This window comes from Lachnospira sp. CLA-JM-H23 (assembly GCF_040096425.1).
In the GTDB taxonomy this organism is placed as follows: domain Bacteria; phylum Bacillota; class Clostridia; order Lachnospirales; family Lachnospiraceae; genus Lachnospira; species Lachnospira rogosae.
On record NZ_JBBMET010000004.1, the window covers coordinates 1 to 57671 of the forward strand.

Annotated in this window: 54 protein-coding genes and 1 riboswitch (1 of these 55 running past the window's edge); of the genes, 3 read left to right on the forward strand and 51 right to left on the reverse strand. The window is 36.2% G+C overall.

What is annotated here, in order from left to right:
* Nucleotides 1-335 precede the first annotated feature (335 nt).
* Nucleotides 336-1613, reverse strand: coding sequence for a hemolysin family protein (locus WMO42_RS06095; RefSeq protein ID WP_349191795.1), 1278 nt, complete (start codon nucleotides 1611-1613; stop codon nucleotides 336-338).
* 171 nt (nucleotides 1614-1784) lie between these two features.
* Here WMO42_RS06095 and WMO42_RS06100 point away from each other — a divergent pair, with 171 nt between their 5' ends.
* Nucleotides 1785-2141, forward strand: a complete 357-nt coding sequence (locus WMO42_RS06100) for a TIGR04086 family membrane protein (RefSeq protein ID WP_022501136.1) — start codon at nucleotides 1785-1787, stop codon at nucleotides 2139-2141.
* 118 nt (nucleotides 2142-2259) lie between these two features.
* Here WMO42_RS06100 and WMO42_RS06105 read toward each other — a convergent pair whose 3' ends face one another.
* The 27 genes from WMO42_RS06105 to WMO42_RS06235 all read right to left on the reverse strand — a co-directional run bounded on the left by WMO42_RS06105 (nucleotide 2260) and on the right by WMO42_RS06235 (nucleotide 29781).
* Nucleotides 2260-2691 (reverse strand): Rrf2 family transcriptional regulator, encoded by a 432-nt coding sequence (locus WMO42_RS06105; RefSeq protein WP_022501137.1) that lies wholly within the window; start codon nucleotides 2689-2691, stop codon nucleotides 2260-2262.
* A gap of 108 nt (nucleotides 2692-2799) precedes the next feature.
* Nucleotides 2800-4530, reverse strand: a complete 1731-nt coding sequence (locus tag WMO42_RS06110) for a S8 family peptidase (protein ID WP_318255817.1) — start codon at nucleotides 4528-4530, stop codon at nucleotides 2800-2802.
* Between the two features lie 144 nt (nucleotides 4531-4674).
* Nucleotides 4675-5079, reverse strand: a complete 405-nt coding sequence (locus WMO42_RS06115; protein ID WP_022501139.1) for a hypothetical protein — start codon at nucleotides 5077-5079, stop codon at nucleotides 4675-4677.
* A 113-nt stretch (nucleotides 5080-5192) separates the two neighbouring features.
* On the reverse strand, nucleotides 5193-5735 hold the full coding sequence (yfcE, locus tag WMO42_RS06120) for a phosphodiesterase (protein WP_022501140.1): 543 nt from the start codon (nucleotides 5733-5735) through the stop codon (nucleotides 5193-5195).
* A 59-nt stretch (nucleotides 5736-5794) separates the two neighbouring features.
* Complete coding sequence (locus WMO42_RS06125) at nucleotides 5795-6409, reverse strand: folate family ECF transporter S component (RefSeq protein WP_022501141.1); 615 nt, start codon at nucleotides 6407-6409, stop codon at nucleotides 5795-5797.
* Nucleotides 6410-6469: 60 nt separating this feature from the next.
* A riboswitch (THF riboswitch) is annotated at nucleotides 6470-6566 on the reverse strand.
* 79 nt (nucleotides 6567-6645) lie between these two features.
* Nucleotides 6646-7326: a hypothetical protein gene (locus WMO42_RS06130; RefSeq protein ID WP_055176011.1), complete on the reverse strand. Its 681-nt coding sequence runs from the start codon at nucleotides 7324-7326 to the stop codon at nucleotides 6646-6648.
* Between the two features lie 14 nt (nucleotides 7327-7340).
* Complete coding sequence (locus WMO42_RS06135) at nucleotides 7341-8036, reverse strand: hypothetical protein (protein WP_055176015.1); 696 nt, start codon at nucleotides 8034-8036, stop codon at nucleotides 7341-7343.
* Nucleotides 8037-8169: 133 nt separating this feature from the next.
* Nucleotides 8170-8808, reverse strand: a complete 639-nt coding sequence (locus WMO42_RS06140; RefSeq protein ID WP_055306690.1) for an epoxyqueuosine reductase QueH — start codon at nucleotides 8806-8808, stop codon at nucleotides 8170-8172.
* 10 nt (nucleotides 8809-8818) lie between these two features.
* Nucleotides 8819-9874, reverse strand: coding sequence for a histidinol-phosphate transaminase (gene hisC / locus WMO42_RS06145; RefSeq protein WP_055176016.1), 1056 nt, complete (start codon nucleotides 9872-9874; stop codon nucleotides 8819-8821).
* A 41-nt stretch (nucleotides 9875-9915) separates the two neighbouring features.
* Nucleotides 9916-11103 carry a pyridoxal phosphate-dependent aminotransferase gene (locus tag WMO42_RS06150; RefSeq protein ID WP_349172359.1) on the reverse strand — a complete coding sequence of 396 codons (1188 nt, stop codon included), beginning with the start codon at nucleotides 11101-11103 and terminating at the stop codon, nucleotides 9916-9918.
* Nucleotides 11104-11164: 61 nt separating this feature from the next.
* A complete protein-coding gene (locus WMO42_RS06155) occupies nucleotides 11165-12904 on the reverse strand; it encodes a DUF2079 domain-containing protein (protein WP_349191798.1) in 1740 nt (579 codons plus the stop codon).
* 139 nt (nucleotides 12905-13043) lie between these two features.
* A complete protein-coding gene (locus tag WMO42_RS06160; protein ID WP_090140119.1) occupies nucleotides 13044-14201 on the reverse strand; it encodes an ROK family transcriptional regulator in 1158 nt (385 codons plus the stop codon).
* Nucleotides 14202-14855: a fructose-6-phosphate aldolase gene (gene fsa, locus WMO42_RS06165; protein WP_022206287.1), complete on the reverse strand. Its 654-nt coding sequence runs from the start codon at nucleotides 14853-14855 to the stop codon at nucleotides 14202-14204.
* Nucleotides 14856-14909: 54 nt separating this feature from the next.
* Entirely contained in the window at nucleotides 14910-16382 is a 1473-nt protein-coding gene (xylB, locus tag WMO42_RS06170) for a xylulokinase (RefSeq protein WP_055176025.1), read from the reverse strand.
* Nucleotides 16383-16431: 49 nt separating this feature from the next.
* Nucleotides 16432-17916, reverse strand: a complete 1485-nt coding sequence (locus WMO42_RS06175; protein ID WP_349191799.1) for an L-fucose/L-arabinose isomerase family protein — start codon at nucleotides 17914-17916, stop codon at nucleotides 16432-16434.
* Nucleotides 17917-18124: 208 nt separating this feature from the next.
* Nucleotides 18125-20512 carry a phosphoketolase family protein gene (locus WMO42_RS06180; RefSeq protein ID WP_022501151.1) on the reverse strand — a complete coding sequence of 796 codons (2388 nt, stop codon included), beginning with the start codon at nucleotides 20510-20512 and terminating at the stop codon, nucleotides 18125-18127.
* Between the two features lie 309 nt (nucleotides 20513-20821).
* On the reverse strand, nucleotides 20822-21400 hold the full coding sequence (locus WMO42_RS06185) for a phosphatase PAP2 family protein (protein ID WP_055176033.1): 579 nt from the start codon (nucleotides 21398-21400) through the stop codon (nucleotides 20822-20824).
* Between the two features lie 105 nt (nucleotides 21401-21505).
* Entirely contained in the window at nucleotides 21506-21898 is a 393-nt protein-coding gene (locus tag WMO42_RS06190) for a hypothetical protein (RefSeq protein ID WP_349153595.1), read from the reverse strand.
* Nucleotides 21899-22032: 134 nt separating this feature from the next.
* A complete protein-coding gene (locus tag WMO42_RS06195) occupies nucleotides 22033-22398 on the reverse strand; it encodes a hypothetical protein (RefSeq protein ID WP_055176040.1) in 366 nt (121 codons plus the stop codon).
* A gap of 7 nt (nucleotides 22399-22405) precedes the next feature.
* On the reverse strand, nucleotides 22406-22546 hold the full coding sequence (locus WMO42_RS06200) for a hypothetical protein (RefSeq protein ID WP_022501155.1): 141 nt from the start codon (nucleotides 22544-22546) through the stop codon (nucleotides 22406-22408).
* Between the two features lie 302 nt (nucleotides 22547-22848).
* Nucleotides 22849-24318 carry a hypothetical protein gene (locus WMO42_RS06205; RefSeq protein ID WP_055306695.1) on the reverse strand — a complete coding sequence of 490 codons (1470 nt, stop codon included), beginning with the start codon at nucleotides 24316-24318 and terminating at the stop codon, nucleotides 22849-22851.
* On the reverse strand, nucleotides 24302-25336 hold the full coding sequence (locus WMO42_RS06210) for an ATPase, T2SS/T4P/T4SS family (protein ID WP_172678520.1): 1035 nt from the start codon (nucleotides 25334-25336) through the stop codon (nucleotides 24302-24304). The genes WMO42_RS06205 and WMO42_RS06210 overlap by 17 nt, the downstream gene beginning before the upstream one ends.
* Nucleotides 25337-25367: 31 nt before the next feature.
* Nucleotides 25368-25532 (reverse strand): hypothetical protein, encoded by a 165-nt coding sequence (locus WMO42_RS06215; RefSeq protein WP_022501159.1) that lies wholly within the window; start codon nucleotides 25530-25532, stop codon nucleotides 25368-25370.
* A gap of 480 nt (nucleotides 25533-26012) precedes the next feature.
* Nucleotides 26013-26357: a DUF5640 domain-containing protein gene (locus WMO42_RS06220; protein WP_022502232.1), complete on the reverse strand. Its 345-nt coding sequence runs from the start codon at nucleotides 26355-26357 to the stop codon at nucleotides 26013-26015.
* A gap of 60 nt (nucleotides 26358-26417) precedes the next feature.
* Nucleotides 26418-27824 (reverse strand): UDP-N-acetylmuramoyl-tripeptide--D-alanyl-D-alanine ligase, encoded by a 1407-nt coding sequence (murF, locus tag WMO42_RS06225; protein ID WP_349191801.1) that lies wholly within the window; start codon nucleotides 27822-27824, stop codon nucleotides 26418-26420.
* Between the two features lie 22 nt (nucleotides 27825-27846).
* On the reverse strand, nucleotides 27847-28878 hold the full coding sequence (locus tag WMO42_RS06230; protein WP_055306698.1) for a D-alanine--D-alanine ligase: 1032 nt from the start codon (nucleotides 28876-28878) through the stop codon (nucleotides 27847-27849).
* Between the two features lie 222 nt (nucleotides 28879-29100).
* Complete coding sequence (locus tag WMO42_RS06235; protein ID WP_055176052.1) at nucleotides 29101-29781, reverse strand: DUF1653 domain-containing protein; 681 nt, start codon at nucleotides 29779-29781, stop codon at nucleotides 29101-29103.
* A 167-nt stretch (nucleotides 29782-29948) separates the two neighbouring features.
* On the opposite strand from WMO42_RS06235, the gene WMO42_RS06240 reads away from it, so the two are divergent.
* Entirely contained in the window at nucleotides 29949-30824 is an 876-nt protein-coding gene (locus WMO42_RS06240) for a PHP domain-containing protein (protein ID WP_090140115.1), read from the forward strand.
* Here WMO42_RS06240 and WMO42_RS06245 read toward each other — a convergent pair.
* The 7 genes from WMO42_RS06245 to argC form a co-directional block, all read right to left on the reverse strand.
* Complete coding sequence (locus WMO42_RS06245) at nucleotides 30787-32001, reverse strand: class I SAM-dependent rRNA methyltransferase (protein WP_055176058.1); 1215 nt, start codon at nucleotides 31999-32001, stop codon at nucleotides 30787-30789. The genes WMO42_RS06240 and WMO42_RS06245 overlap by 38 nt on opposite strands.
* Before the next feature lie 454 nt (nucleotides 32002-32455).
* Nucleotides 32456-32896, reverse strand: coding sequence for a DMT family transporter (locus tag WMO42_RS06250; RefSeq protein WP_022502238.1), 441 nt, complete (start codon nucleotides 32894-32896; stop codon nucleotides 32456-32458).
* A 117-nt stretch (nucleotides 32897-33013) separates the two neighbouring features.
* The gene (locus tag WMO42_RS06255; protein ID WP_055306701.1) at nucleotides 33014-34279 is read right to left on the reverse strand and encodes an extracellular solute-binding protein; all 1266 of its coding nucleotides are present in this window, start codon (nucleotides 34277-34279) and stop codon (nucleotides 33014-33016) included.
* Nucleotides 34280-34296: 17 nt separating this feature from the next.
* Entirely contained in the window at nucleotides 34297-35478 is a 1182-nt protein-coding gene (locus tag WMO42_RS06260) for an aspartate aminotransferase family protein (protein ID WP_022502240.1), read from the reverse strand.
* Between the two features lie 14 nt (nucleotides 35479-35492).
* A complete protein-coding gene (gene argB / locus WMO42_RS06265) occupies nucleotides 35493-36398 on the reverse strand; it encodes an acetylglutamate kinase (RefSeq protein WP_116443862.1) in 906 nt (301 codons plus the stop codon).
* A 50-nt stretch (nucleotides 36399-36448) separates the two neighbouring features.
* Nucleotides 36449-37675, reverse strand: coding sequence for a bifunctional glutamate N-acetyltransferase/amino-acid acetyltransferase ArgJ (gene argJ / locus WMO42_RS06270; protein ID WP_349191803.1), 1227 nt, complete (start codon nucleotides 37673-37675; stop codon nucleotides 36449-36451).
* 142 nt (nucleotides 37676-37817) lie between these two features.
* Nucleotides 37818-38864 (reverse strand): N-acetyl-gamma-glutamyl-phosphate reductase, encoded by a 1047-nt coding sequence (gene argC / locus WMO42_RS06275; protein WP_055306703.1) that lies wholly within the window; start codon nucleotides 38862-38864, stop codon nucleotides 37818-37820.
* 298 nt (nucleotides 38865-39162) lie between these two features.
* Here argC and WMO42_RS06280 point away from each other — a divergent pair, with 298 nt between their 5' ends.
* Entirely contained in the window at nucleotides 39163-40389 is a 1227-nt protein-coding gene (locus WMO42_RS06280; protein ID WP_022502244.1) for an argininosuccinate synthase, read from the forward strand.
* Between the two features lie 162 nt (nucleotides 40390-40551).
* Here the strand turns inward: WMO42_RS06280 and WMO42_RS06285 are convergent, their stop codons facing one another.
* The 16 genes from WMO42_RS06285 to aspS all read right to left on the reverse strand — a co-directional run.
* The gene (locus WMO42_RS06285; RefSeq protein ID WP_022502245.1) at nucleotides 40552-41424 is read right to left on the reverse strand and encodes a hypothetical protein; all 873 of its coding nucleotides are present in this window, start codon (nucleotides 41422-41424) and stop codon (nucleotides 40552-40554) included.
* Between the two features lie 141 nt (nucleotides 41425-41565).
* Entirely contained in the window at nucleotides 41566-43353 is a 1788-nt protein-coding gene (locus tag WMO42_RS06290) for an acetyl-CoA carboxylase carboxyl transferase subunit (protein WP_022502246.1), read from the reverse strand.
* 44 nt (nucleotides 43354-43397) lie between these two features.
* Complete coding sequence (locus WMO42_RS06295) at nucleotides 43398-44753, reverse strand: acetyl-CoA carboxylase biotin carboxylase subunit (RefSeq protein ID WP_055176063.1); 1356 nt, start codon at nucleotides 44751-44753, stop codon at nucleotides 43398-43400.
* Between the two features lie 60 nt (nucleotides 44754-44813).
* Nucleotides 44814-45236 carry a 3-hydroxyacyl-ACP dehydratase FabZ gene (fabZ, locus tag WMO42_RS06300; RefSeq protein ID WP_022204252.1) on the reverse strand — a complete coding sequence of 141 codons (423 nt, stop codon included), beginning with the start codon at nucleotides 45234-45236 and terminating at the stop codon, nucleotides 44814-44816.
* A gap of 83 nt (nucleotides 45237-45319) precedes the next feature.
* A complete protein-coding gene (gene accB, locus WMO42_RS06305; protein WP_022204251.1) occupies nucleotides 45320-45778 on the reverse strand; it encodes an acetyl-CoA carboxylase biotin carboxyl carrier protein in 459 nt (152 codons plus the stop codon).
* Nucleotides 45779-45873: 95 nt separating this feature from the next.
* Nucleotides 45874-47109, reverse strand: a complete 1236-nt coding sequence (gene fabF, locus WMO42_RS06310) for a beta-ketoacyl-ACP synthase II (protein WP_090140106.1) — start codon at nucleotides 47107-47109, stop codon at nucleotides 45874-45876.
* Nucleotides 47106-47864 (reverse strand): 3-oxoacyl-[acyl-carrier-protein] reductase, encoded by a 759-nt coding sequence (fabG, locus tag WMO42_RS06315; protein ID WP_055176620.1) that lies wholly within the window; start codon nucleotides 47862-47864, stop codon nucleotides 47106-47108. Before fabG ends, fabF begins: the two co-directional genes overlap by 4 nt.
* Before the next feature lie 75 nt (nucleotides 47865-47939).
* Complete coding sequence (gene fabD, locus WMO42_RS06320) at nucleotides 47940-48881, reverse strand: ACP S-malonyltransferase (RefSeq protein WP_022204248.1); 942 nt, start codon at nucleotides 48879-48881, stop codon at nucleotides 47940-47942.
* Nucleotides 48882-48912: 31 nt separating this feature from the next.
* Nucleotides 48913-49851 (reverse strand): enoyl-[acyl-carrier-protein] reductase FabK, encoded by a 939-nt coding sequence (fabK, locus tag WMO42_RS06325; protein ID WP_022502249.1) that lies wholly within the window; start codon nucleotides 49849-49851, stop codon nucleotides 48913-48915.
* Nucleotides 49852-49879: 28 nt separating this feature from the next.
* On the reverse strand, nucleotides 49880-50107 hold the full coding sequence (gene acpP / locus WMO42_RS06330) for an acyl carrier protein (RefSeq protein ID WP_022204246.1): 228 nt from the start codon (nucleotides 50105-50107) through the stop codon (nucleotides 49880-49882).
* A 197-nt stretch (nucleotides 50108-50304) separates the two neighbouring features.
* A complete protein-coding gene (locus tag WMO42_RS06335) occupies nucleotides 50305-51297 on the reverse strand; it encodes a beta-ketoacyl-ACP synthase III (RefSeq protein WP_349191804.1) in 993 nt (330 codons plus the stop codon).
* Between the two features lie 164 nt (nucleotides 51298-51461).
* Nucleotides 51462-52229 carry a DNA alkylation repair protein gene (locus tag WMO42_RS06340; RefSeq protein ID WP_172677790.1) on the reverse strand — a complete coding sequence of 256 codons (768 nt, stop codon included), beginning with the start codon at nucleotides 52227-52229 and terminating at the stop codon, nucleotides 51462-51464.
* A 32-nt stretch (nucleotides 52230-52261) separates the two neighbouring features.
* A complete protein-coding gene (gene glyA, locus WMO42_RS06345; protein ID WP_022204243.1) occupies nucleotides 52262-53503 on the reverse strand; it encodes a serine hydroxymethyltransferase in 1242 nt (413 codons plus the stop codon).
* 131 nt (nucleotides 53504-53634) lie between these two features.
* The gene (locus tag WMO42_RS06350; RefSeq protein WP_349191805.1) at nucleotides 53635-54627 is read right to left on the reverse strand and encodes an alpha/beta hydrolase-fold protein; all 993 of its coding nucleotides are present in this window, start codon (nucleotides 54625-54627) and stop codon (nucleotides 53635-53637) included.
* A gap of 435 nt (nucleotides 54628-55062) precedes the next feature.
* Nucleotides 55063-56535 carry a methyl-accepting chemotaxis protein gene (locus tag WMO42_RS06355; RefSeq protein WP_116443866.1) on the reverse strand — a complete coding sequence of 491 codons (1473 nt, stop codon included), beginning with the start codon at nucleotides 56533-56535 and terminating at the stop codon, nucleotides 55063-55065.
* 205 nt (nucleotides 56536-56740) lie between these two features.
* Nucleotides 56741-57671, reverse strand: the 3' portion of a protein-coding gene (aspS, locus tag WMO42_RS06360) for an aspartate--tRNA ligase (protein ID WP_055176069.1). 863 nt of this gene lie beyond the right edge of the window; the window shows 931 of its 1794 coding nt (coding positions 864-1794); its start codon lies off the right edge, out of view; the stop codon is at nucleotides 56741-56743.

Sequence of the window (57671 nt, forward strand, 5' to 3'; positions counted from 1 at the left end):
GTAATATGAAAAATAGACGATATAGAATATGTAAATAAGAATAAGATATTAATAATGGATGCAACATTTTGAAATAAAATGTTGCATCGTTTTTTATATAATGCTTGAATACACAACAAAATATGAAATAAAAATATACAACAAAAAATGTGACTAAGCATTTACTTAATCACATTCTTCTATAAGTATATTAATTATATTCATATCAGTGTACTAAGCCTCTGATATGATATTTTCTGACTTTGTTATAATATCCAGCAATTCTTGTGAAGCCTTTCAGTGCATATAAAGTTCCACAAAGAGCTTTTAAGATTAACACTTTGGTGTTCATTATATTATCTGTCATTAGTGTCTTTATTATCCGGCTGTATCTTTAATATAACTGACTCTGCCCTATTTACCGAAGAACGTTCAACAAACAGCCATACATTATCAATTGTCAGCTTATCCCCGGCTTTAGGTATTCTGTCAAGCTTTTCTGATATAAATCCACCAAGCGAGTCATTATCCTGTGAGTACAACTTAGTTCCAAGCTCACTATTAATGTCATCAAGCTTGCACGATGCATTAATTCGATATGTATTATCCCTTATCTTAGTCATATCGTCTTTCTCATCTGTATCATACTCATCTCTGATTTCACCAACAATTTCCTCAAGCAAATCCTCAGTTGTTATCATACCAGCTATCTGTCCGTATTCATCAAGAACAATTGCAATACTGTATCTGTTAAGTTGCATTTCTTTAAACAGCTCAGATGTATTCTTATGTTCGTATGTAAAAAATGGTTTTCTCATTATATCTCTTATATTAAAGGTTTCGTCTTTTTTATCACCGACTATCAAATCTTTAATATTAAGTATGCCGATTACATTATCTGAATCATTCTCGTATATCGGTATTCTTGTATACATTGTACTTTTAAATAATGTAATTATATCTTCATAAGATGAATTAACATCTGCAACTGTCATATCAATTCTTGGAATCATAACGTCTTTAACGCTTGTATCTCCAAAGTCAAACAGATTATCAATAATCTGTCTTTCATCTTTCTCGATAATTCCTTCTTCATGGCTTACCTTTACTATTGTACGAAGCTCTTCCTCAGTAATAGTTGAATTCTTATCATTAGATTTAATACCAAATATTCTTAATACTCCGCCAGCAAGATGATCAACTATAAATATCACTGGTGTCAATATAACCATAAGACCATATATAATTGGTGCATATAATAATGTAAGCTTAACAGAATAATATGTAGCAAGATTCTTTGGGGTTATTTCTCCGAATAAAAGAACGAAAAGTGTAAGAACACCAGTTGCTATTCCTGTAGCATAGCTTCCCCATACCTTTATTGTAAATGTAGTAACAAGTGCTGAGCAGGAAATATTAACAATGTTATTACCTATAAGTACGGCACTTAGCAACTTTCCAGAATCATCTATAATCTTAGCAACTAAAGCTGCACGTTTGTTGCCCTCATCCATAAGCGAACGAATTTTCATCTTGCTTACAGTCATAAATGATGTCTCAGCTGACGAGAAAAATGCCGAAAGAAATAATAAAATAATAATAGTTATAAGTTGAATACAACTGTCCGTATCCAAGGAATTATTCCTCCATTCTTTTTATAAAATAATATTTATATACAACACTTTAATTTGTGTGTTATATTTTAATATATTACAGTATTAATAATACAGATGTCAAGTTGAATGAATATTATCAAATATATGGACATAAGCTTGTAAAGAATATATATAGATTGGAAATGCTGTATGAACAAATTAATTGGAATACTAAAGACCTTAATAGCTGGTTATATTATAACAATTGCTTTACTGATAATTATATCTATATGTATGTATAAAATGTCACTTAGCAATAACATAATAAGCATATGTATTACTGCCGCCTATGGTATCAGCACATTTGCCGGTGGACTTATATTAGGACACATAAGAAAATGCAACCGTCTTATATGGGGAATACTCTATGGTATTATATACTTCTGCATTTTATGTGTTATCTCTGTTGCAATTAATCAGGGTTCTGGCTTTGATATTGCTTCTGCTGCAAAATGTATTGGCATATGCTGTGCCTGCGGCGGTGCTGGTGGCTTTTTTTCCCCATAGATAAGCCATGTCCGAAAGATAATAAATACCTCAAGACATTTATTATCTATAACAGATAAAGCCTGCTATTACATAAAATATGCCAGACTGGCACTCAAGTGACATTCTGGCATATATATTAAATAACATAGTTATCAATTCCATTACCAGAATTAATAAGGTCTGCTATTGTTATCTTGTTAAAGTAATCATTGATTGTCTTCTCAAAATTCTCCCACATAGTAATTGTCTTGCACTCTTCAAGCTTAGGACACTTATTAGGCTTGCTCTCAAGACAGGCAACAGGTGCTAAAGAACCTTCTGTACACTGTAATACGCTTAATACTGTGTATTCCTCTGGACGCCTTGAAAGCTTATATCCACCACCCTTTCCTCTTAATGATATAAGAAAATCATTCTTGCTTAATAAAGAAACAATTGATTCTAAATATTTCTCTGAAATTCCTTGTCTTTCAGCTATATCCATAAGTGTTATATATTCGCCATTATCGTGTTCTGCTAAATCTATCATAACCCTTAATGCATATCTGCCTTTTGTTGATATCTTCATCTAAATCCTCCATTCTTAAATATAACAGTCTTAAGTACAATGGACTTATTATATTTCTCATTCTATAAACATACTATACCACAATGTTTGTATGAATTTCAAGATGATTTATAAAATTTTATTAAGCGTATTCTTAAGACACACCGCTCCCCAGCCTGTACGCGGGTCTGGCTGATTATCGTTTCGTGTAATCCCAACAAGTCCTACTGGCTTAGAACCATCAATAAGAGCTGCCTTTAATTTCTCGCCATACATAAACCTGTCATTGCCCATAACTATTCCCCACTGCATAAGAAGTGCCGCCGCACCTGTAACAACCGGAACTGCATAAGATGTGCCTGTAACATTTCTATATGTAATATCATTCCCCCTCTGCCTTGCAATGCTTATATCGACACCTGGTGCTGTGATATCCGGCTTAACTCCTGCATTAACATTTCTTATGCTATTATCAAATCCCCGTCCCGAAAATGCTGCATAAGAATTCGTGTATGCATTATACGCCCCAACTGCTATACAGTTTCTTGCCGTTGCAGGTATTGTAATCGTCCCATCAGCTGTAGGATTATTAAATGCTGTTGCATAACCAAGTGCCTGACTTGACGGAAGCCATATATTATATTCACCTGCCCTTATACTTCCTGCCATCAACACTATCTGCCATATACCTGATAATATATAATCAGTCTTTGGAATAAGATTAATATATATTTCCTGATATATATTATATGGAGATGGTTCACCAAGCAATGTTATAATCTCAGTATTGTATGTTTCATACCTGTTAATTCTCCCCTCAGTTATTATTCCAATCTGTTCGCCACGCGGATTGATTAACATTACATCAATTGTATCCCAGTAATTCTTCCATATCTGGATATCTATAGCACTCTGATATTCACCAACACTAAGATACGCTGTCTGTACCTGTCCGGTATTAATAATCCCCCCAAAATGTATCGCTTTATCTGCTTCATTGCCACTCCCTACACATATAACACACCTGTAGCTTTTGGATATATCATCAATAAAGCTCTCTAATAACGTATTACCATTATGTGCACCATAATTACAGCCATAACTTATATTAACTGCCACAGGCTTTCTGTATTCAATTGCTTTTCTTATAATATAATCAATTGCATCCATAAGGCTTGTTGTCCTTGGAAACTGGTTATTAATAGAATATCCCATTTTAACTGCTATAATATCAGCCTCGTAAGCAACGCCCAAACTGCCTGCCGCTATATACGAAACATCCGTTCCATGCATTATGTTATCAACCCCTGGAGCATTATCATAAGAAAATGTACCGCCTGATAAATCCTCATTAAGCCTTATATACTCATCAATCGACTGTTTATCGTATTTCTCACCTGTCGTCTGGTCATATATGTTAAGTATTCTTGTAGTCCCATCAGAATTCCTGAAAGCATTATCAAATATATCTATCCCTGTATCAATCACTCCGACAATAACACCTTTTCCTGATAAAATGTTCCCATCCGCCCTCACGCTTCCTACACATGCGGCTGTCTTAGTGCGTTCTATCTGATAATAAAGACTCTTAGGCTTTTCCACATAATCTATGACATCTTCCTGCGATATAAGTTCTATTGTAGCTTTATCAGCCACTATAATTGCATAATAATTAAGAAGCTCTTTGATATATACGTTATATCTGTTTCGTATACTCTCAAGACTTCCTGAATATTTAACTATTATCTCCCATGTATTATCACGCCAGTTATAACCTGTACTAAGGCTGTCAGCTTTTCTTAATTCGTCTTCTGTGGCATCTAAAGATACATTCAATATATTTTCAAGCTTCTGGTTCATATTCAAATCGTCCGGCATTACAATAGATAAATAATTGCCATTTTTCTTCTACAATAATGCTGCTGGCAATTCTTTCACTATATTCCATTAATTATATTCACCAGAATATAAGTAAAGACCTGATTCAAGTCTTTACACTTTAAATCAGGTCTTCTTAATAAATTCTATTCTGCACTTTGGACATTTAATACTTATCCTGCCTTTTCCTCTAGGCACCCTTATCTTCTGTGAACAACTTGGACACTTAAATATCTTATGTGTCTTATTGTCTTTAATTCTATATTTAATTCTGTTAATCTTTCCCACTACTTTATAATGGAAAGACAGGTATTTCTCATTCTCTTCGCTTCTTTTAGATATATTACGCGAAAATACCCTAAAATATGTATATATTATTCCTGCAAGTGCTATGGCATATAATACATTGCTTCTGCTAAACATTGTTATAACCAGTAACACAAGACATATTAAAGATAAATTTCTTGACAATTGATCCATGCCATATCTTCCATACATAAATCTTGCAAATTTATCCTTGAAACCATTCATAAACAATCCAGCCTTTCACATTTCTCAATAATTATCATCAAATAATACTCTATCATATACTTTTGCAAAAGCAATTAAAAATATATAAAGAATTATTAAAAGGCTGTTATAGTTTAATATTTCTGTTCCATATATACATTACCATCAAGGTCTTTCCAGTAGAACTTATCATCAAGTATCATATAGCTGTGAGCTGAGTTCTCCTTAGGGATAGATACTGAACCTGGGTTCATATATATATATCCATCTCTCTTTTCACACTTTGGAACGTGTGTATGTCCGCATAAAAGGATATCGCCATCATTTAACGCCGGAATATTCTTTTCATCAAGCTTGTGTCCGTGTGCTAATACTATTGAACGGCCATTAAAATTAACATATGCCTGTTCACATAACACATTAAAATCAAGCACCATCTGATCTACCTCTGTATCACAATTACCTCTTACACATATTATCTTATTGCGCAGGGGATTAAGCATTGCGATAACTTCTTTGGGAGCATATTCTTTAGGAAGATCATTTCTTGGTCCGTGATAGAGTATATCTCCAAGAAGAACTAATCTTTCTGCGTTCTCCTCCTTGAATCTGTCTAACATTAATCTGCAATAATATGCAGAACCGTGAATATCTGATGCTATCATTATCTTTGACATAACTTTCTTCCTTTCCGTGCTGATGTACTGTCCATTAATATTCTTTTATCAACATATTTTTATTCATAAATTTTATTATTAATGTATTTAATAAATCCTAATACATAATATGTCAGTATAATGTTAATTGGAAGCTGTATCATATTCTTAGCAAAACGTATTGATAAGTAAAATGCGAAGCCCTTTCCATACATTATACTGCACCAGTAAGTTCCAAGTAATACATTTACAAGTAATGTATCAATTGTAAGTGCCGCTGCACATCTTAAAAGGAACTTAAAGTCTATAATCCTTAATATACCTTTCTTCTGACCCTGTTCATCATACTTTTCAGCTACCTTCATATTACAGCCATAAAAGAACAGACCATATATAAATCCAGCTAATGCCGCACTTATTGTCCAGCCAGGAAAATATGCACCTGTAGGCTTAATAACAAACTGAATCAAATCTCCAAGTCCACCACACACAAAGCCCATAACTGGACCAAACATATATCCTATTGCACAGTTGGCAAGAAAGGATACTGAAATTCTAAGTGTTGGTGTTACCTGAATTGATACAAACACAGCTAATACTGTGTGCAGAGCTATCAATAATGCCGCGGCAACTATTGACTTAATGCTCTTGAATTCTTTTGCAGAAAATGCAAAATTTCTTAATAAAATTGACATAAAAAAACCTCCTTTGCAGTAATCTTCGCTCTACATAGGAGGTTATTCGCCGTAGTATGTAGCAGCGGGATGCGGATTATGTATCGCAAGAAAACTTTTCGTCCAAATGGCAACTCCCTGTCCAAATGGCACTTAACGCACATATTCCTACTCTGCTTTTTTATTATTGTTCAAGCGTTATTATATACATACGCTTTACTGTTGTAAAGCGTTTTTTTGTATTTTTATTCATACATTTATCTTGCTATCCTCTGGACAGCCGGAATTTTATAATCTGAAGCGTAGCTTAAAAACTGCTGTAAACTATTCTGTGTCTTATACATATCAAGTATCTTCTTCATAAAAGCTATCGTGCTTTTCTTATATTTCATATGTAAAAGCACATTTACAGCCGCCTCATCATTATAGCTGCCTGCAAACTGCTTGGCATACCTTGCAAACTTCAGCTTATCTAAATTCTCGATATTATGATAATTCTGCAAAATCTCCAAAGCCTCAAGCACTTTGGAATTCTCAAAATCCAGATCAACCTCTGGTCTTTTAACTATTATATTGCCAAGCTCACAGGTTCTTGTTCTTATCACAGTTGAATACAGCTCTATCTTATCGCCCTTGTAAGATGATATCATATACTTGTTATACAGCCTGTAGCCTATAAACATTCCACTGTCGTTATTATCTCCAAAGAAATAATTAAGCAGTAATTCTTCTATGTTCTTATCACCATCAGATGTCTTAATATACATTCCTTTTCCAGCTCTTAAAATGTAACCATCCTCGCACAGTCTTTCTATAGACCTGAAAAAAGCATCGTGGCTCATCCTGGTAAATCCCTGTTCATACATTGCATTAGCAACTACAACCGTACCTTCTGGAATATTATCAAAATATTCAATCATTTTATCCCTGAACTTCATACGCTTTATCCTGACTACTTAACTTCTTCAAGATTAATAGTTTCTGTGTTGTCCTCAGTAGTATCAGCGTTATCTGCAGGCTTAAAGCCGTCTTCTGACTTAACTGTTTCTTCTGACACAGCCTCTTTCTCGCTCTTGTTAATAACTTTTACGTCTACATCTCCTGACTCTGGAAATGCTTCTTCTTCATCAAAATCATCTTCTGCTAATATATCTTCTACATCATCGTCGTCCACATAAAAATTAACAGGAATAATATCAACCTTGCTTAATGTTGCTTTTCCAATTACATATACTGTATGAATTCCTTCTTCATCAACATTTTCTACAAGATTATGAACACCTGCTATTCTCTTTTCTATGTCACACGCCACATTAACACCCTCTGGAAGAATGATTGTGACATTACTGCATACACTTTCAAAATTAATGTATACATCTTTTTCAAATACAGCAAGACCAAGGTCAAGAGTTGTATTAGAAGCTACTGACTTTATCTCACAGCCAACAAATTCCTCGTCTTCTACTTCAACAACCTTCTTCTCACATATTGCATTATATTTGCGGACCTCAAGATCTGCACTATCCTGTTCTTCCTTTGTATAACGGCTCTTAGTTGTCTTATACTTCTCGTATGCAACTTTACCAGCAACTACTACCGCACCAATACCTACTGCTGCCTTAACAATGCCTGATTTCTTCTTAGCCATAATTATTCCTCCTTATTATACTCTGTCTGGTTAATGATAACATACTATAATATGACACAGGTGTCAAAATATATAACCCTTCGTCACTAATTATAGGTGTTGCCACTGTGGCACCACCTGACTGTGCATATATTTATTTGCTTATTAATATCTGCTGTCTTGAATATACACAGCCGCAGTAATTCTGTCTGTATAATCCATATTCCTTTGACAGCTCAATAGACCTCTTATAACCTTCCTGCTTCTTAAAATCCGAAAGCAGGTAATTAACACCATATTCTTCCTGAAGCTTTAAGCCTGTCTCATTAAGCTTTACACTGTTCTTTAATGGGCTGATTGTAAGAGTTGTTGTAAAATAATCATACGCCTCTGCCTTGGCAAGTTCTGCTGTCTTTCTTAATCTTAATTCATAACATTTAAAACAACGCTTACCGCCTTCTGGCTCTTTCTCAAGACCCTTAACTTCCTTAAAGAATACATCCGGTTCGTAATCACCCTCGATGAATTCAACTTTGTTAGGGGTATCAAATTCTTTTATAAATCTTATCTGCTCTGCAACTCTTTTCTTATATTCCTCATCACTTGATATATTCGGATTATAATAAAATACTGTAACCATAAAATACTTCGATAGAACTTCAATACAGTTACTACTGCAAGGTGCACAACAGCTATGTAATAATAATCTTGGTACTTTTCCTTCTTTTTGAAGCTGTCCTGCAAGCTTTAGCATTTCCTTATGGAAGTTTCTATTCTCAAATGGTACTGCCATAAAGTCTCCTCTAACCAACAATCTCAGATAAAGCACTTATAAGCTTATCCATCTGCTCATCTGTACCTATTGTAATTCTTAAATAATTATCAATTCCTGGCTGTGCAAAATATCTTACAAATATATTCAAATCCTTAAGCTTTTCAAATATTTCTTTAGCTGGAACACTCTTATGTGTAGCAAATATAAAGTTAGCCTTAGAGTCTGGGAACGTAAATCCAAGCTTTGTAAGTTCTTCCTTAGTTCTTTCTCTTGTAGCTGTTATTCTTTCAACACATTCCTCAAAATACTTCTTATCATTGATTGAAGCAACACCCATATCAATTGATGTCATATTCATTGTGTATGAATTAAATGAGAATTTCACATCATTAAGTGCCTTTATAAGTTCTTTTGAACCAAACGCATATCCAATTCTCATACCCGCCATAGAACGTGACTTAGAAAATGTCTGTACAACAAGTACATTATCATATTCATTCACTAAATCCTTAGCTGATACTCCTCCAAAATCAATATATGCTTCATCAACTATAACTACAACATCTTTATTATGTTCAATAATATCCCTTACACTGTCAAGATCCATTAAAAGACCTGTTGGAGCATTAGGATTAGGGAAGATTACACCGCCATTTTCTTTATAATAGTCTTCTGGAACAATCTTCATATTATCATCAAGCTTCTGCTTCTCATATGGTATACGGTACAGATCAGCCCATACACTATAAAAAGAATATGTAATATCCGGGAATAATACCGGCTTCTTTCCATTAAAAAATGTAAGGAAACACATTGATAACACATCATCTGAGCCCACACCGACAAATACCTGATTATTATCCATTCCATAATAATCTGCAATGCTCTTAACAAGCTTAGTCACATCAGGATCCGGATATAATCTGCAACGGTCTATATCTATTGCTTCCATTGCTTTTCTGACATTTTCTGATGGTCCATATGGATTCTCATTAGTATTAAGTTTAATAACATCCTGAACCTTAGGCTGTTCGCCCGGAACATAAGGTTCAACCTTTCTTATATTACTCTCCCAAGCTTTCATTAATAATCCTCATTTCCGCGTACATTTTTCGCATATTGATTTTATAAACCCATCTCTTTAGCAACTTCTGCAAAATGTGGGAGTGAATTAATTATTGTATCGTATGATACGCAGTAAGCCATCCTTACAAAACCAGCACAGCCAAATGATGAACCAGGAACAATAAGTATATTGTGCTTCTTAGCTGTATCACAGAAAATATTCTCATCTTCTGTTGGTGATTTGACAAAGAGATAAAACGCTCCTTCTGGCTTAACACATTCAAAACCAAGCTTTGTAAGTCCTTCGTAAAGTGCTTTTCTGTTCTTATCATAAGCTTCGATATTAACCTTGGCATCAAGACATCTGGCAATGACCTTCTGCTGTAATGATGGTGCATTAACAAATCCTAATATTCTTGTTGCTACAGAAGCGGCTGACTTCATATCATCTGAATCTGCTGCTTCATCTGGAATCACAAGATATCCGATACGCTCACCTGGAAGTGATAATGACTTGCTGTATGAATATCCAACTATAGTATTATTGTAATATTTAGTAAGATATGGAACTTCTACTCCATCATAAGCAAGTTCTCTGTATGGCTCATCAGCTATAAGGAATATCTCTATGCCTAATTCTTTCTGCTTGTCTTCCATAATCTTAGCTAACTTCTTTATTGTATCTTCTGAATACACAACTCCTGTTGGGTTGTTAGGATTGTTGACAATTACAGCCTTGGTATTCTTGTTAATAAGCTTCTCAAATTCATCAAACTTTGGCTGGAAAGTAGCTGTATCTGGAGATACTGCAACAAGCTTTCCACCAAAATTACTTACATAATTCCTATATTCTCCAAAGAATGGTGCAAATGTAAGCACCTCATCACCAGGATTGATAATTGTCTTAAGTATTGTATTAAGACCACCTGCCGCACCAACTGTCATAACAATATTAGTGTAATTAAAATGTGTATCAAATCTCTTATTAAGTGACTGTGCAATCGCTTCTCTTACATCTTCAAAGCCTGAATTGCTCATATATCCGTGAAGGACAACTGACTCTTCCTCATCAACTATATTCTTGATTGCCTCATTAACTTCATCCGGAGCCGGCACATTAGGATTACCTAATGAAAAGTCATATACATTTTCCGCTCCATATATCTTAGCAAGCCTGTTACCTTCCTCGAACATCGCTCTGATAACTGAGCTTCCTTTAACAAGTGCTTTCATTGATTCTGCTATCATCTTACTTGTCCTCCAATTCACATAATTATATAGATGTATTATAACAAATCTGACAATTTAATCAATTGCCTGTTGCTCTATTTTTGAATACTGCGATTACATTTTCTGCATAATATACAGTTTCATACTGTGATGAATTCAGGTAACTGCTGACATTGTAATAAGTATCGCTATATCTTAAGTCCAAAGCTATATACTCTGTCTGTTTGTCGGTATAATATAATTCATACAATATCTTATGCTTTGATAAACTGGCACATAAAAATGTTGTCGCTGTAACACTTGCATCGTCAGGAATTGTACCAAGCCCTTCATTCATAGTATCAATCACCCTTTTATTATTCTCGTCCACATAATTAAACGCATTATCAAGCCTTGATACATTGAATGCCATAAAAAATATAACAACTGCCATAGCTGTCATACGAAGCATTAACATTTTCTTCCTCACATCCATATCGCATATATTAATAATTAAAAGATATATAAGAAGTGCACCTGAACCAAATGAATAGTGAAAATATATGCTATGGAAATATTCATAATCGGACATAAGGTTAAACATTATATAAGGTCCAAGAAGAATAAATCTGCTCCACTTTCTTGTACATAATGGTATGAACAAAAGAACACCAAGTGTCTTTAATATATAAGCAATCTTACTTTTATCCATAATCTGCGTAATTATATACGCTGGATTATTAATAACCGTCTTTATTATTCCTGTTATATTACCATTACCTTCCGCAATCATATTATTAAATCTGTCAGAGATTATGCCCGTTCCTATTATCTCAATTATCTTGCAGGCAATGACAAAATACACTATGGATAATATCAGTATAATAAATCCTTTTTTATACATTCTCTTTCCTATTATCATATAAAGGGCCATGAACATAAGAAATACCGGTGCATCTTCCTTTACAAGGCATATAAGTATTGCAGATATTAATATTCCTGTCATATTATCTTTTTCCATATATAGCAGAAATGTAAATATAAGCACTGGAAGAAACATATTCTCGTGTATATCATAAAAGCATCCGCCGCTTATAACCGGATAAAAAAAGTATATTATACATATTATTAACACAGCCCGTCTTGACATTCCTTTGTACTCAGCAAGCCTGCAAAGTGGAATTACTGCTATTGCAATGACTACTGCCTGCATAACCTCAAGCGTCACCGGTGATGATACAAGCATATAAAATGGCAGTATCGTATAAAACATTGGTGATATATGCACACACATATGTGACATAAGATGATCTCTCTCACTTGTATTTAACATTCTGCCCGTCGTCTTCATATAGTGAAACATCTGCGAAAAAAGTCCCATATCAAAATTAGGTGAGCCAAATGACAGATAACGGAACACCATACATATACTTATAAATGCTGTCATAACACCTGCAACTATCGCAACACCTGTGATATACATTCTTTTACTTATATCTTTTATATCCGCATTATAAGTGGTGCTGTCACTAATATATCCCTTGTAAATCTTGTGCACATAACTATATGAATATACAGCTGCCGCCAGTACAACAAGTGTCATTCCAGCCACAAAATACACATCATTATATTCATATACACACACGCAGGCATATACCAATACAACTCCTGTTAATAAAGTTCCCTCAAGAATACAGGCTTTAAGCCTGTTATTATCCTGAAGCTTTTCAAATATGGCATATAATACTATTGTTAATACCAGCGAGCATATAATAACTGAAACCATATCAACATTTTTAACGTATGACAGGCTGTTTATCATATACCTTCTGCTATTCATTATAAAACTCTCAACTAAACTAACAAAACACCACGCCATAATAAATCTTATGACGCAGTGTTCTAATGTAATTGTATTTCTTAAATTGTTAATGACCCTATACAATCTGCTCTTATCCATCTCGCCTCTGTCCCTCTTGTTAAATACTATTAATGAATTCAGACAAAAACATTATTGCCGCTCCTGTATCCGTTCTCTCTGATGTACAACTTGAAATTGAAAAATATCTTCCATCTGTATCAAAAGAATATTTATCAGTAAGTCTTTGTCTTATATTCTCTTCATATTCTAACAGATATCTTGAAACAAATCCACCAATTACTATATCCCTGTCAAATATAACATACAGATTATTAATTCCTGTTGTAAGATTATCAAGATATTCATCAAGAACTTTGACGCATTGTGCATCACCCTCAGATGCTTTCTTAAAGAATTCATCTATCTGTATGCCAAGGTCTGATGAAAGATTTCTTGCTGAAAGATAACTTTCAACACAGCCCTTCTTTCCGCACATACATTTTCTTCCGTCAGGATATAAAGTCATATGTCCAAATTCACCATATCTGTTATGCTCTCCCTGCACAATCTTATCATTGCTTACACACGCACCACCAACTCCATCATTAATCATAAGATAGAATTTGTCGTGATAGGACTCGTCCATATGAGCATTTTCATTCTTATGGGAATACCAGTAATCAGCAAATGCACTGGCTCTTGCATCGTTCTGTACAGTATAATCATACTTAAGACGACTCGTAATGTTATCAGTCTTATAGTCTCTTGTGTTAAGTGGTGGAGATGAAATTATCATTGTATTATCACTATTGAATATACCCGGCATAGTTATTCCTATGCCAAGTATATTATCAGTATTAATATTATTCTCCTCTATTATATCATCGACAAGCTCTGATACCTTAACTCCATAATCACTTTCCGGGCTGAATTCAATATCAACACTTTTCTGGCTTCTTATCTCTCCATTAAGATCTATAAGTGCCACCTTTAATTCATTAGCACGGACGTTAACGCTTATTGCGAATCTTGCATCAGCATTTACCATAATCATCTGGGCTTTTCTTCCTCCTGTTGAGTCAAAACTACCCTCCATAACTATAAGCCCTGAGTCTTTTAAAAGCTTGATATTCTGGTTGATTGTCGGAAGTGACAATCCAAGTGTATCCGCAATCTCCTGCCTTGATATTGCACTGCTGTTATATATAAGCTTAAATATTCTGTTCTTATTATACTTTCTAACCTCTGACGTTGTTATTTTCTGTGATGAAATCATTTATTCTCCAAATACTGCCTTATAATCTTTCTGGAACTTCTCAATACCTGCATCTGTTAATGGGTGATGAACCATCTGCTCAATAACCTTATAAGGAACAGTTGCTATGTCAGCTCCTGCAAGTGCACAGTCTGTTATATGTATAGGATTTCTTACACTTGCACATATAATCTCTGTCTGGATATCATAATTAGAAAATATACCAACAATATCTTCAATAAGCTGGATACCCGGCTGTGATATATCATCAAGTCTTCCAAGGAATGGGGATACATATGCTGCACCTGCTCTTGCTGCTAAAAGTGCCTGATTAGCTGAAAAGATAAGTGTTACATTACACTTTATTCCTTCTGCTGAAAGCACCTTAACTGCCTTAAGGCCTTCTACTGTCATAGGAATCTTAACTACCATATTAGGATGAATCGCAGCAATCTCACGGCCCTCTTTAATCATTCCTTCCGCATCTACTGTAGTTGCCTTAACTTCACCACTTATAGGTCCATCAACAATACTTGTAATCTCTTTAATCACTTCATTAAAATCTCTGCCTTCTTTGGCAATTAATGATGGATTAGTTGTAACTCCGCAGATTACACCCATATCATTAGCTTTTCTGATATCATCAACATTTGCCGTATCAATAAAAAATTTCATAAAACCTCCATTCTGCATATACACTATCTGTTATTATTATGCCAGATACATCAATTACATTTTCTCAAATACCCCTTTTAATGCAGGATATATGTCTTTAAATGTATTATAACGTGAATTATACCTGTCTGCAATGTCTTTTTCCGGCTCGATTGTCCTACATATTCCAACAATGCTGTCTGCCGCCTGCTTAACATTTTCATATTCACCAGCCGCCACCATAGCAAGCATAGCTGCTCCCATAGACGGACCCTCTTCTGACTTTAACAGATGTACTTTAATTCCCAGCACATTAGCCATAATTGTACACCAAAGCTCACTCTTAGCACCACCACCGCACATCTTGGTTTCTGTGATGTTAATTCCAAGCGACCTGGCAATCTCAAAAGAGTCCCTTATAGCAAATGCAACACCCTCAAGCACCGCCTGTGTCATATCTGTCCTTGTGCTGTCCATAGTCATTCCTGTAAATGTTGCTCTTGCAAGCGGGTCATTATGTGGTGAACGCTCTCCCATAAGATATGGAAGAAAATATACATGATTATTGCCAAGCATATCTTTAGTTATATGTGACTGTGCTTCTTTGTAATCTGTATCCTTTAAAATATTATCCATCCACCAGCCATTGCAGGAAGCTGCACTTAACATACAGCCCATAAGATGATAATAGCCGTCCGCGTGGTCAAAGGAATGAAGTGCATTATTATTATCAACGCTAAAGTTACTGCTTGATATAAATATTGTTCCGCTTGTTCCAAGAGAAATATTGCACATTCCGTCCCCAACAGTTCCAGTACCTACTGCCGCAGCAGCATTATCACCTGCTCCAGCAGCTACACATACATTGTCTGGAAGTCCAAGCTCCATAGCAGCTTCTTTAGTAATACAGCCAACCTTTTCGTAGCTTTCATACAAAGCCGGAAGCTGTTTTCTTGAAATTTTGCATATGTTAATCATCTCTTCTGACCAGTCACGCTTTTTAACATCTAATAAAAGCATACCTGACGCATCCGATACATCTGTGCAATGTACTCCTGTAAGCCTGTAGGCTATATAATCTTTAGGAAGCATTATCTTAGCAATCTTTTTGAAATTGTCAGGCTCATTATTCTTAACCCAGAGAAGCTTAGGAGCCGTAAAGCCAGCAAATGCTATATTCGCTGTATATTCTGTAAGCTTATCCTTTCCAATCTCATTATTAAGATAATCACATTCCTTAGTTGTTCTTCCATCATTCCAAAGAATTGCCGGTCTTATTACATTATCATTCTCATCAAGAATAACAAGACCGTGCATCTGACCTCCGAAGCTTATTCCTGCAACCTTGTCCTTATCTATATCCTTTATAAGCTCTTTGATTCCCTCACAGGTCTTATCATACCAGTCTGTCGGATTTTGCTCTGACCAGCCTGGCTTTGGAAAGCTTATAGGATAAGTCTTAGATACTGTATTTACAATATCACCTGTTGGTTCCATCAATATCAGCTTAACCGAAGATGTTCCAAGGTCAACACCTATATAATACATACCGCACCCCATTTCTATAAACTATTATATATTTACGTTATAATCTTAACTATGCAAAAGGATTTTCTGACTTATAAAGCACGCCTGCCGGCTGGTTATATGATATGTCCTCAACGCCAAGATACTTAAACACATCAAACAAAGCCTTTCCATAATGTCCAAATGCTACTGCCCCATGATGAGGATAATTCTTCTCAACAAGCACGTGTCTGTAAAATCTTCCCATTTCATTAATTGCAAATATTCCTATAGCACCAAATGAACGTGTTCTTACAGGAAGAACTTCACCCTGTGCAACATACGCCCTTAACTGGCTGTCTGAAGTACTCTGTAACCTGAAAAATGTAATATCACCAGGTACAATATCTCCCTCAAGTGTTCCGTTAGTAACTTCTTCTGGAAGTGAACGTGCCATAATCATCTGGTTCTTCATCTCACAGAATGAAAGCTTGCACGCTGCTGTATTGCCACAATGGAAGCCCATAAATGTATCCTTAATTGTATAATTGAATCTGCCCTTAATATCTTCTTCGTATATATCTGATGGAACTGTATTATTAATATCAAGAAGTGTAACAACATCATCGCTTACAACTGTTCCTATGAATTCACTTAAAGCTCCGTATATATCAACCTCACAGGATACAGGTATTCCCATAGCTGTAAGACGTGAATTAACATAGCAAGGAACAAAGCCAAATTGTGTCTGAAATGCTGGCCAGCATTTTCCTGCGATTGCAACATATTTTCTTGAACCCTTATGTGCTTTTACCCAGTCAAGAAGTGTAAGCTCATACTGTGCAAGCTTAGAAAGTATCTCAGGTTTCTTATTACCTTCTCCTAATTCCTTCTCCATACTCTTTACAACCGCTGGAATTCTCTCATCTCCTACGTGATTATTATAGCTTTCAAAAAGGTCAAGCTCTGAATTCTCTTCTATCTCAACGCCAAGATTGTATAACTGGTTAATTGGTGCATTGCAGGCGAGGAAATTATTAGGTCTTGGTCCAAAGCTTATAATCTTAAGATTATTTAACGCATATACAGCCTTTGCAACCGGTATGAATTCGTGAATCATATCTGCACATTCACTTGCTGTTCCTACTGGATATTCCGGAATATATGCCTTAACTCCTCTTAATTTCAGGTTGTAGCTTGCATTAAGCATACCACAATAAGCATCTCCTCTGTTACCTACAAGGCCTCCATTAGCTGATGTTTCTTCTGCTGCCGCAACGAACATCTTAGGTCCGTCAAAATATTTAGCAAGCATAGTTTCTGCAATTTCTGGTCCAAAATTACCAAGATATACACATAAAGCATTACAGCCAGCTTTCTTGACATCTTCTAATGCCTGCTGCATATGTATCTCGCTTTCGACTATACATATTGGACATTCATATATTTCATCTGCATTATATTTGTTCTTGTAAGCCTCAACTAAAGCTTTTCTTCTGTTCACTGACAGGCTCTCTGGGAAACAGTCCCTGCTCACTGCCACAATTCCGATTTTAATAGATGGTTTGTTATTCATTGTAAAATCCTCCATTTCTGTAACACCCGTTACTACAAGTATGGGGACACATCCTGCTATATGACGTATCCCCTTACTTTTAATAAATACATTTCAAAAAGTTACTTATATAATATTATTTTTTTGTATATTTTGCAATACATTAAGCAGCTTTTATAAAATATTTTATATAAATCACTCAATTATTCACTAACTAGTTTTATAACAATTATTTATTATCTGGTGTATGCCACTTCCATTCCTGTACCTCTGGAAGATCCATACCATACTCGCTTATATATTGCTTATGTGCAACTAAAGTATCTCTCATCTTCTGGAGAAGATATGAACCTTTGTTGCCAAGCTGTGGAAGTGCATTAATAACAGCCTGTACAAGATGATAACGGTCAATTTCATTCTGTACTCTCATATCAAATGGAGTTGTGATTGTACCCTCCTCCTGATAACCGAATACCTGAAGATTTCTGTTATGTCTGTAATATGTAAGCTCGTGTATAAGTGTTGGATAGCCGTGGAATGCAAATATAATTGGCTTATCCTTTGTAAATAACGCATCATAATCTGTATCTGACAGGCCGTGTGGGTGCTGTGTATTAGACTGTAACTTGAATAAATCAACTACATTTATAAATCTAATCTTTAAATCAGGCATATTGTCTCTTAATATTGTAACAGCCGCAAGTGCTTCAAGTGTAGGTGTCTCACCACAGCCGGCAATTACCACATCCGGTTCTTCACCCTGATCGTTACTTGCCCATTCCCATATACCAACACCCTGTGTACAGTGCTTAACAGCCTGTTCCATAGTAAGCCACTGTGGTCTTGGGTGCTTAGATGTAACAAGCACATTGACATAATCACGGCTTCTTATGCAATGGTCAAAGCAAGAAAGCAAGCAGTTAGTATCTGGTGGAAGATACATTCTTACCACATCCGCCTTCTTATTAGCTATATGGTCAAGGAAGCCTGGATCCTGATGTGTAAATCCGTTATGATCCTGCTGCCATACATTTGATGAAAGAATAAGGTTAAGTGAAGCAATTGACTGTCTCCAAGGAAGCTGTGAACATACCTTTAACCATTTAGCGTGCTGTGCCGCCATAGAGTCTACTATTCTGATAAATGCTTCATAGCTTGCAAAGAAGCCATGACGTCCTGTAAGAAGATATCCTTCTAACCAGCCTTCACACATATGCTCTGAAAGCATTGAATCCATTACACGTCCGTCCTTGGCAAGGAATTCATCATTATCCTTAAGAACATTATTCCAATCCCTGTTAGTCTCCTCAAATACTTTGCCTAATCTGTTAGACATTGTTTCATCTGGTCCAAAGATACGGAAGTTCTTAGTTTCTTCATTTAACTTGAATATATCTCTTACAAAACCTCCAAGTTCAATCATATCCTGACCATCTTTTGCTCCTGGGAAAGGTACGTCAACGCCGTAATCCCTGAAATCTGGAAGTCTTAAATCTCTTAAAAGCTTACCACCATTAGCGTGAGGATTGGCACTTATTCTGTGATCTCCTTTTGGTGCAAGTGCTCTTAACTCTGGAATTAATCTGCCATTTTCATCAAACAATTCTTCTGGCTTATAGCTTTCAAGCCAATCATTAAGCTGCTGTAAATGTTCTGGTCTATCCATCATAATTGGAACCTGATGTGCCCTGAAAGTTCCCTCAATTTCCTTGCCATCAACAACCTTTGGTCCTGTCCAGCCCTTTGGTGTTCTAAGTACAATCATAGGCCAGAATGGTCTTTCTGTCTTACCTTCTTCTCTTGCTTCTCTCTGTATTTCCTTAATCTCCTCAATAACAGTATCTAATGTCTCTGCCATCTTTCTATGCATTGTCATTGGATCATTGCCCTCAACAAAATATGGTTTCCAGCCACATCCGTGGAAGAAACTTTCTATCTCATCGTGTGATATACGTGAGAATATTGTAGGGTTGCTTATCTTATATCCATTAAGGTGTAATATTGGAAGCACTGCTCCGTCTGTCACAGGATTGAGGAACTTATTAGAATGCCATGCTGTAGCAAGTGGTCCTGTCTCAGCTTCACCATCACCAACAATACAAGTTGTTATAAGATCCGGATTGTCAAATACCGAACCAAATGCATGTGCTATCGAATAACCAAGCTCACCACCCTCATTAATTGAACCTGGTGTCTCAGGTGCAACGTGGCTTGATATTCCTCCTGGGAACGAGAACTGTTTGCAAAGCTTCTTTAATCCGTTCATATCCTGACTTACATTCGGATATACTTCACTGTATGTTCCCTCAAGGTATGAGTTAGCTACAAAGAAATTGCCGCCGTGACCAGGACCGGATATAAGCACCATATCAAGATCATACTTCTTAATAGCTCTGTTCATATGACAGTAAACGAAATTCTGACCCGGAACTGTACCCCAGTGACCTACGATTTTCTTCTTAATATGTTCCTTCTTTAAAGGCTCTCTTAAGAGAGGATTATCTAAAAGATAAAGCTGGGCAGCTGCTAAGTAATTGGCAGCTCTCCAATATGCGTCCATCTTTTCAAGATATTCATCTGTAATTGGCATCTTTTCAACACACATTTCTTCGTTCATCCTTAACCTCATTTCTATGACAATAATATTGCCACTTAATAATTGTTATCTATTTTAAAATCACTTCTGTAAATATCTTTTATAAATATATTTTACAAAAGTGATTTTATATTAGCACATCTTAATTAAATGTCAATATAGCTTTCACAAAAATACATAAAAAATACAAGCACTATCACAAAAGGCTGTCCAATATTGATATGCCTCTTTACCTGACACAAAATGTTCTGTAAAGATTAGCCATATCATAATCGGACAGCCTTTATTTTTAACATAATTACAATTTATATTATCATTACTATTTCATTATTACTGCTTATTAAATATAGCATTAAGCTTTGGGACTTTATTCATAAGTGCCTTAACAATAAAATAAGCCGCTACACCATATAATGCACCTGTGATTGTACCGACAAGCACATCTGTTGGATAATGTACTGTAAAGTACAGTCTAGAAAATGCTATAAGTGCCGCAAGTACCAGTGCCGCACTTCCTTCCTTCTTTCTCCACATAAATATTGACACTGCCGCAGCAAACGAAGCTGACGAATGTCCTGATGGGAACGAATAATCGTGAATAGAATTAAATATTCCATATAAATTCTCGAATTCATTGCCAACAACAAAATTCTGTCCAACTACCCAGAATGCTCTTGGTCTTGCCCATAGATGCTTCATTATTCCATTACAGAATATAAGCGACAATATAAGTGCTATTGCCATTGTAAGCCCTGCTTTTTTATATTTCTTAGGAAGAACTGTAAGCATAAGCACAGCTAATACTATCCAGAACCAGCCTGCATTCCCCAATGTAGTAATCACATAAAATATTGGATTAGTTATTGGGTTATGTAATGTTTCAAACCAATGTAATATCTGAATTTCCATTATATAACAGCCACTTTTAATGTGGTCTCTCCTTTCCACAATTGACCTAATATATTAATCAATTGAAATCATATTGTGGAATTATAAATGAATATATATATATTGTCAATTTAACTTTACAGCCCTCTGGCATATACATTTATTCTTTCTTCCCTTATATCCATAACTGTATTCTGCTTCAATTGCTATGTCATACAGCATTGCCGTCCTGTCCGCATATAACAGCGTAACTGTATACTCTGCATCTGAACTGACAGCCTCATTAAATGACTTACAGAAACTTCTCATAAGCTGTGTTGTAAATACATCATCTGGAATATCATCATATTCACCAGTTATGTAACCATCTGACACTTTATCCAAAGCATAATCAAATGCCCCATTAATACTGCTGTTCATCTCCATATTACAGTAATTATCACTGATAATCGAATTATGTATAATCACAAGCAGAATAATAATAACCATCATTCCAGAACTACTTATTATTAATCTCATATCACTCCTTATCTATATTACATTGTGCCGACATCTCAATTTAACGTGGCAAATCCATATTTGTATTTATTCAATCCCCATCATCTTTATTTCGTAGAGCAAATCCAGATTTATCCTTATTGTGCTGGGACGTACTACACCGCCATCTCAACCCTTACAAGTGCCTTATAATCACACAGCTTATTAAGTCCGAACAATCTCGACTTTACAGGATATTTAATATTCAGGCGGTAATAATCATAATCTGCGGCTGCATCGAAATATTCATAACTTACATCTGCCCCATATTGTGCAGCTATCTCGCATACCTTTTTATTAGTATCATAATCAATATCCCTGTGTTCATAACTTATGCCATTTATCTGGATTACATCTTTTATATACTGCTGTACCTCACTGCCTTTGCTTACACTTTTATTAACAGCAATAAAATCCAGCGATATCAGACATATAAAAGAAAGTATTACAAGATATGCCGAAGCTTCTACTATTATCTTCATTATGCACCTACCTGTAGAACAGCTTTGCAAGCTGTGTACCCTCTAATACAGTGCATTTGTTCATACATATCCCTAAGAATGTAAATGCTATTGCAAGTCCTGTAATACATATAATTACATCACCATATTCTTCCAATAAATATTCCATTATACTATCCTCTTTCATTTCTTAGATTGTATTTCAATTAAACTATTGATTTATATTAAATATCTATATCAACCACCAAGCATTTTATCAGCAAGCATTGCGTACATATTTATCATTGATAATATAAATACTATAGCAATGCACGTCTCACCTAATTTTTCTAATATAAAGTCCATGCCAAGCCTTTCTCCACCTTTAATATTACCAGCAGCAAATCTTTACCTACTCGTCACTAATGATATTCTCTTCCACCTTATTAATGTATAGACAGACACAATCTTTAACAATATTAATATTACACATTACAAATACAGTGTTATAACAAGCATCATATCAACAGACATTTTCAATGCCATAAGAAATACAGGTATGTATTCCATAAATTTAAACAAACTTATCCTGTCCTTATAAGCAATCTCTGACTGCTTGTTTATAAGCTCGTTATTTCTCTGTATTAAAGAATTAATAGTTTCATCTACCTGATTGTCTGGCAATTCCGATACTGAATATAATGTTCTTACTGTCGACATTATATCTGTCTGTCCATACTCCGACAGAAATTCATAATATGGCTTAATATCTGATGGGTCTGCCTCTATGTCCCTTATAAAAGTATCAAGTGAATTCTTAATTATATACGGACTTTCATCGTAAGTATCTTCAATTGCCGCAATCAATGGCATATTCTCAAGATTAAGTGCAACATTTCTTAACCAGTCAGAAAATGCCTGTCTTAAATTGTTAGTAAGCTTTTTCATTGCAGACTTTTTATTAATCAACGGATAAATAACCATTACAGCCATTGCCATAACAAGATATACAAATATAAAATAAAAACCATTAATAAACGCCAGGCCTGCCAATATTCCAAGCACTGTTATAACTGGAATTATCTTCTCAATTATATTCCATACATTGGTTTTAAACACAAGCTTATAATATTTCCTGCTGTTAGTATCAATATCTTTATCATTAAGAATTTCATATCCGTAATGTTTATTCGTGAAAGCATAGAATAATATACATAACACAAGGAATATCACTGCTGTCCCCTGATACAGCCAGTCATCAACTATGTTTCCCTGTCCGCTTTTATATCGGTTAAGCATGGCACTCATAAATATTGTAAGACCTGAAAGCACTATGCTTATAATAACTCCTATGGTTGTATCCCTTTTTACATTCTTGATTTCAAGCTCCTGCCTGTATATTCCTTTAATCCACCTGTCAGAGTCATCAAGAAGCACTCTAAGTGCATTCTTATACCTTCCACCTCTCTTTTCAATTCCAATAATAAACTTATGAAGTGTCCTTATACGGCTGCAATTATACTCTTTCTCTATGATATAAAGTGCATTAGCATATACATCTTCTCCCATACCATATTCAAGCTCGTCCATAGCCTGCTCTATCACCCTGCCAAGAGTGCCGCCTGCTATCTTGCCTGTATCTTCTAAAGCTGTGTATATCTTAGGATTTCTCATAAATGAATACGCCATCTGATGGAGATATATATCAACGTCCATAAACTTTTTAAGCCTGTTATTATTGTAGTACCTTTTTCTTATAATTCCCGGAATAACGCTTATGGACACAAGACCAGTAATTATTACACATACAGGCTTAAGGCCATATATCATACTTATTCCGAATATCACAAGAAGTCCTGTTGTTATTGCTAAAATATATTTCTTCATTGAGAAATCATATCCATATGCTGATATATCTTTAATTACTGAACGCCCCGAAAAATATCTAATTAATCTTTTCATATATGTTCTTTATGCCTCTCCTATTAAATTTATCAAGAATATCTTCCGGGACAGTTTCGTCTGTAAATGTGCCGTCTTCGTATATTACACAACAGTGATTAACAGAATTGCACCTTGAAAGAAAACCTATCTGCTTAATCCTCCTTTTCTCGTGCTTGTCACATTCCACAAGCACAACAAGATCTATATATTTGTATACACTATTGATAAATCTTTCATTGACACTGCTGTTGCCAAGCATATTGTACATTCTGTCAGGCATATCCCTTACCTCATCCAGATGCATAGTTGTCATACAATATGAACCTGTAGACAAACTGTTAAGCAGATGTGCAACTTCTGGTCCTCTTGACTCTGACAGCAAAATCCAATCTATATTATGTCTTAACCCAGCCTTTATGATATCCTGGTATGTAACCTTGTCATCCACAAAAAATTCAACACATTTTTTATTAGGATTAATCTTTCTATAATGTATCTCCTGATTATCCTCATATACTCCTGCCTTCTCATTATGCGGAATTTTCGTTGACAGATACTTTACAAGCTCTGTCTTTCCTGCGTGTGGCTGTCCTCCCACAACTATGCTAAGGTGTGCAGTAACACTATTCTCCAAAAGATTAATAATGCTTTCCGGGGCATAATCTGACTCAACTAAATCCTTATGCGAAAATCTCAGATATTCTGGTATCTTTCTTATAGACATACTTTTCTTGTGACACCTTGATTCGTGCCATATAGAAATTCTAAGCTTCTCTGTATTGGCCTCAAGAATAGGTCTGCTTCTGTTAAATGAAACACCCATTATATTGGCAAGCTTTATTGATACATTTTCCACATATCTGTCACTTAATTCCTTGCCTGAAATATAACTTCCAATGCCAAGCTCAGTTATCCAAAGATTATAACCATCCCATTCTATATCCGTCACATTATCATTATTTATTTCCTGTGCTATCTCACTGAATAATTCATCTTTATTCTTTTCAATAATGTCTTTTAAATCTTCTTTATCCATATTCCACCCCATTTACTGCACACCTTCTTAATTATTTCATAGCTTCATATATCTGTGACTCATACTCAATATCTTCTATCGCTCCTGTTGTCTTTCCACTTACTATTGTCACAACCGCCGCTGTTAAAAGTAAGGCTGCAAGCACACCAGCAAGTGCAACAACAACTTTTCCATAATGTTCTATTATATCGTGCAAATATATATCCTCCTATAAATATATCTATTGATTATAATATATCAGATTATAATAATCCTAAATCCTGATATTCTATAATCAATTAAACTTTAAATTAACGGGAAACTCCTGTATATGACAGGTAATGAATAACACTTATATGTGTTATCTAGAAATCTTATGTACTTCCTGATGTAAGTTAAGATTATATTAAAAACGCGTTTTTCATATTGATACTATATCACTATATTATATATTTGTAAAGTATTATTTTAAAAATATTTTTATTTTATATAACTTTCATTCTATTTATATATAGCACATTCACTTGCAGCAAACTACATATTGTAAACTACATATTAGAGCGATTACACGTTATCATTACATAATACTTTTTTGTAACAGGGATCTTTATCAGATTTTCATATTACATTAAAAATCCCTTCAGGCAATATCTGCCCGAAGGGATAATAAATCATTCTTTAGATTATTAGCATCTGGTTATTCACCCTTTTTAAGTTCAATTTCACCTGAATCGTTAGATAATGTAAGTGTCTTTGACTTGTTAGAAATCTTAAATGTATACTCGTCTGTCTGTGTTCCACCAAGAACTGACTTGTTGATAGTTATTTTGTCACCATCAACGGAATATGTAATATTAAGCTGAATTCCGCTTAACTGCATAGTTCCCTGACCATCTGCCTCGAAATTAAATACAACATCATATCCGTTATCATTACCACTCCAGCTTCCCTCTACACTTGATGACTTACTTCCGCAAGCTGTAAATGCCAAAGCGAATACCATAATCATAGCACTTATTATTAAACTCTTAGTCTTTTTCATAGACGCCTCCTTTCTTCTTTCTGTATATATTTAAGCATTTGCAAAACGCTTAATCTTAATCTAATTATCCTTGCTTAAAAGCTCCACAATATCAGCAAATTTCATTGCGTGCGATGCCTTTATCAATATATTATCATTATCCTTAAGGATTGACGAATATGCCATATTGAATTCTTCCATATCATCAAAGCTGTGTATCTCACAATCATATGAACCAAAATGTGTTTCCATATAATCGTCTGTTCCCATAGCGATATGTCTTGCCAGATCACCAATCGTAATAAGAACATCTATATTCTTAGTACCTATATACTGTCCAACATCATAGTGGAGATTTTTCTCATCCTCTCCAAGCTCATACATATTACCAAGTATACATACTTTTCTGCCAATAGCCATATCAAGCACATCAACAGAAGCCTTCATAGATACAGGATTAGCATTATAACAGTCATCTATTAATGTATATTTACTTGTTTTGATAATGTTATTTCTGCCTGAAATAGTCTTTAAATCAGCTATTCCGTCTGCTATCTGTGCAGAAGTAAGCTCTAATGCCGCACCAACACAGGCTGCTGCAAGTGCATTGTATATCATATGATGTCCAGGAACCGGCACAGTAACCTCAAAATCCTTACAGCCATCTACACAATTAAGACCTGATATTACAAATTTAGTTCCACTAAGCCCAAGATTTTCTATATCCTTGGCATACACACCGTCTTTATAGTTAATTCCAAATCTTTCAGGCTTCTTTCCATTAACCTCATCTACAGTGATAAGCTTATCATCATCGCCGTTAAGTATCGCTATTCCGTCAGGCTTCATATTATTGAAAATCTCTGTCTTGGCCTTTAATATTCCATCTCTTGTCTTAAGATTTTCAAGATGACACAGACCTATATTAGTTATTACGCTTATATCTGGCTGAGCAATTTTTGATAATCTGTCCATTTCTCCGAAATCACTTATTCCCATTTCAAGAACAGCAACTTCATCATCATCTCTTAAGCGGAATACTGTAAGAGGAAGTCCTATTTCATTATTGAAATTACCTTCTGTCTTTAACACTTTATACTTCTTGTTAAGCACATAACTGATTGTTTCTTTAGTGCTTGTTTTACCTACACTTCCTGTTATACCTACAACCTTGATATCAAGATTATTACGGTATAAAAGTGCCATATCCTTTAACGCCTGAAGACTTGATTTAACCTTTATATAAGAATTAGTCTGTCCTTCAAGTTCTTTTTCTGATATAACACACAACGCTCCATCATTAAAGCAGTTGTCTATGTATTGGTGTCCGTCAGTTCTCTCGCCACATATGGCAACAAACAATCCGCCATTCTGCACTTTACGGCTGTCAGTTGTTATGTCTGTCACTTCTTTATCAAGGTTATCTTCACTGCCATAATATACGCCATTGCAGGCTTCTGCTATAGCTCTTAATGTCATTCCACGCATAAATAATAATCTCCATTCAATATTAATTATACTTTTCTAAAGATATTTCTATAATCTTCTTAGTAAGTTCATCATATGACATTCCTACAGCCGCAGCTTCCTGTGGAAGTAAGCTTGTTCCTGTCATTCCCGGAAGTGTATTAATTTCAAGGCAGTATATATCTCCGTCTTCATTAAGAAGTTCATCTACTCTTGCATATGTAGTAACTCCAGCTGTCTCACAGGCTTTCTCTGCCCATCTTTGCATTTTCTCTGATATTTCCTTAGGAAGATTAGCTGGACAAGTCTCCTTAGTTGCTCCTGCCTTATATTTATTCTTATAATCATAAAATCCGTCAAGCGGTTCTATCTCTATAACTGGAAGTGCCTTTCCATTAAGTACACCTACAGAGAATTCTCTTCCTTTAATGAATTCTTCTACAAGTATATTATCTTCATATGAGAATGCATCTGTTAAGGCTCTCTTGAATTCTTCTTCGCTATTAACAATAGATACTCCTACACTTGAACCACCACAACAAGGCTTAACCACACAAGGAAATGGAACATATTCTACCTTATGTCCCTTGTGGAGTGCTATGCCCTTAGGCATTGGAATACCCTCTGGAACAAGAACCTTTTTAGTAAGCTCCTTGCTCATTGATATGGCACTGCTTATATAATCAGTTCCTGTGTACTTAATTCCCATAAGTTCAAATGCTGCCTGTATCTTTCCGTCCTCACCATTGCTTCCGTGAAGCCCCATAAATACTATGTCTGCTTTCTGGCAGAGTTCAAGAACATTATCTCCAAAGAAACCTTTTCCCAAAGCTTTTCTTGCTTCAAGTTCCTTCTCAACATCAGGAGTCTGGTTCTTTAAATATTTGCAAAGCTTTTCCAAATCATTGTCATTATTAAAAAAGTTATCAACATTTTCACTATCTATACCGAAAAAAACATCCACAATGTTAGCATTGTATCCATTTCTTCTTAAAGACTCACACACTTTGGTACTTGTAAGAATTGATATATCTCTTTCAGTGCTTGTACCACCTGCTAATACAACTATATTCATTATTAATCCTCTTTTCCACACACAATCTCTTATTGTATAGTTCTCCTGTGCATACCTTATAGAATATAACATTTATTAACAACATATGCAATCAATATCGTAATTAGTCACATACTTTTCCACAATATCAACATACTTATACACATTTTATGTGAATTCACAAAATTCTGTAATATTATCCATTTTATCGCATATATTATGTTAATTTTCTGACAATTATCACTACTGACGCAGTCTTAATCCTTCATATTTGGTATGTGCAAGAAGACATTTTCTAAGTGAATTATATCTATCAGTAATGTCGCCCTCTGGCACAGCAACTTCAATGGACTCCGCCATAATATCAATAAGCCCGTCATTTAATTCACTTCTCATAGAAGTTAATATATCAAGCTTCTCTTTATAATCATATGCATCAAGAAATCTTATCAGCTTGCTGTCCTGTACAGTATTCTCATCTGAATTGTAGGTGTCAGCAATATTCCCATTATCAGATGAGACATTTTCTGTCTTATAATCAATAGATTTATTCTCTGTATATCTATTTCCTGCTATGTCGCAGGCAGACTTATCTACTGTATATGTATTATCCGCTGAAACCATATTAACATTGTCTATCGATTTATTATAAGCAGATGTATCATCGGATTTCTCAAGTGCTTTTCCTGTATTAATATCTATAAGTTCAAATCTGTATTTCTGCTCTACATCAGGATATTTATTATGGTCAACTTCGCTCAAAAACATATCATATGGTCTTACATATAACTCATATGAGCCGTATAGCCCCTGATACACAACCATTTTCTCCTTAGTCTCTGAGTGTATCGCAACGCCTCTTACCTGATACAGCTTATTCTTAAAATGTCTGTAAAAACCACCAATAACTAATTCTCTTTGCATAATCACTCCTCCTGTTGCTTTTATATAAAATTAAACTTTTTCGTTAATTTATTATTTTATTAAGATTAAGGATTTTGCGTACTTTTTTAAAGTGTTATAATCTACTTGCGTACTTAATACAATTCTATTATCTGCTTAGAAATCGTGCGCAGAAATGAGGTTATAATATGAAACAGGTAGATTTGCACGTACACTCAACATATTCTGACGGAACTAATACTCCCTCAGAGCTTATAGCAATTGCTTCTTCTAAAAATCTTAGTGCCATCGCCCTTACCGACCACGATACTCTTGACGGAATACCAGATGCCCTTAAAGCCGCTGGTAATTCAGAGGTGGAATTAATACCCGGTGTTGAATTAAGCACTAATTTTAATAATACCGAAGTCCATATCGTAGGACTTTTTATTGATTACACTAACAATGCCATCAATGATTATCTTAAAACACAGCGCGAGTCACGCATCAACCGTAATATTGCAATATGTGAACGCTTCTGTTCAATCGGTATTAATATTACATATGAACAAATGTTAAAATTATACCCTGATGCTGTTATAACAAGAGCACATTTTGCTGATTATCTTGTTAAGAATCATTACACAGGCGACCGCAACGAAGCCTTTGACAGATACTTAAGTCCCGGAAAGCCCTGCTTTGTGAACAGGCATAAGGTTGACCCTTCTGAGGCTGTAAGCATTATTCATCAGGCTGGCGGCGTTGCTGTGCTTGCACACCCAATTCTTTACCACCTTGGCAAAGCCCAGATGAATGAGCTTATTAACCACGTATGCTGTGCCTCAATTGATGGAATTGAAGCAATTTATTCAACCTATAAACCTGCCGATGAAAGGGAAATCCGCAAAATCGCCAAAGAACATAATCTTCTCTTATCCGGCGGCTCTGATTACCATGGTGCTAACAAGCCTAACATACAATTAGGAACAGGTCTTGGACATCTTTTTGTTCCTTACGAAATAAAAGATGCCCTTTACGAAAGAAGCCTTACTTTTCGTCAACAACCTGAAAAATATAGAATTTAAGGTATAAGGACTCATCGGCTGACCACAGAATTGGGTGGTCAGGTGACTGGGTCCTGTATTCTATCTGTCTTAGTCTTTTATGTACATTTCTTGCCGCTTCGCCAATTGTCTTAGTGAACAATTCCGGATCCATAAAATGTGAACAAGAGCAGGTTGCAAGGTATCCGCCGTCTTTGACAAGCTTCATCCCCCTAAGATTAATCTCTCTGTATCCCTTAACTGCATTTTTAATGGAATTTCTTGACTTGGTAAATGCTGGTGGATCAAGAATCACAACATCAAACTTCTCGCCACTCTTTTCAAGCTGTGGAAGCAGGTCAAACACATCTGCACATTTGAATCGGACAATATCCTCAAGTCCGTTAAGCTTGGCATTTTCTGTCGCCTGATTAACAGCAAGTTCAGATGCATCTACTCCTAATACGCTTGAAGCTCCCGATATTCCTGCATTAAGTGCAAATGAACCTGTATGTGTAAAGCAGTCAAGAACCTTCGCACCCTTGCATAAGCCGCCAATAGCTCTCCTGTTATATTTCTGGTCAAGGAAAAAGCCTGTCTTCTGACCGTCCTTAACATCTACATAATATTTAACACCATTTTCAGTTATCATAACTTTGGTATCGAATTCTTCACCGATAAAGCCTTTAACTCTTTCCATTCCTTCAAGCTGTCTTACTTTGGCATCGCTTCTTTCATATACGCCTCTTATTGGCATGCCATATTCTTTAAGTATTTCTTTCAGGTCATCGACAATAAGCTGTTTAAATCTGTCAATTCCAAGTGCAAGTGACTCTACTACAAGAACATCTGAGAACTTGTCTATTACTATACCCGGAAGAAAATCTGCCTCTCCGAATATAAGCCGGCAGGAAGATGTATCGACAGTATCCATTCTGTAGGAAACAGCATCTTTTACACGCTGTTTGATAAATTCTTCGTTAATCTCTCCCTCGTGTCTTGATAACATTCTTACTGTTATTTTGGAACGGCGGTTTACGAAGCCTATTCCCATAAAGTAATCATCGAAATCATGGAGTTCGATAAGGCCTCCGTCTTCTACGGTTTCGGAAAATGTGTCTATTTCGTTGTCGTATACCCACATACCGCCGGATTTTAATTGACGGCCGGCGCCTTTTTTCAGGGTTACTGTGCCTGTTATTTTAAATAAATTGGTCATTGGTTGAGGTCCTCTCTTTTATTTGGGGTGGGGTGGGAAATGCAGTGGTGGCATAGATTGCGCTTGTGCTTCGCACTTCGCTTCTACTTTACCTTGGCTTATTATGTACTGCCACAGATTGCCTTTACTTTTGGCTCGTGCTTTGGCACTTCGCTTTCCTTAGCCTGCTTATGGTTTGTTTTTGCTGGCTCGTGCTTTGCACATCGCTTTCCTTAGCCTGCTTATGATTTGTTTTTGCTGGCTCGTGCTTTGCACATCGCCTTTAGTTGATTTCCCACTGGTTTCGCCGTGCAGGTCCAAGAAAGCTCTGGCTTTCTTGGACTGTCGGGCTGTCGCCCTATCAGACAGAAATTTTAAAAGCAGCTTTGTGCAAGCACAGCAGCTTTTAAGTTTTCTGTCTGGCACGGCTTGTAGCTTACGCACATTATATCCCCTCGCTGTCAGTTTTACAACTTTAATTCTTCCCTGTATTGTAGAACATAAATACTCCGCCCATTGCTATTATCAGGGCTAAGAGTTTGAGCCACGAGAAGTCGGCTTTTTTGCTTCCAAATAAGCCCATAAGTTCTATTATATAGGCTACTATTACCTGTGCTACTACTATTGTGACTTCGGCTTTGGCTACACCTAGGTCGGATACACTTTTTACTACGGTGAAGGTTATGAATGCTCCTATCACACCGCCTAATAATGATATTTTATTCTCTACCTGAAATATTCCACTAATATCAGGTCTTCCGTTAAACAGCCACATTATAATGCAGGTTGCAAGTGCTGTAAACTGCACGAAGCCTGCCGCCACCCATATACTGCTCGCTTTTGTAACATTCGTATTAAGTACACCTTGCAGGCTCATTAACGCACCTGAGATTATTGCAACAATAAATCCTGCCATCAGACAACCTCCTTTAACAATCTCTATTGTTAATAAAGTATTTACTGATAGCAGGATTTTATTCACTGATATTGGAGTAAATTACATTTTTATCCACACTAATGTATTATTCCATATTTAATTATTAAGCCTTGATAGTGTCATATAATTGGAGATTTCTTTGTAAAACTCATTATATGCACTGTTAAAATCCACTCCGTCCCATAACTGGTGAAGCATAATCTCATATTTTGTATATATGTTGCCTACTCCTACATATTTGGCTTTTACGATGCTGTTAGCATATATTGTGTGCAGTGTATTGTAATTGCTCTGCTGGGTCTTTGATTTATAGCTTATGTCTGCCCTTGCACTCATATGTCCGCTAAGACTTTCCAAATCCTCTGCATAGTCATATGATATTGCCCTTGCTACTGCCTTGGATACCGCAATATTTGATGTGTATGGATTTACTATCGCCATCGTAGTAACTGACATTGCCTTTGACTCTAAATCATCTGCAAGCTTTGGAACTGGAATTATTCCATATTCAACACCTGAAGCATCAATTGTTGAAAGGCTGTCGGCATCAACTATTGTATATATAAGCTTTCCCTCTGCAAACTGTGATACACACGACTGCAATGATGAATTATATCTATCAATCGCATAAGTGTCCTTTAACTTCACATATTCAGTTAAAGCCTTTTTAAAATGCACCTCATCTATTGCAAATGCTCCTGAATCCTCAGCATTATTGCCGCCTATATTAACGTATCTTCCTGTAAATGTATAATTAAGAAACATTGATGATGCATCAAAGTTAAATATCCTCTGAACACTTTTATTATCTTCTGTAACTTCGTAGTTATCATTATATTCTTTTATCTCATCAAATGTATCAACTGCACCTGCAAGCTTACTGTTATACACCATAACCGGCATATTAAATGTAACCGGATAGCCATATAACTTTTCATTATATGAGCTTGCTATAAGGGCAGCCTGTCCATATACTTTATCATTGTATACATCCTTGTAAGAATCATTTTCAAGCATAAGACCTAAAAGATATGCCTTATTGCAATTCTCTGATGACATAAGATACACATCTGGCACATTATCATTTCTTACAGTTTCATTGTAAATTGTATCAACAAAATCTGATGACTCAACATATACCGGATTGACAGTAACCAGATTGTTAGCCTCTTTAAATTCTTTCGCTACATTTTCAAGATAGCTGTCATAGTCCTTATTATCATACCAGACATTAACTGTTACAGGAGTCTCTATATCAAGTTCCCTTGCTGTCTTATTCTTATCTGTACCTGAACATGCCATCACAGATAAAGTAAGAACACCTGCCATAAGAACTGACACAAGCTTCTTAATTACTTTCATTATTCATCCAACCTTTATTAAAATGATTTCTTTAACTTTGTTATCATTTCATCTACGTCCGCCTTAGTTATAACAAGAGGTGGCACCATTCTGATAACATTAGTTCCGGCTGAGAACAGTATAAGTCCATTGTCTAATGCATTAGCAATAACATCTTTAGGATTGATTGAAAGTTCAAGTCCCTGCATAAGTCCAAGTCCTCTCCTCTCAATTATAAAATCATATTCTGCTACAAGTTCATCAAGCTTTTCTTCAAGATATGCTGATACTTCCTTGACATTATCCAATATATGCTGTTTCTCAAATAATTCAAATACTTTTGTTGCTGCTGCACACGCAAGTGGATTACCGCCATAAGTTGTACCGTGATCTCCTGGTACAAGTGCCTTAGCAACTTCTTCCTTGGCAAGAAATGCACCTACTGGAACACCACAGCCAAGTGCCTTGGCAACAGTAAGAATATCAGGCTCAACTCCATACTGCTGGAATGCAAACATTGTACCTGTTCTTCCCATTCCACACTGTATTTCATCAAGTATAAGAAGAATACCCTTTTCATCGCAAAGCTGTCTTACACCCTTGATGAATTCGTTAGTTGCAGGATATATTCCTCCCTCACCCTGTACTGTTTCAAATATAATAGCACAAGTTTTATCATTTACCAACTGTTTAACACTTTCAAGGTCATTATAATTAGCAAATTTAATTCCCGGAATCATAGGTCCGAACGCTTCCTGATAATGCTTATTGCCTGTTACAGCTAATGCTCCCATACTTCTGCCATGGAAGGAATGATGCATTGCTATAATCTCTGAATCAGTTCTTCCTGTCTTTAAATAAGCGTATTTCTTTGCAAGCTTTATAGCACCCTCTATTGATTCTGTACCACTGTTAGTAAAGAATACCCTGTCCATTCCAGAAGCCTTTGTAAGTGCTTTAGCAGCATTTACCGCTGGCTCATTATAGAAATAATTAGATGTATGTATAAGCTTGTCAATCTGTGCCTTTAACGCATCATTATATTCCTTGTTATTATAACCTAATGCAAATACCGCAATACCTGCACCAAAATCAAGATACTCTTTTCCGTCTGTATCATATAATCTTACACCATCACCTTTATCAAGTACAATCTGGTATCTGTTATATGTATGTATTAACTTTTCTTCTGCTGTTTTAATAATCTGTTCTGTCTGCATAACTACTCCTGTTATTATATATTAGTATCGAAGAATTTCTCAGCACCTTCTGATAATATAGCTGTACCAACACCCTTGTTAGTAAATATTTCAAGAAGGAGGCAGTGTGGAATACGTCCGTCAAGTATATGCACTCTTGAAACACCGTGTTCAATCGCATCAATACAGTTATTAAGCTTAGGTAACATACCACCACCTATTGTACCACCTGCTAATAATTGCCTTGCCTCAGTTGTTGAAAGTTCTGAGATAAGGCTTGATTTATCATTATAATCCTTGTATACACCTTCAATATCTGTTAAGAATGCAAGCTTCTCTGCATTAACTGCCCTTGCAATGGCACAAGCTGCATCATCAGCATTAATATTGTAAGCGTGGAAATTGTCATCATATCCTATAGGGCATATTACTGGAAGAAAATCGTCCTTAAGAAGAGAATGTATAAGTGTTGTATCAACTTCCTTGACTTCACCTACATATCCGATATCTTCACCCTTTGAATACTTCTTTTCCACCTTTAGCATACCGCCATCTTTACCACTTATACCACACGCCTTTACGCCAAGTTCCTCTATAAGCGATACAAGGCTTTTATTAACCTTGTTAAGAACCATCTCAGCAATTTCCATAGTTGGCTCGTCTGTAACTCTTAAACCATTCTTAAATTCCGGTGTCATTCCAGACTTTTCAACCCATTTGCTGATTTCCTTGCCGCCGCCGTGTACAATAATTGGCTTAAATCCAACAACCTTTAATAATACTACGTCCTGAATAACTTTTCTTTTAAGTTCTTCATCAACCATTGCACTTCCACCATATTTTACAACTATAATCTTTCTGTTGAACTTCTGTATATATGGGAGTGCTTCAACAAGCACCTGTGCCTTCTTTAACTCTTCTTCCATATTAATTGTACTCATTTATTATCCTCATTCCTGACAATATTACAATGCCATTTTATTCTTAACTATTATGATCTGTAATCAGCATTAATCTTTATGTAATCAAATGTAAGGTCACAGCCCCACGCTGTAGCTTCACTGTTACCCTGCTTAATATCTGCTATTGCGGTTACAGGATTTTGTGAAAGAATTTCAGTTGCCTTTTCTTCACTGTAATCTGTTGCAGTACCATCTTTAACTATCTGAAGCTTTCCTGCGTTGCTTTCAAAGAATATATCAACCTTCTCCGGCTCGAAATCAACGCCTGAATAACCCATAGCACAAAGAATTCTTCCCCAGTTAGCATCGTGTCCAAATATTGCCGCCTTTGTAAGATTAGAAGTCACTATTGATTTGGCAAGAATTCTTGCCTGTTCCTTAGTTGAAGCTCCCTTAACCTGAACTTCAAAAAGACATGTACAGCCTTCACCATCTCCTGCTATTTTCTTAGAAAGCTCTGTAAGTACATAAGATAATGCCTCATAAAATGTATCATAATCACTGCTGCCTTCCTTAATAGAGTCATTGCCTGCTTCTCCATTAGCAAGAACAAGCACTGTATCATTAGTTGATGTATCTCCGTCAACAGATATCATATTAAATGAATCTTCAACAATATCACTTGTCATCTTCTGAAGTGCTTTCTTCTCTATAACTGCATCAGTTGTAATAAAACAGAGCATTGTAGCCATATGAGGATGAATCATACCGGCACCCTTGCACATACCGCCTACCGTTACTTCTTTGCCAGCAATATTTACTGTGCAGGCAACCTGCTTGCTTACAGTATCAGTTGTCATAATTGCCTCTGCGGCAAGTGTTCCAGCCTCTTTAGTATAATCAAGAAGTTCCGGAAGTGCCTTAATTCCTGCACACATTCTATCCATAGGAAGCTGCATTCCAATAACACCTGTTGAACCAAGAAGCACTGCATCAGCTGGAATTCCAAGTGCCTCTCCAGCTGTCTTAGCTTCAAGTGCACAGGCTTCATCACCCTCAACACCTGTACAGGCATTAGCAACACCACTGTTGACTACAATTGCCTGTGCATAAGCTTCATTGTATACAATATTCTTATCCCATTTAACAGGAGCGGCAAATACTCTGTTAAGAGTAAATGTCCCTGCTGTCACGCAAGGCTTGTCTGAAACAACCATTGCCATATCTTTCTTACCATTCTTATACTTAATTCCTGCCGCCATACCAGCTGCCTTAAATCCCTTGGCTGCTGTAACTCCACCTTCTATAATCTGCATAACTGCCTCCTGTCCAGATTAATAACCGCTTGTTATTAAATTACCTATATAATAATTATCTATCAGGATTATTACTTACCAATAACGTCTTATTAATCTTATATGAATAAAATATTTATAGTGCCGCCTGTATTATATAATTCTATGGGAACATAGGTGCAATCTTAAGTCCTTCATTCTCCTCAAAACCGAATAAAAGATTCATATTCTGTACTGCCTGACCAGCCGCACCCTTAACAAGGTTATCTAATGCACCCATAGCAATAATTCTGTTAGTTCTTGGCTCTATCTTAAATCCTATATCTACAAAGTTACTTCCCTCAACCCATCTTGTCTCTGGGCATACATCCTCAGGAAGAACTCTTACAAAATATTCCTTGTCATAATATTTATCATATGCCGCCTTAACATCTTCATAAGTTACATCCTTTGCAAGATTAGCATATGCTGTCACAAGTATTCCTCTGTTCATTGGAACTAAATGTGGTGTAAATATAAGCTTTAAATCATCTCTTCCACAAGCATATCCAAGCTGTTCTTCTATCTCTGGTGTGTGTCTGTGTGTACCAACACCATATGCTTTCATACTCTCATTAACTTCACAGAAAAGATTAGCAACCTTTGCACCCCTGCCTGCACCGCTTGTTCCGCTCTTAGCATCAATGATTATTGTATCTGGATTAATAATTCCTTCTTTTACAAGTGGATATAATGTAAGAATTGATGTTGTAGTGTAACATCCCGGGTTAGCAATAATTCTTGTATTATTATTCACTTTATCCCTGTTAATCTCACATAAACCATAGACTGCTTCATCAATATATTGTGGTGACTTATGTTCAAGCTTATACCATTTCTCATATATATCTACATTCTTTAATCTAAAGTCTGCACTAAGGTCTATTATCTTTACCTTTGATAAAATCTCATCGTTAACAAGTGATGCACATAAGCCCTGTGGTGTTGCTGTAAATATTACATCAACCTCATCTGCAAGCTGTTCCATATTATCATCCATACATCTGGCATCTACAAGTTTAAACATATTTCTGTATACATCTGAATATTTCTGATCTATATAGCTTCGTGAACCAAGCCATACAATCTCTACATCCTTATGTCCAAGAAGAAGTCTTACTAATTCGTTACCTGCATATCCGGTAGCTCCGATAATTCCAACCTTAACCATACGTCCTCCATCTGAATGTTTATTTATTCATTCGTGTACATATATTATTCATCAATAAAAATGACAAGTTCCATTATAACAACTTTTTTTTCTATGTAAAGTGTTTATTCATTATTTTTTATATTTATGCAATATTCTTGCATAAAATTGCATAATATACATTTTTACCTATTGCATTTTCATAATAAGTAGTTTATTATAATCAGCAGAGTTTTACACTTTGTAATAGCATTATTTACTACATAATATTTATTACATAATTAAACCTATTACTTAATTATATGGAGGTACATTAATAATGAAAGAGAAAGTTGTTCTTGCTTATTCAGGTGGTCTTGATACTACAGCAATCATTCCTTGGTTAAAGGAAACTTTCGACTATGATGTTATCTGTGTATGTGCAGATTGCGGTCAGGAAGAGGAATTAGACGGACTTGAAGAAAGAGCTTTATCTTGTGGAGCTGCCAAGTTATATATCGAAGACATCACAGATGAATTCTGCGATAACTACATCGTTCCATGTGTACAGGCTCACGCAGTTTATGAAAATAAATATTTACTTGGTACATCAATGGCAAGACCTATCATTGCCAAAAGACTTGTTGAAATTGCCCGTAAAGAAGGTGCTGTTGCTATCTGCCATGGTGCTACAGGTAAGGGTAATGACCAGATCAGATTTGAGCTTACAATCAAGGCTTTAGCTCCAGATATCCAGATTATCGCTCCTTGGAGAGATTCAAGATGGACATTACAGTCTCGTGAAGATGAAATCGAATATTGCAGACAGCACGGTATTCACCTTCCATTCAGCCCTGACTCAAGCTACAGCCGTGACCGTAACATCTGGCATATAAGCCACGAAGGTCTTGAGCTTGAAGATCCAGCTAATGAGCCTAACTATAAGCACCTTCTTGTTCTTGGATGCACACCAGAAGAAGCTCCAGATGAAGGCGAATATGTAACAATGACATTTGAAAAGGGTGTTCCTACATCTGTTAACGGCAAGAAGATGAAGGTTTCTGATATCATCAGAGAACTTAACAGACTTGGCGGCAAGCACGGCATTGGTATAATTGATATCGTTGAGAACCGTGTTGTTGGTATGAAGTCACGTGGTGTATATGAAACACCTGGTGGAACTATTCTTTACGAAGCACATCAGCAGCTTGAAGAATTAGTTCTTGACAGGGATACAACAGCAGAGAAGATTAATGTTGCTAACAAGTTCGCTCAGGTTGTATACGAAGGAAAGTGGGAAACACCTCTTCGTGAAGCACTTCAGGCATTTGTCGAAAAGACACAGGAATACGTAACTGGTGAAGTTAAGTTCAAGCTTTACAAGGGCAACATCATCAAAGCTGGTACAACATCTCCATATTCATTATATAACGAATCTATCGCTTCATTCACAACTGGAGACCTTTATGACCACCATGATGCTGATGGTTTCATCAACCTCTTTGGTCTTTCACTTAAGGTAAGAGCTATGAAGAAGCTTGAGAACGAAAAGAAGAATAACAAATAATACTTTAAAAAATATTATATAACAAGTATTATAAAACAAAATCAGGAGCTGCCACATATATATGTAGCAGCTCCATTTTTCATCTTTTATAATGTTTTATGAGTTTTTATAAGCTCTTATAAACTCTAATAAACTCTTATCAAACATTAATCTCAGATATTTCTATATTCTTTTTCTCCTGTTTTTCACAACCATTCCATATATCAAAGTAATAACATAAGAAGCTGCTGCCAGTATACACATAACACCCATAACCCTATAAGCAATCTGAGTATCTATAAACACAGTTCTTCCTAGATATCTGTTACTTACAGCCGCCATACATCTGTTTCCAATTATATTTGCAATAAAAATATATATACCACCTGTTATGACAAATATACATGGGAGTGTGTACCTTACAACCCTGACAGGATTAAATGCAATGATAACAATCAATAATGTGATATATATTAAAAGCATCAATATCTTAAACACAACAGACGTTATTATTCCATATACCTTTATAAGCGGCTGCAGACGATAAGATATATCACCATATATACCACTGGCATAATTATTTATAGCCTCATTTGCAGCATTTTTACTATAGCTAAGAGCTGCCCTGACTATTGTTTCCTGTATATTTCCCATATTGATATTAGATGCTATTTTGTTATATGTCATATCCATAAGCTCATCCAGCTCTGCATCTATATTAATCTCTATATCATCAAAGGATTTTTCTTTAAGCATCCCGTCAACCATAGCCGTTGTATATTTCTGTGCTATTCTGTCTACTATCTTAGAATCCTCTATACTTGTCTGAATTCTGGATAACGCCTCCATATTATCCCCAAGTGAATCAAAAACAGTATCCATAAAACGGTGCGATATAGCAGCTGACAGTCCTGCATCCTTTAACATGCTTGAGACATACATAGGTGCCGTTACACATACAATAAGTATAAGACCTGCTATTACAGATATTAAACCAACACCTATCTGTGTCCATCTATGAGCAGTATCCCTGTATTGTCTGTATCCATATGACATATATATTCCTTCTTTCTGTTTAGATATAACAATTCCGTAATCTTCCTACGCAATCACATTAAAACAATCACATTAACATAATCATATTAACACAATTATATTAATACAACCATAAAAAAATGTAATAGATTTAGTGCTTTCTTACATTTTCCTGAATCTGTTATACCGCTGTCTTGCAAGTTCTTCCTTGTCCATATCAATATATCTGTACATAAAATCACATATCATGCGTTTCATATATAATGTCACTCTTTTTATATTATTTTCATTTATAACCGGATATTCCGGAATGACCTTCTCTATTATGCCAAGCTCATATAAATCTGCTGCCGTCAGCTTCATTATTTCCGCAGCCTCTTTTGCTTTCTTAGAATCCTTCCACAGTATCGATGCAAAGCCTTCTGGTGAAAGTATTGAATATATGGAATTCTCCATCATCCATACCTCATTGGCAACACCTAGTGCAAGTGCACCACCGCTTCCACCTTCGCCAGTTACTATTGACAATACCGGAACTGTAAGACTGCTCATTTCATACAGATTCTTTGCTATAGCTTCTCCCTGGCCTCGCTCTTCTGCACCAAGACCGCAATATGCTCCTGGAGTGTCTATAAAACATATAACCGGTCTGTTAAATTTTTCAGCCTGCTTCATAAGCCTTAGTGCCTTTCTATACCCTTCGGGATTAGGCATTCCAAAGTTTCTTGATATATTCTCTTTAGTAGTCTTACCCTTCATATGTCCTATGACTGTTACAGGAATGCCGCCAAATGTTGCGATTCCACCTATTATTGCTTTATCATCACAAAAGTTTCTGTCACCATGAAGTTCAAAAAAATCTTTAGTTATTTTTTCTATGTAATCTGCGGCATTAGGTCTTTCACTGCTTCTTGCTATTTCAACCTTTTCCCATACATCATACTCATTATACAGATTATTATCAGCCTCAGCCTTTTTTTCTTCTTCTCTATCTATCTTTTTGAAATATATATTATCAAGATACTCAAGATACTTCTTCATAATATCTGAATTGCTCCGGTATGTATCCACATTTTCTTTAACTTCTGTATAAGCTCCACTGTACTTATGTATGTCAAGCAGATGCGCAAGTGTCTTCTTTAGCTCATCCCTTTTAACTATCGCATCCACAAAGCCGTGCTCTAACAGAAATTCAGCTCTCTGAAACCCTTCTGGCAGTTCCTGTCCTATAGTCTGTCTGATAACTCTTGGTCCTGCAAAACCTATAAGGGCACCTGGCTCTGCAAGTATAATATCTCCAAGCATAGCAAAGCTTGCAGTTACACCTCCAGTTGTAGGGTCAGTAAGAACAGTGATATATAAAAGTCCTGCCTCATCATGTTTTTTTAATGCGGCACTTATCTTTGCCATCTGCATAAGAGATACTATTCCCTCCTGCATCCTGGCTCCGCCTGAGCATGTAAATATAATAACCGGCAGCTTCTGCTCTGTAGCCTTCTCAACTGCCCGTGTAAGCTTTTCACCTACAACTTCGCCCATGCTGCCCATAAGAAATCTTGTATCACAGACACCTATAACAGCTTTGCTGCCATCTATCTTTCCAACACCGGTTATTACTGCCTCATCAAGATTTGTTTTTCTTTTAAGATTCTGGATTTTCTCCTCATAACCTGGGTATTCACATGGATTGCTCTCTTCAATGTTAGTATCCCATTCTGAAAATGTATTCTTATCCACTACCATGGATATCCTTGTTCTGGCATCCAGCTTCATATAATATCCACATTCCGGACATACACAATTATTCAGATACATGTCCTCTGTTAAAATTATTTTTGAACAAACCGGACATTTCGTATATAATCCATCTGGAACATTTATATTACTGCTATCCAGATTGTTGATTTTATTTTTATGAATATTCTTTTTAAACAAGCCTTTTATCTGCATATAAATCCTCATTTCCACGCACTCTTACTGTGCATAACGAACAACTATTTTTTACATACCTGTGGATACTCCTCTGGTATGAAATCTGTACTGACATCACCTTTAATAAACTTCTCATTCTGGCATATATCATACATAAAATCTGTATTTGTTGTGACACCTTCAATAATAATCTCGCCAAGGACACTTCTCATCTTCTCAATCACTGTTTTCCTGTCGTTTGCATATGTCATAACCTTCATTATCATGGAATCATAAAAAGGAGGTATCGTATATCCACTATAAACTGCAGTATCTATTCTTACACCATTACCACCTGGTATATGTATATTCTTTATTGTTCCCGGATTAGGTGCAAAGTTCTTTTCAGGGTTTTCAGCATTGATTCTTATTTCCATGGCAGCACCATGTATCCTTACATCCTCCTGCTTAATACCAAGACTTTCGCCGGCTGCTATCTTTATCTGTTCCTTTATAAGATCAACACCTGTCACAAGTTCCGTTATACCATGCTCGACCTGAATACGGGTATTTACCTCCATAAAGTAATAATTGTCGTTTTTGTCAAGAAGAAACTCAACTGTTCCTGCATTTTCATAGTTAACTGCCTTAGCCACTGCCACTGCAGTATCTCCCATTCTCTTTCTTAATTCATCATTCAACGCAGGAGAGGGTGATTCCTCAACTAACTTCTGGTGATTTCTTTGTATTGAACAATCTCTTTCACCAAGATGAATTGTATTTCCATATTTATCAGCTAATATCTGGAACTCTATATGTCTTGGCTTTTCTATATATTTTTCTATATACATTGTGCCATCAGCAAAGCCATTCACAGCTTCTCTCTGTGCGTTATCGAATTCCCTTTTAAAATCTTCTTTTGTATATACAACACGCATCCCCTTGCCACCGCCGCCAAGTGCAGCTTTAACCATAACAGGATAACCTATATTGTCTGCAAGCTCTTTTCCTCTTTCTGCATCCATAACTGGTTCTTTGGTTCCTGGAATAACTGGAATACCTGCTGATATCATTGTATTTCTTGCTTCCTGTTTATTACCTGTTTTCTCTATGATATCTGAATCTGGACCTATAAATGTGATGTTACATTTTTCACATAATGATGCAAACTTACTGTTTTCAGAAAGAAATCCAAAGCCTGGATGTATTGCATCTGCATGTGTAGCTACTGTTGCACTCAATATTCTTTCCATATTAAGGTAACTATCCTTAGCTGCTGCCTTTCCTATACATACACTCTCATCAGCCAGCTGCGTATGAAGTGCTTCCTTATCCGCCTCAGAATATACTGCAACTGTCTGTATACCCATTTCCCTACAGGCTCTTATTATTCTAACAGCTATTTCGCCTCTGTTCGCTATCAATATCTTATTAAACACAGCTTCATCTCCTTATAATCATTCCATAATCCACATATTATATTTATAACATCAGACGGATTAACCTACCATAAATGTAAGCTCTGCTGTAAGTGCAACCTCGCCATCTACCGTCGCAACAGCCTTTCCCACGCCAACTGGTCCTTTTTTCTTTATAATCTCACATTCCATCTTAAGTTTATCACCAGGAACTACTTTTCTTTTAAATCTTGCATTATTAACTGCACCAAAATATGCTGTTTTACCTTTGTTTTCTTCCAGCGAAAGTATCGCAACAGCGCCTACCTGTGCGCATGCCTCTATCTGAAGGACCCCCGGCATAACAGGCTCAGCTGGAAAATGTCCTGCAAAATAAGGCTCATCATATGTAATACACTTATATCCTGTTGCCTTTATTCCAGGCTCAAGTTCATCTATCGTATCCACAAGCAGAAAAGGATGTCTGTGTGGTATAATATCCATTATTTCCTTTGTTGTAAGCATACTTAACTCCTTATATTAAATAATCGAATTTCATATATATAATGTCGGTATCAAAAACCCATGCCTTTGATACCGACGTATTGTCAGACTGGTTTTATAACAAACATAGGCTGTCCATATTCAACCATCTGTTCATTATCTACAAGAATATCAGTAACCACACCATCATAATCACTTTCAATCTCATTCATAAGCTTCATTGCTTCTACTATACCGATTACCTGACCTTTTTTAACCCTGTCACCTATTGCTACATATGCATCAGCTTCCGGAGATGCTGAACTGTAAAATACACCTACAAGTGGTGAATTAACAGTAAGCACATTATCATCAGAAGTTTTAATGTCCGATTTATTCAATCCTGATTCATTGCCGTTATCGCTATTAACTATATCATCAGCACCGGCAGTTTCTTTAACAGCTGCCCTGTCACTTCTGTCAGCGCCAAGCGAAAGCTTAGTGTCGCCATCTTCCATGCTAAAGCTTGTAAGTGAAGATTCTGATACAGCATTAATGAGCTTTATTACATTTTCTAATTCCATATATTATCTCCATTTCTTCATGACCTTTTATTCATATTCTGGTATTCCATATATCTCACCAGCAATCTACTTATGTACTTTAAGCGTTCATCATATTATGAATACTTTCTTACTATAAGAGTTGCATTATGTCCACCAAAACCAAGAGAATTCGTCATGACTACATCAACGTCCTTTTCGATTCCTTCATCCTTGACATAATTAAGATCCATTTCTTCCTCTGTTTCTGATAGTCCTACATTTGGATGTATATAACCATCCTGGATTGACTTGACACAGGCTATGAACTCAACTGCGCCCGCTGCACCAAGCAGATGTCCAACCATGGATTTTGTTGAACTTACAGGCACATTGTAAGCTGCATCCTTAAGTGCCAGCTTGATCGCCCTTGTCTCAAAAAGATCATTATGATGGGTACTTGTTCCATGTGCATTTATATAATCGATATCATCTGGTTTTACTTCTGCTTCCTTCATGGCACTTGTCATAGCATATGCAGCTCCACTTCCATCCTCCATAGGTGATGTTATATGGTATGCATCAGAAGAACAGCCATAGCCTGTGATCTCTGCATATATATGCGCTCCTCTCTTTAAAGCATGCTCCAGTTCTTCAAGTACAACCACACCTGCTCCTTCACCCATGACAAAGCCATTTCTTTCTTTGTCAAATGGGATAGAGGCTCTCTTAGGGTCTGTAGATGTTGAAAGTGCTGTAAGCGCAGCAAAACCACCGATTCCAATAGGAGATATAGAACTTTCAGTTCCACCTGCAAACATAACATCTGCTTCTCCATGCTGTATGCTTCTATAGCCTTCACCTATAGAGTTAGTTCCAGTAGCACATGCTGTAACAACATTTATATTCTTACCCTTTAAACCTAGCTGTATTGATACATTGCCAGCTGCCATGTTAGTTATCATAAGAGGTACAAGAAGCGGATTAATCCTAGATGGACCCTTTTCAAGAAGCTTCTTGTGATTGCTTTCCATAGCTTCAAGGCTTCCAACACCAGAGCCTACTGATACACCAACACGGAAAGCATCCTCTTTAGCCATATCAAGCCCCGAATCCTTCATAGCCTCATGCGCGGCCGCAACAGCATACTGGCTGAACTTTTCCATCCTTTTGGCTGCCTTGAAATCCATATAATTCTTAGCATCAAAATCCTTTACCTCTGCTGCAAGCTTAACCTTATAATCTGTTGTATCAAATCTTGTTATATTATCTATTCCAACTGTATTCTCTTTAACAGAATTCCAGAATTCATCCACACTTAAACCTATAGGTGTTATTGCACCCATACCTGTAACAACTACTCTTCTCATCAGATATTCATACCTCCATCTACTGATATCACCTGTCCTGTTATGTATGCTGCTTCATCTGATGCCAGAAATGCTACAGCATTGCTTATATCATCCACGCTTCCCATTCTTGAAAGAGGAATCATATCAAGTACTGACTTCTTCTGTTCATCAGATAAAACCTTTGTCATATCTGTATCAATATATCCAGGTGCAACTGCATTAACAGTTATTCCTCGCGATGCAAGCTCCTTTGCCGCAGATTTGGTAATACCTATCACACCTGCTTTAGAAGCACTGTAATTAACCTGTCCTGCATTACCAGCTATGCCTACAACTGATGACATATTGATTATTCTTCCGCTTCTTTGCTTTAACATGTATCTGCTTACGTGTCTTATGCAGTTAAATGTTCCCTTAAGATTAACATCTATAACTCTGTCAAAATCTTCCTCTTTCATTCTCATGATAAGACCATCTTTTGTTATACCTGCATTATTTATAAGAATGTCTATTCTCTTATATTTATCCATTATATATGTAATCATTTTTTCAGTTTCTTCATACGAATCAACCTGACACTTGTATTTTTCTGCCTTTCCGTTGGCAGCCAGAATATTTTCAACTGTTCTATCTGCTGCCTCATCATTACCACTGTAATTAACAATAACCACAGCCCCCTCTTTGGCAAAACGGGCAGCTATAGCAGCTCCTATTCCTCTGCTAGCTCCGGTTACAAGCACTATCTTGTTTTCATATCTTTTTATACAATTATCCATACACATAACACACTGCCTTTCATCGATACAATATTGCTAAAGCCTTACCAATATCTTGTCTGCATTTATTGCCTGTTATTTTATAACTACTTCCTTTTCCATGCTCTTAGCTATCTTTTTAACAAAGCCAGATAAAGTCTTTCCTGGTCCCACCTCAACAAATGTATCATAACCATCGGCTATCATTTTTCTGACTGACTGTTCAAAACGTACTGAACTATATACCTGCTTTGAAAGAAGTTCTTTTATATATCCACTGGATGTATTCTCATCCACATACTCAGCTGTACAGTTTGCCACATAAGGATACTTCACTTTATCAAAAGTAACTTTTTCAAGATCCTTCATAAGCTTATCACCTGCGCCCTTAAGAAGCTTTGAATGAAACGGTCCACTTACATTAAGAAGGAGTGTTCTTCTTGCTCCTGCTTCCTTAAGCACTTCCATAGCCTCCTGTACACATTCCTTTTTACCTGATATTACTATCTGGCCAGGGCAGTTGTAATTAGCTGCGGAAACTGTATCAGGATACATATCATTATCAGACTCTGTGTTCCCACTTTTATCCTTGTTATATTTAGCAAGTACACTGTCAACCTCATCTGATGTAAGCCCGATAACTGCAGCCATGGCGCCTATACCAGCCGGAACCTCCTGTTCCATATATATTCCACGGTTTCTTACAAGTCTTACACCATCTTCATAAGATAGCGCACCACTTGCAGTAAGTGCACTATATTCACCTAATGAAAGTCCAATAGCTGCATCATACGTAAGGCCCTGCTCAACCATATCAGCAAGCTGGGCGATTTCTGTTACATATAACGCAATCTGTGTATACTCGGTTTTATCAAGAAGATCATTTTCTTCAAATATTAAATGCTCCATATTGATACCTGTCAGTTCACCAGCCTTCTTAAAGCACTTTACTGATGAAGTGCAGCTATTATAGCTTTCTCTTCCCATTCCAGTACGCTGGCTTCCCTGTCCTGGAAACATTACAACTGTTTTTCCCATACCTTTTAAATCCTCATTTCCATACACTGTTTTATGCCAGCTTATTATGTGAATTATATACCTCAGAGACTTCCTTCATAAGCTCCTTAATAATCTCTTCACATGTCTGTTCCTTATTGACAAGACCTGCTATCTGACCTGCCATTACAGTTCCCTGCTTGACATCACCATCCACAACAGCCTTTCTTAGTGTTCCAAGAGTAAGTCTTTCAAGCTTTTCAAACTCAACGCCTTCTTTTTCCATATCAAGATACTCTCTTGTCATGCTGTTTCTAAGTGACCTTACTGGATGACCTGTACTTCTGCCAGTTACTACTGAATCTATATCCTTGGCAGCTATAACTCTGTCCTTATAATTCTGATGGACATTTGACTCCTTAGCCACAACGAATCTTGTTCCCATCTGTACAGCCTCTGCACCAAGCATAAATGCCGCACATACACCTCTGCCATCACCTATTCCGCCAGCTGCTATAACAGGAATATTAACTGCATCAACAACCTGTGGTACAAGTGTCATGGTCGTTTCCTCGCCGATATGTCCACCTGATTCCATGCCCTCTGCTACAACTGCATCTGCTCCGGCACGTTCCATCATTCTTGCAAGTGCAACTGATGCCACAACAGGAATAACCCTTATTCCAGCTTCCTTCCAGGCCTTCATATATTTGCTTGGATTGCCTGCACCTGTTGTTACTGCTTCTATATGCTCATCAATAACAAGCTGTGCTATCTCATCTGCATAATCACTTAAAAGCATAATATTAACACCAACTGGCTTATCTGTTATCTTTCTTGCAATATGTATCTGTTCTTTAACCCATTCTGCCGGCGCATTAGCTGCTCCAATAAATCCCATTCCACCGGCTTTGCTGACGTGGGCTGCCAGATTAGCATCTGCAACCCATGCCATACCGCCCTGTATAACAGGATATTCTATATTAAGAAGCTCTGTTACACGAGTTTTCATAACTTATCTTCCTTCCTGACATTTATAACTATTTCTGGTTAGCCTCGATATAATCAACAACATCCTGTACTGTAAGAATCTTTTCAAGCTCCTCAGATGGAATAGTTACTGAACACTCATCCTCAAGTGACATAACAAGTTCAAAAAGATCAAGTGAATCTGCCTTAAGATCTTCCTTGAAATTAGACTCAGGCTTAATAACTGCCTCATCTATACCTAACTGTGCTGCAACTAATTCTCTTACTTTTTCAAACATAATGTTAAATCTCCTTAATTCTTATTATTTTTTATTATATGTTGTCGGGGTCAAAAGCCCACAACTTTGATATCTATGGCAAAGCTTTTGCCATAAACATCTTATATATGTTAAAATGCCGCTTATCCGGCTGCCTGATATCTTTTAGTAAGCAGTCTGCAAATATCTATATAATAAGCTTAGCATCTTTAACCGTGCTACCATACAAGCAGAATACTTCCCCAGCTTAATCCTGCACCAAAACCGGCAAGTACAAGCTTCTCTCCCTGTTTTAAGCTTCCATTCCTGTTTAACTCATCAAGCAGAATAGGAATGCTTGCTGATGATGTATTTCCATATTCATTCAGATTGACTGGAAACTTATCTTTATCAGCCTTAAGTCTTTTAGCTACACTCTCTATAATACGTACATTAGCCTGATGCAATATGAACTTATCAACTTCATTAATATCCATATTATTATTATGTAAAAGTGTTTCTATAGCTGTAGGAACACTCTTTACGGCGAATTTAAACACTTCCTGTCCATCCATATGTATAAATATATCTGTGCTGCATGAATCAGAAAATCTTCTGCCACCTGTTAAAACAGATGCACCTGTTCCATCATTGTAGATATTGCTGTCAATAATTCCTCTTTCATGACCAACTAAGGCACCTGTAACATCTTCTGTGTTGTTATCAACTGCTTTAAGAACCACTGCACCAGCACCATCTCCAAAAAGCACACACACACTTCTGTCTTTCCAGTTAACTATTTCTGACATTTTTTCTGAACCAATAACAAGTGCATATTTATACGAACCTGCCTTTAACATTGAAGCTGCAATATCCAGGGCTGTAATAAAACCTGAACATGCTGCACTTACATCAAAACACATAGCATTTACTGCTTTAAGCTTTGCCTGTACAAGTGATGCCTGATTAGGAAAAGCATAATCAGGAGTTGACGTTGCAACTATAATCAGACCAATCTTAGAAACTTCAATACGTGCATCCTCTACTGCATTTCTTGCAGCGTTATATGCCATATCAGCATTATCCATATCTTTTGCTATATGTCTGTTACATATACCAGTTCTTGTCCTTATCCACTCATCACTCGTATCTACCATTTCTGACAGATTATCGTTAGTCAATATATCTGGTGGAACATAGCTTCCTGTTCCTATGATTCTTGTTCTTATCATACTTTTTTGTCCTTATTTATTTGACTTACTAACAATTTGATTATCTTACTTTGATTTTCAAACATTATTTTTATACTACAAAACTTATGTGTTTGTCAAGGTTATTTTGATATTCAAATTATTAAAATATACTAAAGCAATAAAAAAAGACCTGAAACAGATTATTACATCTGCTTCAGATCCTTTTTAACTTTTAGTTTAACTTCTTTATCCGGCGTGAGCGATTCACATATCTTTCGTACCGCCTTCTGATATGACAACTTATCTAACTTTAAGCAGTCTGTATCTGTAAGATATTCCCACGTTCTTTTTGGAAATGTAACAAAACATTCCGCAAGAAGCCAGCCTGCTGCCATCTGTGTATAATATCCATAGGCCGAAAAATCCCTGTTTACAAGTGAAAATATATCATCAAGATATAAACCATTAGCACAATTTATTTCATCTGTGCTTTCTATATCTTTAATAGTAACCTTTTTCATTCTCGGTCTTTTCATGCCATGCATATCAACCTTTAAATAGTGGTCTAACAGCATTATAAGCCCTACTCTTGCCCTGTATTCATCAAACGATTCTATACATTCCTTTATGTATGGCAGAAACTCGTCCCGAAACATATCCATAACCCTGAATTCTACACAGAAGCTGTCGTTTACAGCCCAGTTGTTCACAAGAGGAACGAATGTGTTGAAGTCTTTTAAAGCCTTCTTAAAGTCTTTCTCCTTCGCTGTTCCCATTCCTATTATGTAGCTTCTAAGCAGTGTTTCTTCCTGATAAATATCCGGTTCACTAAGCAGCTGCCGGAAATCCTTATTCTCCTTTATCAGCTGTTTTGCATATTGCTTTAATACCGGTTGTCTTATTCCTATTATATTATCGCAGCCAGGAATAAGTGAGGATGTAAATGCTGCATATTCTCCTTTATCAGTCATCCCCAGAAGTTCATTTCTTATATATTCCAGCATTATTCATAAAGAGGATACTTGTCTGTAAGTTCCTTAACCATAGCCATAGCCTTAGCCTGATTAGCATCAACGTCATCTACAAGTAAAGCAATAGCTTCTGCTACTACATCCATATCTGCTGTGTTGAAGCCTCTTGTTGTAACTGCTGCTGTACCAAGTCTGATACCACTTGTTACGAAAGGTGAAGCTGGATCGTTAGGGATAGTGTTCTTGTTGCATGTAATGTTAGCTGCATCAAGAAGCTTTTCTACTTCCTTACCAGTCTTATTCTTGCTTAAAAGGTTAACAAGCATAAGGTGATTATCTGTACCACCAGATACGATATCAAAACCTCTGTTCATAAGTCCTGTACAAAGAGCCTGTGCATTATCAACAATGTTCTTAGCATAAGTCTTAAAGCTTGGGTCAAGTGCTTCCTTTAAGCATACTGCCTTACCAGCAATAACATGCATAAGTGGACCTCCCTGGATTCCTGGGAATACAGCCTTGTTAAACTTAAACTTTTCAGCAGCTTCTGCTGATGAAAGAATCATACCACCTCTTGGTCCTCTTAATGTTTTATGAGTTGTAGTTGTAACTACATCAGCATAAGGGATAGGGCTTGGATGCTCTCCACCTGCTACAAGACCAGCAATATGAGCCATATCTACCATAAGATAAGCACCAACTTCATCAGCTATCTCTCTGAACTTCTTAAAATCAATAACTCTTGCATATGCAGATGCACCAGCAATGATCATCTTTGGCTTACATTCCTTAGCAATTCTTAATACTTCATCATAATCTATAAAGCCTTCAGCTGTAACTCCATAAGGAACTATATTAAAATATTTACCAGAGATATTAACTGGTGAACCATGTGAAAGGTGTCCACCACAGTCAAGGCTCATACCCATAACAGTATCACCTGGTTCTACCATAGCAAAGAATGCTGCAAGGTTAGCCTGTGCACCTGAATGTGGCTGAACATTGGCATATTCACAACCAAATAACTTCTTAGCTCTCTCAATTGCAAGTGTTTCAACAACATCTACATATTCGCAGCCACCATAATATCTCTTTCCAGGATATCCTTCTGCATACTTGTTAGTAAGAGGGCTTCCCATAGCTGCCATAACAGCTTTACTTACAAGGTTCTCAGAAGCTATTAATTCAATATGGCTTCTCTGTCTTGCTAACTCATCATCCATAGCTTTAGCTAATTCTGGATCATAGTTCAATACTTCATCAAATGAATACATATTACAACCTCCATTTTCTATAGTTGTAGTTATACAACCTGTTTGACTATTAATTTTATAGATTATTTATCAATAAGTCAATGTATAATTATACATTTGTACAATAATTAAGTTATTTAATACAATCTTCATTAGAATATCCGCCTTAGAAAGTTATATAAGCCATTATTCCATACACCTGCCTCGTGTCCGCCGTGTCTGTAATAGAATATATGGTCAATTGAATGTTCTGTCATATATCTTGAATAATTCTCTGATGATACCCTGCAATATGGATCTTCATCACCTGTTACTATAAGTGTAAGAAGTGGTGCTTCCCCGCTTTCCTTAACAAGCTCAGGAAGAAGATATCCCCTGTTGCCATATAATGATGTTTCACCGCTTCCTGTATTAACAACTCCTCCAACAGGCTCAAATGCACCTACATACCCAAATATATCAGGGTGTGCAAAGCATAAATAAAGAGCTTCCCGTCCACCTAATGAATATCCCGCAATTCCTGTGTATTCCCTGCCTATCTTAGTTGAATAATGCGAATTAATATATGGAATAAGAGCATTAATCACATCATTTTCACAGGCATCATATCTTGCAGTTAAATCCGAAAATCCATAATCAGATTCCTGCTTTCCGTCAACATCCGTAAATACAGTAAAGCTTACTAATATCATATCGTTGCGGTTGTATTCATACACAATATTCTGTGCTGTTGGTCTTGCACCAAGAACCCTGTAATCTTCATATGTTCCACTCATTCCGTGAAGAAGATATACTACAGGATAGCTTTTACTCTTATCATATCCATATGGAAGATACACATTGGCATTTCTTGTAGCATTAGTAGTTGGAGAATAATATTCTATCTTCTCAATCTCACCATAATTGCCGCCAAGATGTTCTGAATTAAACGCTTCTGGTTCTTCATAATTAGTATCATTCTTATCATAAGAGAACAACATTACCGGATAATCGTGATTAATTCCAGCTTCGTCTGTTGTACTATTATTTTCATTAACACTGTCACCATTAGTATTTTGGTTGCCACAACTTGTTAACAACAGGCTTGCTGATAATGCAAATGCCATTATAAGTACCTCTGTTTTTCTAATATTATTTCTTCTCATAATTAATCACCTCATATAATTATTAATTAAACCTGATTATTAACTCTACATTTTGATAATAGCATTTAGAGTTAACTTCAAGTCAAGCATAAAATATTCCTATATAAATAAAATATATGAAGCACCTTCTCACACTAAGCACTGTCGCTTGCGACAACCTACATCTTCGTGCAAGTGTGCATCATCGGCACATAGCACCTTTTATGTATAGGAAATTCTATCGAAATTCCCTATTACATAAAAAAACAACAGCTGTCTTTTATAAATAATGCAGACATAAAATGTCATTTGCACTCCTTATAATAAACATACTGTTGTCCTATAAATATTAATAACCCTGCAAAACCATCCTGATTATATTATTAATTACAACTTATAATAATCAACTGCTAGTCTTGCAATACATTGTAATCTGCTTAATCTCTTACAATCCATTTAGTTATCTACTGAACTCTTTAAATCCTCTGCAAGAAGATATATGTTATGTAATATATTCTTACAGTTCTTCATACTTTCAACTGTTGTGTCAGATACTTTTAGGCCTTCAGTTGAAGCAGCTGCTACCTCTTCTCCTGTTGCTGATAAATGTGAAATATTATCAGAAATAACAGAAGTTGAATCCAGTATCTTGTTAATGCTCTGCTCTGCAGAATGTATATTGTTCATAAGATTATCAACTGTTTTTCCTACGTCCTCAAAAGTCACTCTTGTATTATCAATAAGTTCATTCTGCTTATTAACTGACTCAACTGACGCTTTTATGCTCTCATTAGCTTTCTTCGTATCTTCATAAAGATTATTGATTATATCTGTTATGCTTGAAGATGCATTCTTAGTCTGTTCTGAGAGCTGTCTTATCTCTTCGGCTACTACTGCGAAACCCTTTCCGGCTTCTCCTGCTCTTGCTGCTTCTATTGAAGCATTTAATGCAAGAAGGTTAGTCTGGCTTGAAATCTCTACGATAGAACCAATAAATCCCTGTACATCATCAACCTTTTCTGTAAGACTGTTAATCACATCTACGATTATATTGCTTGCATCATGTACATTCTGTGCCTGTTCCTTAAGTTCAACTACTATAGCCTTACTATCATTAACAGTCTCATCTGTTCTGTGTGAGGCCTCAACCATCTCGCTTATCTCTTTTTCAGCAATATCAGTGTTTTCTTGAATCTCTGCACACATAGTGGCCTGTCTTTGTATGGCTTCTGCTGTGCTTTCTGTGCTTTCTGCTATATCTTTCATTGAATTGTGGTTTATATCTATGCTCTTTTCTAACTCATCAAGCATATCCATAGCCTGTCCGAAATGTCTGGTTATATTATCAGCTACAACAACCATCTTCTCGTTATTCTCTTTCTGTATAACTGCTGCTGCCTCTATCTTATTCATATTCTCTGCAAAAAACTGCTTAAGCAGCTTTGTTACACTAAGAGATATACATGTAACAATAACCAATACTAATATAGCAAGAACCCTGCTTGCCATAGCCACTCCATTATACATATTATAATCCATAATAAGTCTTATGACATTACCAGCTATCGCAACGCCATCAGCCCACAATATTAGTTTTTCATTAAGATATACCATCGAAGCCATAATCAAAGGAAGTACATATGTCCATACACCATCAGTTGAATTAAGCAGTATAAGAACAACATATCCAAATGCCATTGATACCGCAATCGTTAATTCACACACTCTGGTCTTCTTCCTTAAAATATAAGCAGCTACTGATACAATAATTACAGCAAGTGCCACAACAAACTGTATTAAAATCTTTCCTTTGTTATGTCCGTCACCCACTCCTAATGCTGCCATCAGGGTCAGCGCAATATAACCAAATACTATGAGAACTGTAAATAAAACAGTCCTGTTTGCCCTTATATACTGATTCTCTGTCATAATTTTTCTCCAGTCTTTTGTTATAGTTTTGCAAAGATTTATAAAAAAAGTATATACCCATGATTATTCAAATGCAATATTTTTGCTAAAAAAAAGCTGATAAAGCCATTATTTTCATCCAGATTTCACAAAGTATTGTCTAAAAATATAGTTAAAAAAAGCATTTGAAAATATCCATTAAATACTTTCAAATGCTCTTAAAATATTATTCCTGTTCTGACTCTGTAATTCTGATAGATAAGTCTTCAAGCTGTTTTGCATCTACTACATCTGGTGCATTAGTAAGAAGGCAGGAAGCATCCTTTACCTTAGGAAATGCAATAACATCTCTTATTGAATCTCTCTTAGCCATAAGCATAACAAGTCTGTCAAGACCATATGCAAGACCAGCGTGTGGTGGTACTCCGTACTTGAACGCATCAAGTAAGAAACCAAACTTCTCATTAGCAACTTCATCTGTAAGACCAAGTGCCTTAAACATTCTTGACTGTACATCAGCCTGATGGATTCTTACTGAACCACCACCTATCTCTGTACCGTTAAGTACAATATCATAAGCCTTGGCACGTACTGAACCTGGGTCTGACTCAAGCTTATCAAGATCCTCATCCATAGGCATAGTAAATGGATGATGCATAGCTACGAATCTCTCTTCTTCATCTGACCACTCAAACTGTGGGAATTCTGTTACCCAGAGGAACTTATAATCATTCTTATCAAGAAGTCCCATCTGTCCAGCAAGTTCAACTCTTAATGCTCCAAGTACATTCCATACAATCTTATTGCGGTCAGCAGCAAATAAAAGAAGGTCACCCGGCTTACCTTCCATAGCCTCAACAAGTGCGTTCATCTCATCCTCAGTCATAAACTTAGAGAATGAAGACTTAAGTGAACCATCTTCGTGAATAGCTATATAAGCAAGACCCTTTGCACCATATCCCTTTGCAAAGTCGACAAGTGCATCAATCTTCTTACGAGGCATACTTCCCTGTCCATTGGCATTAATACCTCTTACAGTTCCACCATTCTCGATAGCCCCTGTAAATACGCCGAAACCACAGTTCTTTACTATGTCTGTAACATTCTTAAGTTCCATACCAAATCTTAAATCTGGCTTATCAGAACCAAATCTATCC

Coding starts and splice junctions, on each gene's coding strand:
- WMO42_RS06100 (WP_022501136.1), top strand. CDS start 1,785: ATGAACAAATTAATTGGAATACTAAAGACCTTAATAGCTGGTTATATT.
- WMO42_RS06105 (WP_022501137.1), bottom strand. CDS start 2,691: ATGAAGATATCAACAAAAGGCAGATATGCATTAAGGGTTATGATAGAT.
- WMO42_RS06110 (WP_318255817.1), bottom strand. CDS start 4,530: ATGAACCAGAAGCTTGAAAATATATTGAATGTATCTTTAGATGCCACA.
- WMO42_RS06115 (WP_022501139.1), bottom strand. CDS start 5,079: ATGAATGGTTTCAAGGATAAATTTGCAAGATTTATGTATGGAAGATAT.
- yfcE (WP_022501140.1), bottom strand. CDS start 5,735: ATGTCAAAGATAATGATAGCATCAGATATTCACGGTTCTGCATATTAT.
- WMO42_RS06125 (WP_022501141.1), bottom strand. CDS start 6,409: ATGTCAATTTTATTAAGAAATTTTGCATTTTCTGCAAAAGAATTCAAG.
- WMO42_RS06130 (WP_055176011.1), bottom strand. CDS start 7,326: ATGAAGTTCAGGGATAAAATGATTGAATATTTTGATAATATTCCAGAA.
- WMO42_RS06135 (WP_055176015.1), bottom strand. CDS start 8,036: ATGGCTAAGAAGAAATCAGGCATTGTTAAGGCAGCAGTAGGTATTGGT.
- WMO42_RS06140 (WP_055306690.1), bottom strand. CDS start 8,808: ATGGCAGTACCATTTGAGAATAGAAACTTCCATAAGGAAATGCTAAAG.
- hisC (WP_055176016.1), bottom strand. CDS start 9,874: ATGAAAGCTTGGGAGAGTAATATAAGAAAGGTTGAACCTTATGTTCCG.
- WMO42_RS06150 (WP_349172359.1), bottom strand. CDS start 11,103: ATGATAGCAGAATCAATGAAAGCACTTGTTAAAGGAAGCTCAGTTATC.
- WMO42_RS06155 (WP_349191798.1), bottom strand. CDS start 12,904: ATGAATAGCAGAAGGTATATGATAAACAGCCTGTCATACGTTAAAAAT.
- WMO42_RS06160 (WP_090140119.1), bottom strand. CDS start 14,201: ATGATTTCATCACAGAAAATAACAACGTCAGAGGTTAGAAAGTATAAT.
- fsa (WP_022206287.1), bottom strand. CDS start 14,855: ATGAAATTTTTTATTGATACGGCAAATGTTGATGATATCAGAAAAGCT.
- xylB (WP_055176025.1), bottom strand. CDS start 16,382: ATGTATTATATAGGTGTTGACCTTGGAACATCTTCGGTTAAGCTGATA.
- WMO42_RS06175 (WP_349191799.1), bottom strand. CDS start 17,916: ATGAATAACAAACCATCTATTAAAATCGGAATTGTGGCAGTGAGCAGG.
- WMO42_RS06180 (WP_022501151.1), bottom strand. CDS start 20,512: ATGAACGAAGAAATGTGTGTTGAAAAGATGCCAATTACAGATGAATAT.
- WMO42_RS06185 (WP_055176033.1), bottom strand. CDS start 21,400: ATGGAAATTCAGATATTACATTGGTTTGAAACATTACATAACCCAATA.
- WMO42_RS06190 (WP_349153595.1), bottom strand. CDS start 21,898: ATGAGATTAATAATAAGTAGTTCTGGAATGATGGTTATTATTATTCTG.
- WMO42_RS06195 (WP_055176040.1), bottom strand. CDS start 22,398: ATGAAGATAATAGTAGAAGCTTCGGCATATCTTGTAATACTTTCTTTT.
- WMO42_RS06200 (WP_022501155.1), bottom strand. CDS start 22,546: ATGGAATATTTATTGGAAGAATATGGTGATGTAATTATATGTATTACA.
- WMO42_RS06205 (WP_055306695.1), bottom strand. CDS start 24,318: ATGAAAAGATTAATTAGATATTTTTCGGGGCGTTCAGTAATTAAAGAT.
- WMO42_RS06210 (WP_172678520.1), bottom strand. CDS start 25,336: ATGGATAAAGAAGATTTAAAAGACATTATTGAAAAGAATAAAGATGAA.
- WMO42_RS06220 (WP_022502232.1), bottom strand. CDS start 26,357: ATGAAAAAGACTAAGAGTTTAATAATAAGTGCTATGATTATGGTATTC.
- murF (WP_349191801.1), bottom strand. CDS start 27,824: ATGCGTGGAATGACATTAAGAGCTATAGCAGAAGCCTGCAATGGCGTA.
- WMO42_RS06230 (WP_055306698.1), bottom strand. CDS start 28,878: ATGAATATAGTTGTATTAGCAGGTGGTACAAGCACTGAAAGAGATATA.
- WMO42_RS06235 (WP_055176052.1), bottom strand. CDS start 29,781: ATGCAAAGAGAATTAGTTATTGGTGGTTTTTACAGACATTTTAAGAAT.
- WMO42_RS06240 (WP_090140115.1), top strand. CDS start 29,949: ATGAAACAGGTAGATTTGCACGTACACTCAACATATTCTGACGGAACT.
- WMO42_RS06245 (WP_055176058.1), bottom strand. CDS start 32,001: ATGACCAATTTATTTAAAATAACAGGCACAGTAACCCTGAAAAAAGGC.
- WMO42_RS06250 (WP_022502238.1), bottom strand. CDS start 32,896: ATGGCAGGATTTATTGTTGCAATAATCTCAGGTGCGTTAATGAGCCTG.
- WMO42_RS06255 (WP_055306701.1), bottom strand. CDS start 34,279: ATGAAAGTAATTAAGAAGCTTGTGTCAGTTCTTATGGCAGGTGTTCTT.
- WMO42_RS06260 (WP_022502240.1), bottom strand. CDS start 35,478: ATGCAGACAGAACAGATTATTAAAACAGCAGAAGAAAAGTTAATACAT.
- argB (WP_116443862.1), bottom strand. CDS start 36,398: ATGAGTACAATTAATATGGAAGAAGAGTTAAAGAAGGCACAGGTGCTT.
- argJ (WP_349191803.1), bottom strand. CDS start 37,675: ATGCAGATTATAGAAGGTGGAGTTACAGCAGCCAAGGGATTTAAGGCA.
- argC (WP_055306703.1), bottom strand. CDS start 38,864: ATGGTTAAGGTTGGAATTATCGGAGCTACCGGATATGCAGGTAACGAA.
- WMO42_RS06280 (WP_022502244.1), top strand. CDS start 39,163: ATGAAAGAGAAAGTTGTTCTTGCTTATTCAGGTGGTCTTGATACTACA.
- WMO42_RS06285 (WP_022502245.1), bottom strand. CDS start 41,424: ATGTCATATGGATACAGACAATACAGGGATACTGCTCATAGATGGACA.
- WMO42_RS06290 (WP_022502246.1), bottom strand. CDS start 43,353: ATGCAGATAAAAGGCTTGTTTAAAAAGAATATTCATAAAAATAAAATC.
- fabZ (WP_022204252.1), bottom strand. CDS start 45,236: ATGCTTACAACAAAGGAAATAATGGATATTATACCACACAGACATCCT.
- accB (WP_022204251.1), bottom strand. CDS start 45,778: ATGGAATTAGAAAATGTAATAAAGCTCATTAATGCTGTATCAGAATCT.
- fabG (WP_055176620.1), bottom strand. CDS start 47,864: ATGGATAATTGTATAAAAAGATATGAAAACAAGATAGTGCTTGTAACC.
- fabD (WP_022204248.1), bottom strand. CDS start 48,881: ATGGGAAAAACAGTTGTAATGTTTCCAGGACAGGGAAGCCAGCGTACT.
- fabK (WP_022502249.1), bottom strand. CDS start 49,851: ATGAAAACTCGTGTAACAGAGCTTCTTAATATAGAATATCCTGTTATA.
- acpP (WP_022204246.1), bottom strand. CDS start 50,107: ATGTTTGAAAAAGTAAGAGAATTAGTTGCAGCACAGTTAGGTATAGAT.
- WMO42_RS06335 (WP_349191804.1), bottom strand. CDS start 51,297: ATGATAAGAACAAGAATCATAGGAACAGGAAGCTATGTTCCACCAGAT.
- WMO42_RS06340 (WP_172677790.1), bottom strand. CDS start 52,229: ATGACTGATAAAGGAGAATATGCAGCATTTACATCCTCACTTATTCCT.
- glyA (WP_022204243.1), bottom strand. CDS start 53,503: ATGTATTCATTTGATGAAGTATTGAACTATGATCCAGAATTAGCTAAA.
- WMO42_RS06350 (WP_349191805.1), bottom strand. CDS start 54,627: ATGAGAAGAAATAATATTAGAAAAACAGAGGTACTTATAATGGCATTT.
- WMO42_RS06355 (WP_116443866.1), bottom strand. CDS start 56,535: ATGACAGAGAATCAGTATATAAGGGCAAACAGGACTGTTTTATTTACA.